This window comes from Streptomyces lydicamycinicus (assembly GCF_000829715.2).
Taxonomy (GTDB): Bacteria; Actinomycetota; Actinomycetes; order Streptomycetales; family Streptomycetaceae; genus Streptomyces; species Streptomyces lydicamycinicus.
The window spans coordinates 507,937-565,458 of sequence record NZ_BBNO01000004.1; the positions used below are offsets into that span (position 1 = coordinate 507,937).

49 protein-coding genes and 2 tRNA genes (2 of these 51 cut by a window edge) are annotated in these 57,522 nt (G+C 71.1%); 9 read left to right on the plus strand and 42 right to left on the minus strand.

The window, feature by feature from the left end:
• Positions 1-241 carry the 3' portion of a hypothetical protein gene (locus TU31_RS15565; protein ID WP_042154711.1) on the plus strand. It extends 638 nt beyond the left edge of the window, so 241 of the gene's 879 nt are visible here — the last part of the coding sequence; its start codon lies off the left edge, out of view; its stop codon occupies positions 239-241.
• 209 nt (positions 242-450) lie between these two features.
• On the opposite strand, the gene holA is transcribed toward TU31_RS15565, so the two are convergent.
• On the minus strand, positions 451-1,434 hold the full coding sequence (holA, locus tag TU31_RS15570; protein ID WP_042154713.1) for a DNA polymerase III subunit delta: 984 nt from the start codon (positions 1,432-1,434) through the stop codon (positions 451-453).
• 98 nt (positions 1,435-1,532) lie between these two features.
• Between holA and TU31_RS15575 the strand changes: the two genes are divergently transcribed.
• Positions 1,533-1,808 (plus strand): hypothetical protein, encoded by a 276-nt coding sequence (locus TU31_RS15575; RefSeq protein WP_245698555.1) that lies wholly within the window; start codon positions 1,533-1,535, stop codon positions 1,806-1,808.
• A 39-nt stretch (positions 1,809-1,847) separates the two neighbouring features.
• Here the strand turns inward: TU31_RS15575 and TU31_RS15580 are convergent, their stop codons facing one another.
• From TU31_RS15580 to TU31_RS15620, 9 genes are all read right to left on the minus strand, one after another.
• Positions 1,848-2,657 carry an arylamine N-acetyltransferase family protein gene (locus tag TU31_RS15580; RefSeq protein ID WP_042154718.1) on the minus strand — a complete coding sequence of 270 codons (810 nt, stop codon included), beginning with the start codon at positions 2,655-2,657 and terminating at the stop codon, positions 1,848-1,850.
• Complete coding sequence (locus TU31_RS15585) at positions 2,657-3,142, minus strand: RrF2 family transcriptional regulator (protein ID WP_042154720.1); 486 nt, start codon at positions 3,140-3,142, stop codon at positions 2,657-2,659. Before TU31_RS15585 ends, TU31_RS15580 begins: the two co-directional genes overlap by 1 nt.
• A gap of 132 nt (positions 3,143-3,274) precedes the next feature.
• Positions 3,275-6,091 carry a ComEC/Rec2 family competence protein gene (locus TU31_RS15590; protein WP_245698556.1) on the minus strand — a complete coding sequence of 939 codons (2,817 nt, stop codon included), beginning with the start codon at positions 6,089-6,091 and terminating at the stop codon, positions 3,275-3,277.
• Positions 6,088-6,747 carry a ComEA family DNA-binding protein gene (locus tag TU31_RS15595; RefSeq protein WP_306304259.1) on the minus strand — a complete coding sequence of 220 codons (660 nt, stop codon included), beginning with the start codon at positions 6,745-6,747 and terminating at the stop codon, positions 6,088-6,090. The genes TU31_RS15590 and TU31_RS15595 overlap by 4 nt, the downstream gene beginning before the upstream one ends.
• Positions 6,748-7,462: 715 nt before the next feature.
• Positions 7,463-8,308: a DegV family protein gene (locus TU31_RS15600; protein WP_042154722.1), complete on the minus strand. Its 846-nt coding sequence runs from the start codon at positions 8,306-8,308 to the stop codon at positions 7,463-7,465.
• A gap of 298 nt (positions 8,309-8,606) precedes the next feature.
• On the minus strand, positions 8,607-9,413 hold the full coding sequence (locus tag TU31_RS15605) for a hypothetical protein (protein WP_042154724.1): 807 nt from the start codon (positions 9,411-9,413) through the stop codon (positions 8,607-8,609).
• A gap of 251 nt (positions 9,414-9,664) precedes the next feature.
• A complete protein-coding gene (locus tag TU31_RS15610; protein WP_042154726.1) occupies positions 9,665-12,586 on the minus strand; it encodes a leucine--tRNA ligase in 2,922 nt (973 codons plus the stop codon).
• A gap of 312 nt (positions 12,587-12,898) precedes the next feature.
• Positions 12,899-14,857, minus strand: a complete 1,959-nt coding sequence (locus TU31_RS15615; protein ID WP_042154729.1) for a S53 family peptidase — start codon at positions 14,855-14,857, stop codon at positions 12,899-12,901.
• Between the two features lie 357 nt (positions 14,858-15,214).
• Positions 15,215-15,287 (minus strand) — tRNA-Ala (locus TU31_RS15620).
• A 153-nt stretch (positions 15,288-15,440) separates the two neighbouring features.
• On the opposite strand from TU31_RS15620, the gene TU31_RS15625 reads away from it, so the two are divergent.
• On the plus strand, positions 15,441-16,784 hold the full coding sequence (locus TU31_RS15625; RefSeq protein WP_042154730.1) for a glycosyltransferase 87 family protein: 1,344 nt from the start codon (positions 15,441-15,443) through the stop codon (positions 16,782-16,784).
• A 195-nt stretch (positions 16,785-16,979) separates the two neighbouring features.
• On the opposite strand, the gene TU31_RS15630 is transcribed toward TU31_RS15625, so the two are convergent.
• The 9 genes from TU31_RS15630 to TU31_RS39180 all read right to left on the minus strand — a co-directional run bounded on the left by TU31_RS15630 (position 16,980) and on the right by TU31_RS39180 (position 22,153).
• Positions 16,980-17,213: a hypothetical protein gene (locus tag TU31_RS15630; RefSeq protein ID WP_030413843.1), complete on the minus strand. Its 234-nt coding sequence runs from the start codon at positions 17,211-17,213 to the stop codon at positions 16,980-16,982.
• A 3-nt stretch (positions 17,214-17,216) separates the two neighbouring features.
• Entirely contained in the window at positions 17,217-17,462 is a 246-nt protein-coding gene (locus tag TU31_RS15635) for a hypothetical protein (RefSeq protein ID WP_042154731.1), read from the minus strand.
• Positions 17,463-17,665: 203 nt separating this feature from the next.
• Positions 17,666-17,738, minus strand: a tRNA-Ala gene (locus tag TU31_RS15640).
• Positions 17,739-17,850: 112 nt separating this feature from the next.
• Positions 17,851-18,504, minus strand: coding sequence for a histidine phosphatase family protein (locus TU31_RS15645; RefSeq protein ID WP_042154733.1), 654 nt, complete (start codon positions 18,502-18,504; stop codon positions 17,851-17,853).
• Positions 18,501-18,935 (minus strand): ribosome silencing factor, encoded by a 435-nt coding sequence (gene rsfS / locus TU31_RS15650; RefSeq protein WP_042154734.1) that lies wholly within the window; start codon positions 18,933-18,935, stop codon positions 18,501-18,503. Before rsfS ends, TU31_RS15645 begins: the two co-directional genes overlap by 4 nt.
• Positions 18,936-19,191: 256 nt before the next feature.
• Entirely contained in the window at positions 19,192-21,033 is a 1,842-nt protein-coding gene (locus TU31_RS15655; protein WP_042154736.1) for an LCP family protein, read from the minus strand.
• A 24-nt stretch (positions 21,034-21,057) separates the two neighbouring features.
• Positions 21,058-21,669: a nicotinate-nucleotide adenylyltransferase gene (gene nadD, locus TU31_RS15660; RefSeq protein WP_042154737.1), complete on the minus strand. Its 612-nt coding sequence runs from the start codon at positions 21,667-21,669 to the stop codon at positions 21,058-21,060.
• Between the two features lie 52 nt (positions 21,670-21,721).
• On the minus strand, positions 21,722-21,931 hold the full coding sequence (locus TU31_RS38650) for a hypothetical protein (RefSeq protein WP_158894506.1): 210 nt from the start codon (positions 21,929-21,931) through the stop codon (positions 21,722-21,724).
• A 72-nt stretch (positions 21,932-22,003) separates the two neighbouring features.
• Positions 22,004-22,153: a hypothetical protein gene (locus TU31_RS39180; RefSeq protein WP_167352495.1), complete on the minus strand. Its 150-nt coding sequence runs from the start codon at positions 22,151-22,153 to the stop codon at positions 22,004-22,006.
• A gap of 152 nt (positions 22,154-22,305) precedes the next feature.
• Between TU31_RS39180 and TU31_RS15670 the strand changes: the two genes are divergently transcribed.
• Complete coding sequence (locus TU31_RS15670) at positions 22,306-23,388, plus strand: M48 family metallopeptidase (RefSeq protein WP_042154739.1); 1,083 nt, start codon at positions 22,306-22,308, stop codon at positions 23,386-23,388.
• Positions 23,389-23,593: 205 nt separating this feature from the next.
• Here the strand turns inward: TU31_RS15670 and TU31_RS15675 are convergent, their stop codons facing one another.
• The 5 genes from TU31_RS15675 to proB form a co-directional block, all read right to left on the minus strand.
• Complete coding sequence (locus TU31_RS15675; RefSeq protein ID WP_042154741.1) at positions 23,594-24,718, minus strand: SCO2583 family membrane protein; 1,125 nt, start codon at positions 24,716-24,718, stop codon at positions 23,594-23,596.
• Between the two features lie 107 nt (positions 24,719-24,825).
• The gene (locus TU31_RS15680; protein ID WP_042154743.1) at positions 24,826-25,476 is read right to left on the minus strand and encodes an SCO2584 family spore wall biosynthesis protein; all 651 of its coding nucleotides are present in this window, start codon (positions 25,474-25,476) and stop codon (positions 24,826-24,828) included.
• Between the two features lie 61 nt (positions 25,477-25,537).
• Positions 25,538-26,806 carry a glutamate-5-semialdehyde dehydrogenase gene (locus TU31_RS15685; RefSeq protein WP_042154745.1) on the minus strand — a complete coding sequence of 423 codons (1,269 nt, stop codon included), beginning with the start codon at positions 26,804-26,806 and terminating at the stop codon, positions 25,538-25,540.
• A gap of 72 nt (positions 26,807-26,878) precedes the next feature.
• Positions 26,879-27,370: a DUF8830 family protein gene (locus tag TU31_RS15690; protein ID WP_042154746.1), complete on the minus strand. Its 492-nt coding sequence runs from the start codon at positions 27,368-27,370 to the stop codon at positions 26,879-26,881.
• 253 nt (positions 27,371-27,623) lie between these two features.
• Positions 27,624-28,742 (minus strand): glutamate 5-kinase, encoded by a 1,119-nt coding sequence (gene proB / locus TU31_RS15695; protein WP_107070703.1) that lies wholly within the window; start codon positions 28,740-28,742, stop codon positions 27,624-27,626.
• Between the two features lie 434 nt (positions 28,743-29,176).
• On the opposite strand from proB, the gene TU31_RS15700 reads away from it, so the two are divergent.
• Positions 29,177-31,264, plus strand: coding sequence for a membrane protein (locus TU31_RS15700; RefSeq protein ID WP_042154751.1), 2,088 nt, complete (start codon positions 29,177-29,179; stop codon positions 31,262-31,264).
• Between the two features lie 144 nt (positions 31,265-31,408).
• Here TU31_RS15700 and obgE read toward each other — a convergent pair whose 3' ends face one another.
• From obgE to TU31_RS15735, 7 genes are all read right to left on the minus strand, one after another.
• The gene (gene obgE / locus TU31_RS15705; protein ID WP_042154753.1) at positions 31,409-32,845 is read right to left on the minus strand and encodes a GTPase ObgE; all 1,437 of its coding nucleotides are present in this window, start codon (positions 32,843-32,845) and stop codon (positions 31,409-31,411) included.
• 172 nt (positions 32,846-33,017) lie between these two features.
• Entirely contained in the window at positions 33,018-33,275 is a 258-nt protein-coding gene (gene rpmA / locus TU31_RS15710) for a 50S ribosomal protein L27 (protein ID WP_018088248.1), read from the minus strand.
• A 14-nt stretch (positions 33,276-33,289) separates the two neighbouring features.
• Complete coding sequence (gene rplU, locus TU31_RS15715) at positions 33,290-33,610, minus strand: 50S ribosomal protein L21 (protein WP_006605648.1); 321 nt, start codon at positions 33,608-33,610, stop codon at positions 33,290-33,292.
• 225 nt (positions 33,611-33,835) lie between these two features.
• Positions 33,836-37,645, minus strand: coding sequence for an Rne/Rng family ribonuclease (locus TU31_RS15720; protein WP_042154755.1), 3,810 nt, complete (start codon positions 37,643-37,645; stop codon positions 33,836-33,838).
• 219 nt (positions 37,646-37,864) lie between these two features.
• A complete protein-coding gene (locus TU31_RS15725; protein WP_042154757.1) occupies positions 37,865-38,665 on the minus strand; it encodes a TIGR03936 family radical SAM-associated protein in 801 nt (266 codons plus the stop codon).
• 48 nt (positions 38,666-38,713) lie between these two features.
• Positions 38,714-39,733: a hypothetical protein gene (locus tag TU31_RS15730; protein ID WP_078885800.1), complete on the minus strand. Its 1,020-nt coding sequence runs from the start codon at positions 39,731-39,733 to the stop codon at positions 38,714-38,716.
• A 28-nt stretch (positions 39,734-39,761) separates the two neighbouring features.
• Complete coding sequence (locus TU31_RS15735) at positions 39,762-40,334, minus strand: GNAT family N-acetyltransferase (protein ID WP_042154759.1); 573 nt, start codon at positions 40,332-40,334, stop codon at positions 39,762-39,764.
• Positions 40,335-41,016: 682 nt separating this feature from the next.
• On the opposite strand from TU31_RS15735, the gene TU31_RS15740 reads away from it, so the two are divergent.
• The 3 genes from TU31_RS15740 (at position 41,017) to TU31_RS38660 (ending at position 43,046) form a co-directional block, all read left to right on the plus strand.
• Positions 41,017-41,418 carry a hypothetical protein gene (locus tag TU31_RS15740; protein WP_042154761.1) on the plus strand — a complete coding sequence of 134 codons (402 nt, stop codon included), beginning with the start codon at positions 41,017-41,019 and terminating at the stop codon, positions 41,416-41,418.
• Between the two features lie 156 nt (positions 41,419-41,574).
• On the plus strand, positions 41,575-42,744 hold the full coding sequence (locus tag TU31_RS38655) for a WXG100 family type VII secretion target (RefSeq protein WP_158894508.1): 1,170 nt from the start codon (positions 41,575-41,577) through the stop codon (positions 42,742-42,744).
• A gap of 20 nt (positions 42,745-42,764) precedes the next feature.
• Positions 42,765-43,046 carry a hypothetical protein gene (locus TU31_RS38660; RefSeq protein ID WP_158894510.1) on the plus strand — a complete coding sequence of 94 codons (282 nt, stop codon included), beginning with the start codon at positions 42,765-42,767 and terminating at the stop codon, positions 43,044-43,046.
• A 206-nt stretch (positions 43,047-43,252) separates the two neighbouring features.
• Here the strand turns inward: TU31_RS38660 and TU31_RS15745 are convergent, their stop codons facing one another.
• Together TU31_RS15745 and TU31_RS15750 are read right to left on the minus strand one after the other, a co-directional pair.
• Positions 43,253-45,178 (minus strand): TIGR03960 family B12-binding radical SAM protein, encoded by a 1,926-nt coding sequence (locus TU31_RS15745; protein WP_042154762.1) that lies wholly within the window; start codon positions 45,176-45,178, stop codon positions 43,253-43,255.
• 88 nt (positions 45,179-45,266) lie between these two features.
• Positions 45,267-46,928 carry a CYTH and CHAD domain-containing protein gene (locus tag TU31_RS15750; protein ID WP_042154764.1) on the minus strand — a complete coding sequence of 554 codons (1,662 nt, stop codon included), beginning with the start codon at positions 46,926-46,928 and terminating at the stop codon, positions 45,267-45,269.
• 181 nt (positions 46,929-47,109) lie between these two features.
• On the opposite strand from TU31_RS15750, the gene TU31_RS15755 reads away from it, so the two are divergent.
• Positions 47,110-47,556, plus strand: a complete 447-nt coding sequence (locus tag TU31_RS15755; RefSeq protein ID WP_042154765.1) for an ATP-binding protein — start codon at positions 47,110-47,112, stop codon at positions 47,554-47,556.
• Positions 47,557-47,563: 7 nt separating this feature from the next.
• Here the strand turns inward: TU31_RS15755 and rodA are convergent, their stop codons facing one another.
• The 9 genes from rodA to TU31_RS15800 all read right to left on the minus strand — a co-directional run.
• Positions 47,564-48,778 carry a rod shape-determining protein RodA gene (gene rodA, locus TU31_RS15760; protein WP_042154768.1) on the minus strand — a complete coding sequence of 405 codons (1,215 nt, stop codon included), beginning with the start codon at positions 48,776-48,778 and terminating at the stop codon, positions 47,564-47,566.
• Positions 48,775-50,925, minus strand: a complete 2,151-nt coding sequence (mrdA, locus tag TU31_RS15765) for a penicillin-binding protein 2 (RefSeq protein ID WP_042154769.1) — start codon at positions 50,923-50,925, stop codon at positions 48,775-48,777. The genes rodA and mrdA overlap by 4 nt, the downstream gene beginning before the upstream one ends.
• A 48-nt stretch (positions 50,926-50,973) precedes the next feature.
• On the minus strand, positions 50,974-51,681 hold the full coding sequence (gene mreD, locus TU31_RS15770; protein WP_042154771.1) for a rod shape-determining protein MreD: 708 nt from the start codon (positions 51,679-51,681) through the stop codon (positions 50,974-50,976).
• A 3-nt stretch (positions 51,682-51,684) separates the two neighbouring features.
• Complete coding sequence (gene mreC / locus TU31_RS15775; RefSeq protein WP_042154773.1) at positions 51,685-52,617, minus strand: rod shape-determining protein MreC; 933 nt, start codon at positions 52,615-52,617, stop codon at positions 51,685-51,687.
• 243 nt (positions 52,618-52,860) lie between these two features.
• Entirely contained in the window at positions 52,861-53,880 is a 1,020-nt protein-coding gene (locus TU31_RS15780; protein WP_003985182.1) for a rod shape-determining protein, read from the minus strand.
• Positions 53,881-54,174: 294 nt separating this feature from the next.
• Positions 54,175-54,588, minus strand: coding sequence for a nucleoside-diphosphate kinase (gene ndk / locus TU31_RS15785; protein WP_042154776.1), 414 nt, complete (start codon positions 54,586-54,588; stop codon positions 54,175-54,177).
• Positions 54,589-54,700: 112 nt separating this feature from the next.
• Positions 54,701-55,066: a DUF4233 domain-containing protein gene (locus tag TU31_RS15790; RefSeq protein WP_042154778.1), complete on the minus strand. Its 366-nt coding sequence runs from the start codon at positions 55,064-55,066 to the stop codon at positions 54,701-54,703.
• A gap of 2 nt (positions 55,067-55,068) precedes the next feature.
• Positions 55,069-56,583 (minus strand): bifunctional tetrahydrofolate synthase/dihydrofolate synthase, encoded by a 1,515-nt coding sequence (gene folC / locus TU31_RS15795; RefSeq protein ID WP_042154779.1) that lies wholly within the window; start codon positions 56,581-56,583, stop codon positions 55,069-55,071.
• A gap of 154 nt (positions 56,584-56,737) precedes the next feature.
• Positions 56,738-57,522: the 3' portion of a peptidoglycan D,D-transpeptidase FtsI family protein gene (locus tag TU31_RS15800; RefSeq protein ID WP_042154781.1), read on the minus strand. 673 nt of this gene lie beyond the right edge of the window; only the last 785 of its 1,458 coding nucleotides appear in the window; the start codon falls outside the window, past its right edge; it ends in the stop codon at positions 56,738-56,740.

A 57,522-nucleotide genomic window follows, 5' to 3' on the forward strand; every position in this document is an offset into this window, starting at 1 on the left:
CGTACCGGGCCTCGGCGAGGAGGCCTTTCTGGTGACCCGGAAGGACGACGGCAGCACAAGCTCCAGCTCGTATGTGATCCTCGGCGTCCGGGACGGCTGGATGACCTACCAGTCGACATGGTCGAACTACACGTCAAGCAGCAGCTCCACCAAGCAGCCGACCGCCGACGAGGTCGCAACGATGCTGAAGACCAGCGCCACGGAAACCCTCAAACGGCTCCAGAACTCGCGGTCCCGGTGAGGGGCTTGGGGCTCGGTGAGGGGGCGCGGTCCGGTGAGGAGGGCGCGGCTCGGTGGGGGGCTTGCGGTCTGGTGGGCAGCTCACCGTCCCGTAAGGGTTCGCTGTCCCGGTAGGGGGCGCAGGACTCGGTGAGGTGATCGCGGGCTCGGTGGGCAGCTCGCTGCACCCGGCCGCCGTCGCATCGCCCCCGGCACCCGGCCGCCATCACCTCACCGCGACCGGGCCGCCCGGGCGATCGTCACGACGGCCTTCTCCAGCGCGTACTCGGGATCGTCGCCGCCGCCCTTCACTCCGGCGTCGGCCGCCGCCACCGCACGGAGCGCCGTGGCCACACCGTCCGCCGACCAGCCGCGCATCTGCTGCCGGACCCGGTCGATCTTCCAGGGCGGCATACCCAGGTCGCGGGCGAGGTCGCCGGGGCGGGCGCCGCGAGGGGCGGAGGCGAGCTTGCCGATGGCGCGGACGCCCTGGGCCAGCGCGCTGGTGATCATGACGGGGGCGACGCCGGTGGCGATCGCCCAGCGCAGTGCCTCCAGCGCCTCGGCGGCCCGGCCCTCGACGGCGCGGTCCGCGACGGTGAAGCTCGAAGCCTCGGCGCGGCCGGTGTAGTAGCGCGCGACAACGGCGTCGTCGATCGTGCCCTCGACGTCGGCGGCCAGCTGCGAACAGGCCGATGCCAGCTCACGCAGATCGCTGCCGATCGCGTCCACCAGCGCCTGGCAGGCCTCCGGCGTCGCCGAACGCCCCGTCGCACGGAACTCGCTCCGCACGAAGGCCAGCCGGTCGGCCGGCTTGGTCATCTTGGGGCAGGCCACTTCCCGCGCCCCGGCCTTACGGGCGGCGTCCAGCAGGCCCTTCCCCTTGGCGCCGCCGGCATGCAGCAGCACCAGCGTGATCTCCTCGGCGGGCGAGCCGAGATACGCCTTGACGTCCTTGATGGTGTCCGCGGAAAGGTCCTGGGCAGCCCGCACCACCACGACCTTGCGCTCGGCGAAGAGCGAAGGGCTGGTCAGCTCGGCGAGGGTGCCGGGCTGTAGCTGATCGGGGGTGAGGTCGCGCACATCGGTGTCCGCATCGGCCGCCCGGGCGGCCGCCACCACCTGCTGCACCGCGCGGTCCAGCAGCAGGTCTTCCTGGCCCACCCCGATCGTGACGGGGGCAAGCGGGTCATCGTGAGCTGTCTTCCTGGCCATCGCTGTCCAGCATCCCACGTGCCACTGACAACCCGGCCCGGACGCACTCCGCCCCCCTGCCGGACCGGGCCGCCCTCCCCCTGTCGGACAATGGCCGGGTGAATGACGCAGCCCCCCGCCACCCCGATGTACGACCTGTGCGCCATGTATTGGTGCTGCCCGACCGCGACGCGGCCGAGGAGGTCGCCGAAGCCCTGACCGAACGTTTCGGTGTCGCCGAGGAGCCTCAGCTCGTACGGGACGCCCTGGCCGGTGAGGACGACGCCGAGGACGCCCAGTGGCTGGTGGTCGTCGAGGACCCGGAGGCCGCTCACGACCCAGCGCGGCTGCACGACCTCGCGGCGGAGTACGAGGGCTGGCGCGAGGCCGAGTAACGACAGGCCGCGCCCTCCCGACGGCCGGGCGACGGGCCGCTACGAGCGCCCCTGGGCTCCGGTCCCAGGCGGCGGCACCTCGCCCACCACGGGCTCCCGGTCCAGCACGATCCCGAAGTGCTCCCGGTAGGCGGCGAGGATCTCGTCAGCGGCAACCAGGCGCTCCTCGCGGGCGCCGTCCACCGCGGTGGTCACGAGCGTACGGCCGGAGAGCGTGATCCGACCGGTCTCCGTCAGCCGTGAGCACACCAGGGACCGGGTGAAGTGTGACGCGGGCGAGGTCCGGTTCCACCAGCAGCCGACCTCGAAGTCCGTGTACGCGCGCGGACGTTGCTCGATGCGGTACTGCGGCGAGCCGTCCCGCACCACATCGAGATCGCCGTCCGCCGTCTCCTCGATCCGGAACACACCGCCGGGATCGGTCTGCTCGGCACGGCTGTCCCAGCGCAGCGGAAAGTGGCTGTGCCGGCCGAAGCCGACGTCCGCGAGCCACGGCCCGTCGGGCGTCTGGACCCGCAGCGCAAGGTGGTCGTACGGGATCCCGACCTTCCCCTCGGCGCCGAACACACGCGCGGCCAACAGCTCGACCTCATACCCCAGCGCGGCCAGCAGCATGGCGAACGCACCGTTGAGCTCATAACAGAAGCCGCCCCGCCGGGCACCGACGATCTTGTCGAGCACCGGCTGCTCCGCGAGCACGATCTCCTCGCCGAGGTGGATGGAGAGGTTCTCGAAGGGGACGGTGCGCAGATGTCTGAGGTGCAGTGCCCGCAGCGCGTCGGCATCGGGGGAAGCGGGACGGTCGGCGCCGATCCGTTCCAGGTAGGCGTCGGTGGCAGCGGTGTCCATCAGGTGTGCGTCCTCTCCGCAGCGAACCAGCGGCGGGTCCGTTCCGCCGCCGAGGCGGGCGTACCGGCCATCACGTCGGCAAGGGTCTGTGCGGCCAGCTCACGCCGCCAGGCCAGCTCGGCCCTGCGCATCGCGGTGGCGATGCCACAGGGCCGGCCGAGCTCCCCGCCGGACGCCGCCGCGCCGGCCCCGCGCCGACGGATTTCGGTACACCGGAAGACATCGTCGGCGCCCTCGATCGCCGCAACGACGTCCATGAGGGTGATCCGCTCCGGCGACCGTGCCAACTGGAGCCCACCCCGCGCGCCGGGCGTGGAACTCAGAATCCCGGCCCGCACCAGCGCCTGAAGCCGCTTGTTCAGGTAGGCCGCGGGCAACTCGAAGGAAGCCGCCAGCCGAGCGGTGGACACGGGCCCGTCCCCTTCGAGCCAGGCCAGCGTCACACAACAGTGCAGGCCCCACTCGACGCCTTCACTCATCCTCATAATCTGGAGTCTACTGATCCTGGTTCTGAGTCCTCACTCCATTTCTCCGGCTGTCGCTGCGGTCGCTGCGGTCGCTGCGGTCGCTGTGACGATCGCCGGGCGGGCAGCGGCGGGGGCGGCGCGGGGCCGACCTCAGACGGCCTCTTGGGGGCGGCTCCGTGGGCGGCTGAGGTTGCGTATCAGGTGGCGTTGGGTCGTGGGACGGAGGCGGCGGCCCCTTGAACGACGCCTGCCTGCCCGATGGACGCCGGCCCGACCCACACCCGGGTGCGTACGGCCCCGGACTCTCGGGCCGCCGGCCAGGCGCATCGTGACCCGGTGGCCGGTGACCGTGGCGGACAGCCCGGCCGTGGTGCCGAGGATCGCGATGGCTCCGTCGGTGTCCGTACGCAGCACCCGGGCGCCCTGCGCGCGGAGTGCCGCAATGGTGCGGGGCGCCGGATGGCCGTACGGGTTGTCGGCACCACAGGAGATCAGCGCCAGGCGCGGCGCCAGCCGCTGCATCAACGGAGGGTCCTGATAGGCGGAGCCATGGTGTGCCACCTTCAGGACATCGACAGCGCCAAGCTGGGGGTGCGCCGCCAACATCCCTTGCTGCGCGGGTGGTTCGAGGTCGCCGAGCAGCAGAATGGTCAGCCCTCCCGTACGGACGAGCAGAGTGACGCTGGCGTCGTTGGGGCCGTCGAAGACGGTGGGGTTGGCGGGGGCGGCGGCGGGACCAGGAAGGGTGAGCGGGGCGGGTGGCCAGAGGACCTCCCAGGTCAGCGGGCCCAGGCGGCGGCGCTCACCCGGTGTGGCACGGACGATCGGCACCCGGGCCTCGGCGGCCGTACTGCGCACGAACTGCGCCTGTCCCGGAGGCTCTTGCAGGGTTGTGGTCTCGATCGCGCCGACCGAGCGCCCGCGGAGCGCGCCCGGGAGCCCGTCCACATGGTCGGCGTGGAAATGCGTCAGAACGAGCAGGGGGATGCGGCGGACGCCCAGGTCGGTCAGGCAGCGGTCGATGAGGTGGGGCTCGGGACCGGTGTCCACCACCAGCGCCGTACCGTCGCCGGCTGCCAGCACCAGGCCGTCGCCCTGCCCGACATCGCAGACCACGGCTCGCCAACCCGGTGGCGGCCAGCCGGTGAGGACCCGGGTGAACGGTGCGGGGCGCCACACCGCCAGGATCACCGCCAACGCGCAGAGCACGCAGAGCCATCGGCGGCGCAGCACCCGGCGGCCGAGCGGCACCAGGACCACCATGGCGGCCGCCAGCGCCAACCCACCGACCCAGCCGCCCGGCCAGGCGAACTCCGCCCCCGGCAGCGCCGCTCCCGTACGGGCGACACCGGCGATCCATTCGGCGGGCCAGCCCGCGCACCACGCCAGCGCCTGGGCGGCCGGCGGCACTATCGGAGCGACGGCCAGGGCCGCGAAGCCCAGAACCGTCGCGGGGCCCACGGCCAGTTCGGCCAGCAGATTGCAGGGCACAGCGACCAGACCCACCCGGGCCGCCAGCACGGCGACGACGGGCGCGCAGACCGCCTGGGCGGCGGCCGCGGCGGCGAGCACCTCGGCAAGACGGGGCGGCACCCGGCGCCGTTGCAGTGCGGCGCTCCAACGCGGCGCGAGCAGCAGCAGAGCGCCGGTCGCCAGGACAGAAAGCAGAAAGCCGTAACTGCGGGCGAGCCAGGGGTCGTAGAGCACCAGCAGCAGGACCGCGGCGGCGAGCGCGGGGAGCAGCGTACGACGACGGCCGGTCCCGATCGCCAGCAACGTGATCAGACCGCAGGCGGCGGCCCGCAGCACGCTCGGGTCCGGGCGGCACACCACAACGAAGACGAGGGCGAGCGCGCCGCCGATGACCGCCGTACCGCGCAGCGACAACCCCAGACGCGGCGCCAGCCCACGGCGCTCGGCGCGCGTCGCAAGATGCGGCGGGCCGATCAGCAGCGCGAGCACAATCGTCAGATTGCTGCCGGACACGGCGAGCAGATGCGTCAGGTCGGTGGCCCGGAACGCGTCATCCAGATCCGGCGGCACCCGCGAGGTGTCCCCCACCACCAGCCCCGGCAATAACGCCCGGGCATCGGCCCGCAACCCGTCGGTGGCCGCACGCAGCCCCGCACGGAGACTCCCCGCCAACCGCTGTAGCGCGTCCGGCGCACCCGCTTTGACCGGCGGCTCATCGGCCGTAACCCGCAGCACGGCGGCCACCTGATCGCCGGACAACAACGGCGGCGCAACACGCGCCATCACCCGGATCCGAGTCGACGGCAACAACTCCCGCCACTCCGACGCGATGCCCCGATGACCGCCGCTCCCTCCTCCCGGCTGCTGCACGACCACCAAGGCGGGCGTACGGACCGCGGTGACCTCGCCATTCGGCGCCGTGACGCGGACGGCATCGGCCGTGAAGACCAAGACCGGGGGCGTGCGTTGGGATCCGCGCACCTTGGGGCGGGTCAGCCGTGGATCGCCCGTCACCTCCAGCTCCACCGCGGCCCGCGCATACTGCTCCGCGAGGGCCGGGAGCGGCCCGCGCCGCAGGTCCGAGGCATGCAGCGCGGCGGACGCAGCCCCCGCCGCGGCGCACAGCAACACGGCAGCCAGGGCCACCAAGGCGCCGACCGACCGGACGCGGGGTGAGCGGCGCCGGGGCGACTCCGCTCCACGCCGGCCGGTGTCGGTCAGAGGAGCAACACCGGGCTGCTCCTCCACCCCTGATTCACGCTCGGCCCTGCACCGCACCACAGCCACCCGTAAGGCGAAGACCGCCAGCACCACGGCCACGCCACAGGCCACCGCCACTCCCCCGCCGGGGGCGCCCAGACCGATCGCCGCGGCCGCCCAGGCCGCCAGTGCAGGCGCGACAAGCCGCAGATCGGCTGGGCCCTCCTGACGTGGGTCCGAGGCACCGTGCGGCGAGGCTGCCGTGGCGTGCACGGTGGCGCGAGGACTGGTCATGGCACCACCAGGGGGCGCAGATCGGCGAAGCGGCGGTCTCCGATACCGGTCACCTGACGAAGCTGGTCCACCGAGGTGAACCCACCGTGCTGGGTGCGGAATTCGACGATGTGACGGGCCAGGACAGGGCCCACGCCCGGGAGGGAGTCGAGCTGCTGCTCGGTCGCCGTGCTGAGACTGACCGGACCGCCCGGGCCGGCCCCGGCACTCGGCGGCCCACTCCCCGACCCGCCGGCCCCCACTTCAGCGGAACCGGCACCGGCACCACCCCCGGGCCCAGCCCCGCCACCGGCTGCCCCGACCACGATCTGTTCCCCGTCGGTCAGCAGCCGCGCCCGGTTGAGCCCGCGGATGTTCGTCCCGCGCAGCACGCCACCCGCGGCCCGTAAGGCGTCCACCACCCGCGACCCCGGTGGCATCCGCTGAATTCCGGGATGCCGGACCTTGCCCGTGACATCGACGACCAGCTGACGCCCCGCATTGCCCGGCGGGCCGTTCGCCACCGCGGTGGCGGACGATGACGCTGACGGCAGCGACGGCGTTCGCGCGTCGGGGCCGGGCGCCCCTCCGGCCCGTTCCACCGCCGGGGCCCGTACCGGCTCGGGGTGCCCCACCCAGAAGTGCTGCACGGCGAACCCCACAGCCACCACGAGCACCAGGACCAGGGCAGTGAGCGCTTTCGGGTCGGTGCCACACCGCAACTGCACCCAAAGCGGGAGCCGTTCGCGTACGGCAGACCACGCCCGCTCCCCCCGGCGTGCGCGTGGAGGATCATGCCCAGGAGGCGGCGGGCCGGCCTCGGCAGCGCTCCCTGCGTCACCGAAGATCGCCGCAACCCGGGCCCGCACCCTCTCGCGCTCCCACTCCCGCCGCTCCGCCCCGCCGGATGGAGCCGCCATCCCATCCGGCGGGTCCGAGAAATCCTGCGCAGGTGAAGCCGGCGAGGAGGCGGAGGGAGCCGACGCCCCCGAAGAGCCGGCGGGAACGGATGGGACGGAAGAGGCCGAAGAGGCCGAAGGGGGCAAAGAAGCCGAAGAGCCAAGAGGAGCCGAGGGAACCGAAGGAGCCAAACGCCCCGCCGCCCCCGATAACGCCTCCGACACCCCCACCGACTCCGGCTCCGTCGTCGGCACCGACTCCGGCCCCTCCGACGGCACCGCCCCCGAGCCCGAAGCGGAAACCGAAGCCGAAGCCGCCCCCAGCCCCAAGCCCCCCGACGAGACCGGAAGCCCCCATGACACAGATCGAGACAAGTTCATACCGACCGACGCTAAGCACCCCGCGCAGATCTCGCTGAGCAGCCTCAATTCCGGTGGATGGCACCCCAGTTGTGGATAACTCCATCACCCACAGGGCACCCCGCCGCCCCTCTCACCGCGGCGAAACCACAACCCCCAACAGCCCGGGGCCCGTATGCGCGCCGATCACCGCGCCCACCTCGCTCACATGCAGCTCATTGAGCCCCGTAACCCGCTCCCGGAGCCGCTGGGCCAGGGCCTCCGCACGCTCCGCCGCGGCAAGATGGTGGACCGCGATATCGACCTGGCCCTCGCCCGCCCGCTCCGCGGCGATCTCCTCCAGCCGCGCGATGGCCTTGGACGCCGTACGGACCTTCTCCAGCAGCTCGATCCGTCCGTCGGCCAGTTGCAGGAGCGGTTTGACGGCGAGCGCGGAGCCGAGCAGCGCCTGGGCCGCGCCGATCCGGCCGCCGCGGCGCAGATAGTCGAGGGTGTCGACGTAGAAGTAGGCGGAGGTCCCCGCTGCGCGCTTCTCCGCGGCGGCGACCGCATCGTCCGCGTCCCCGCCGGCCTCCGCCGTCTCCGCGGCCGCGAGGGCGCAGAACCCGAGGGCCATCGCGACCATCCCGGTGTCCACGACACGTACGGGCACCGGAGCTTCCTTGGCCGCCTGCACCGCGGCGTCGTAGGTGCCGGAGAATTCCGAGGAGAGGTGGAGCGAGACGATGCCGCTCGCGCCGGTCGCCGCGACCTTGCGATAGGTCTCCGCGAACGTCGCGGGGCCGGGCCGGGAAGTCGTCACGGACCGGCGCTTCTGAAGCGCCTGGGCGAGGGATCTCGCGGAGATTTCGGTGCCCTCTTCCAGGGCCTGGTCCCCCAGGACGACGGTCAGTGGCACGGCCGTGATGCGGTGACGCTCGATAGCCGCCCGCGGCAAGTAGGCCGTGGAATCGGTGACGATCGCGACATGGCGGGACATGACAGGGAGGTTATCCGGGGATCCGGACGCCGCACAGTGCGGGCCCCTCCCCAAGATCCTCCAGGTTTACCCAAGGCTCTGCCAAGAGCCCACCGAAAGGCCCCGCCGAGGCCCTGGTTCCCGGGGAAGACCGCGTCAACACCCCCGGCATGCCCCGCATCCTCGACGGCCACCAGGAACAGAAGCCAGGTGAGGCTCGGTGAGGCCGGAGCCGCCGGCCCCTTCACCGTCGTCTTCCTCTCCCCCCGGGGCCCCGCCCCGCCCCCACCCCCTCGCCCCTCCTCCTGCCGCTACGTCCTCATGTGGTCGTGTCCTCCGTCCGCGGGGCCTTCTGCCACGGGTAGGACGGCTGGGTGCGGGGGTCCCGTGCGGTGATCGCCGGCGGGTCCTCGGGGGTCGGGCCCCAGGAGCGGGCGGCGGCGTCCGACGGGCCGGGGGTGGCACCGGTCCGTGCGGGCCCGTCCGTCGGCTGCCCTTGCCCGGGGCTCTTCGTCGCTCCCGGTCCCGCGCTCTCCGGACGGCCCGCTACGGGGTCCCGCAGCGGATCCATGGCGTCCTCGACCCGGGTCCAGTGCCGCAGCGCCCCGGACTCCACATCGATCTGGTCGCTGAGCGAGGCCAGATCGTCGTCCGCGAACTTGCGGGCGCGGTCGCGCGCGGCCCAGCGCAGCGACTCCGCGGAGTGCGTGATCCGCTCCAGGCGCTCCCGGAGGTCCGGGAGGCGGACGCCGATGGTGGCCCGGTCGGGCTCGCGTTCCAGCCGCTTGAGTTCGTCGTCCAGCTCATGGCCATGGGCGCTGAGACGCTCGAAGAGCCCGATCGCCTCGCTGAGGGAGGCGTCGTCCGGCGAGCCCCCGTACAGCACCTCCTGGGTGGCGCGCATGGAGGTGCGCAGCGAGAGCCGCAGCTGCGCCAGTTCGCCGACCACGCCGGGCTGGGCGAGCTGGCGGGCCCGGAGGGTGGTGTCCTCGACGGTTCTGCGGGCGTGGGCGACCGTGCGGTCCACTCCGCGCTTGGCTGCCTTGACCGCCTTGACCGTCACGAAGACCCCGGCCAGAACGAACAGCACGAAGAGCAGTCCGACGATGGCGACGGCGGCTTCCATGGGCTCTCCCCAGACGTGTCGGCGGCGCCGGATTCCGGCCCGCGCCCTGTACCTCCACGGTAAACGGATCGGGCAGGTCGCGGGTTCCGGAAGAACCCCCAACCTGCCCGTAGGGGAAACCACCCATGGCGCTCACGGAGCACCGGCAGGGCGGAGCGAAGCGGTCCCGCGACCGGCCCGGTGAGCCTCAGCGGCGGTCCCGAAGAGCCGCTGCCGGGCGCCCGGGGTTGGCCCCGGGCGCCCGCCGACGGCTACGCCGGAACGATGTTCACCAGCTTCGGCGCCCGGACGATGACCTTCCGGATGCCCGCGCCGTCCAGCGCCGCGACCACGGCCGGCTCGGCCAGGGCCGTCGCCTCCAGGTCGGCGTCGGAGATCGACGGGGCGACCTCCAGCCGCGCCTTGACCTTGCCCTTGATCTGCACGACGCAGGTCACGGTCTCGTCCACGACGTACGCCGGGTCGGCCACCGGGAAGTCCGCGTGCACCACGGAGTCGGTGTGGCCCAGCTTGCGCCACAGCTCCTCGGCGATGTGCGGCGCGAGCGGGGCGATCAGCAGCACCAGCTGCTCCGCGACCGTGCGCGGGACGGGGGTGCCCGCCTTGGTCAGGTGGTTGTTCAGCTCGGTCACCTTGGCGATGGCGGTGTTGAAGCGCAGGTTCGCCATGTCCTGGCTGACACCGTCGATCGCCTTGTGCAGGGCGCGCAGGGTGGCCTCGTCCGGCTCGCCGTCGACGACGGTGACCTCGCCGGTCGCCTCGTCGACGACATTGCGCCACAGGCGCTGGAGCAGGCGGTACTGGCCGACGACGGCCCGGGTGTCCCACGGGCGCGACACGTCCAGCGGGCCCATCGCCATCTCGTACAGGCGCAGGGTGTCCGCGCCGTACTCGGCGCAGATCTCGTCGGGAGTGACGGCGTTCTTCAGGGACTTGCCCATCTTGCCCAGGACGCGGCTGACCTTCTCGCCCTGGTAGTAGTAGCCGCCGTCCCGCTCCTCGACCTCGGCGGCCGGGACGGCGATGCCGCGGCTGTCCCGGTAGACGAAGGCCTGGATCATGCCCTGGTTGTACAGCTTGTGGAACGGCTCGGAGGACGAGACATGGCCCAGGTCGTGCAGCACCTGGGACCAGAAGCGGGCGTACAGCAGGTGCAGTACGGCGTGCTCCGCGCCGCCCACGTACAGGTCGACGCCGCCGGCCGGCTGCCCGTCGCGCGGACCCATCCAGTACTGCTCGATCTCCGGGTCGACCAGCGCGTCGCTGTTGTGGGGGTCCAGGTAGCGCATCTCGTACCAGCACGAACCCGCCCAGTTGGGCATGGTGTTGGTCTCGCGGCGGTAGCGCTTGATGCCGTCGCCCAGGTCCAGGTCGACGTTGACCCAGTCCTCGTTGCGGGACAGCGGGGTCTCCGGCTGGGTGTCGGCGTCGTCCGGGTCGAAGGTCCGCGGGGAGTAGTCCTCGACCTCGGGCAGCTCCAGCGGCAGCATCGACTCGGGCAGGGCGTGGGCCACGCCGTCCTCGTCGTAGACGATCGGGAACGGCTCGCCCCAGTAGCGCTGCCGGCTGAACAGCCAGTCGCGCAGCCGGAAGTTGACGGTGCCCTCGCCGATGCCCTGGTCGGCCAGCCACTCGGTGATCTTCGCCTTGGCTTCCGTGACGCCCAGGCCGTCCAGCGAGATGTCCGCGCCGGACGAGTTCACGATCTTGGCGTCGTACGAGGCGAAGGCGTCGTCCCAGGTCGAGGGGTCGGTGCCGCGGTCGTCCGACGGCTCGACGACACAGCGCATCGGCAGTTCGAAGGCGCGCGCGAAGGCGAAGTCGCGGGTGTCGTGGGCGGGGACGGCCATGATCGCGCCGGTGCCGTAGCCCATCAGGACGTAGTCGGCGATGAAGACCGGGACCTGCTCGCCGCTGACCGGGTTGGTCGCGAAGGCGCCGGTGAAGACGCCGGTCTTGTCCTTGGCCTCGGCCTGCCGCTCGACGTCCGACTTGGAGGCGGCCTGCTTGCGGTAGGCGGCGACGGCGTCGCCGGGGGTGGCGTGGCCGCCGGTCCACACGTCGTGGGTGCCCTCGGGCCAGGCGTCCGGGACGATCGAGCCCGTGCCGCTGCCGTTGTCGGCGCCGGCGACCAGCGGGTGCTCGGGCGCCAGCACCATGTACGTCGCGCCGAACAGGGTGTCCTGGCGGGTGGTGAAGACGGTGATCTTGTCGTCGCCCACCGGGAAGTCGACCCGGGCGCCCTCGGAGCGGCCGATCCAGTTGCGCTGCTGGAGCTTGATGGCCTCCGGCCAGTCCAGCGCGTCCAGGCCGTTCAGCAGCCGGTCGGCGTAGGCGGTGATGCGCATGTTCCACTGGCGCAGCTTGGCCTTGAAGACCGGGTAGTTACCGCGCTCGGAGCGGCCGTCGGCGGTGACCTCCTCGTTGGCCAGCACCGTGCCCAGGCCGGGACACCAGTTGACCGGTGCGTCCGAGGCGTACGCCAGGCGGTACTCGCCCAGGATGTTGGCCCGCTCCAGGGGGCTCAGCCCGCTCCAGGCCCGGCCGTCGGGGGTCGGGCGGTCACCGGCCTCGAACTGGGCGACCAGGGTGTCGATCGGGCGGGCGGCGTCCGCCTCCGGGTCGTACCAGGAGTTGAAGACCTGGAGGAAGATCCACTGGGTCCACTTGTAGTACGCCGGGTCGATCGTCTCGATCGAGCGGCGCCCGTCGTGGCCCAGGCCCAGGCGGCGCAGCTGGCGCCGCATGTTCACGATGTTGGCCTCGGTGGAGACCCGCGGGTGGGTGCCGGTCTGCACCGCGTACTGCTCGGCGGGCAGGCCGAAGGCGTCGAAGCCCAGGGTGTGCAGGACGTTGTGGCCCGTCATGCGCTGGTGGCGGGCGTAGACGTCGGTGGCGATGAAGCCCAGCGGGTGCCCGACGTGCAGGCCGGCGCCCGACGGGTAGGGGAACATGTCCATGATGAACTTCTTGGGGCGGGCCACCGACCCGGCGTCGCCGGCCAGGTCGCCCTTGGGGTTCGGGGCCTCGTACGTCCCCTCCGCCTCCCAGAATTCCTGCCAGCGTGCCTCGATGTCGGCGGCCAGCGCAGCCGTGTAGCGGTGCGGCGCCGTCGTCTCGGTGGGGGCACCTCCCGCGCTTTCGGCAGCGGGGGAGTTGGTCGTCTCGCTCATCGTCCTCAAAGCTCCATCGATCGTCTCTGCCAGCGGAAACGCGCCAGATCCCCGGCACGCCGGAAACAAAAAGACCCCTCGCACAGGAGGGGAAGCCGCGCCGATTCCGACGGGTTCTGTCATCCGTCGGTACTGATCAGCGCGGCCCGCTAAGCAGAAGGCGTACGGCACGCATGGCGTCAGGGTACCGCAGGGCGTACGGGGCCCGCGCTGGGATCGCCCCCATGCGGGCCCCGCCCCCGGTTATCCGTCCTCCTGCCGCCGCGTCACCGGGGCACGGCCGGTGCGGGGAGGCGAGGCCGCGCCCTGGTGTCAGGGGCGGTAGGAGCCCACATAGCCGGCGCCCGGCGTGCCGACGCCGGTGACGTCGTCGTAGCCGACGACCGCGCGCAGGGAGCTGTCCTTGCCCAGGCTGCGCAGCGAGGTCGTGGTGCCCTTGCTCGGGTCGGTGCCGTTGACGTAGTCGACCCGGACGACCGCCAGGTCACGGCCGGCACCCAGGGGGTGATCGGTGACGTCGTGGTAGGCGGCGGTGCCGTAGCGCTGGTAGATGCCGGGGTTGGCGAAGCCGATGGCGACGCCGTGCCGGGCCTGCTGGGCGAGCGCCTGGACGCCGGCGATCACCGGGGCGGCCAGTGAGGTGCCGCCGATGCGGTACTCGTCATAGCCGAGCTTGCCGTCCGGCAGGGTCTGGGTCTGGCCGACCAGGAAGCCGGTGTTGGGGTCGGCGACCGCGGCGATGTCCGGAACGGTGCGCATCGCGCCGCCGCCGTTCGCCTTCGCGAGCCCGTCCGGGACGACTCCGCGCTGGTAGAAGGGCTGCGCGACGGTCTTGCTGGTGCCGCCGCCGGCGCCGCCGTTGAAGGCGCCGGGGAAGCCGGTCCAGTCGTGGCCGTCCTGGGAGAGCACCGCCTTCCGGGTGCCCCAGCCGGTCTCCCACTGGTACGCGTCGTGCTTGCCGACGGCCAGAGAGGTGCCGCCGACGGCGGTCACCCAGGCGGAGTTCGCCGGGGTGTCGACCTGCTTGGTGCCGGTGTTGTCGACCTCGTCACCGTTGTCGCCGGAGGAGAAGTAGAAGCCGATGCCCTGCACCGCGCCCTGCTGGAAGAGCTGGTCGTAGGCGGCGGCCACGTCCGGGGTCTCGTTCGCCTCGATGTCGCCCCAGGAGTTGGAGACGATGTCGGCGAGGTGCCCGTCGACGATCTTGCCGAGCGAGTCGAGCAGATCGTCGTCCATACAGGAGGCGCCGCCGACGTAGACGATGTCGGAGTCGGGGGCGACGGCGTGCACGGCCTCGACGTCGAGGGTCTCCTCGCCGTACCAGCCGGCCGCGCCGCACTCCTCGATGTGCGTGTAGTTCTCGGGCAGCACCTGGGAGAGCTGGCCCCGGCGGTAGCGGGGGTCGCCGTTGCGGGCGGCGTAGGTGTCCGCGTCCTTGGCGATGGTCGGCGAGGCGTACGCGTCGGTGATCGCGACGGTGACGTTCTTGCCGGTCCACTTCTTCGCCCCGTAGGCGGCGCGGAGCTGCTTCCCGGTGTAGCCCTTGATCGCGTACGGGGCCTTGCTCCCGTAGGCGGACGGCAGCTTCTTGTCGGTCCTGGAGCCGTAGTACGAGGAGAACGGGCCGGAGTTACGGAAGACGCCTTCCGGTGGCGGCAGTTCGGCGGAGTGGTGCTTGACCAGCCGCGGCGCGTTGTCCAGGCCGGTGACCGTCAGCACCGCGTCGGCCAGCGCGGCGGGCGCGGAGGCGGTGGACGACGGGGCGTGGTAAGTGTGCCCGCTCTTGCGGTAATTGTGCAGGTCGACGGCGAAGGCGCGCTCGGCGGCGGCCGCGTCGCCCTTGACCGTCAGATAGCGGTTGGTGGTGCCGGTGACCGTCAGACCAGACTTCTTCAGCCAGCCGGTCACCTTGGCTATCTGGTCGTGCGTGGCGCCGTAGCGGGCGCGCACCTGGGCGGGGCTCAGATATTTCCCGTACGCGGCGGAGTGCGGGTCGGACACGGCCCTCGCGCGGTCCGCGAGCCCCTTGGCGTCGCGGCCGGCCAGGTAGACGCGGGCGGTGACGGCCGCGGTAGCGGAGGTGGCGCCCTGGTCGGCCTGCCGAGTGGCCCACAGCGGCTTGGTGCCCGGCAGCGCGTGCCGGCCGCCGTCGTGGCCCGCTGCGTCGGCGGCGGGCGCGCCCAGCGCGAGCGCACCGGCGACCAGCGGCAGCGTCGCTGCCCAGGCCAGACCGGCGCGGGCGCGCGGTGATCTGGTGCGGCTTGATCTCATGGAACCCCCTGTGTGGCGATGTGGTGCGCCGCGGGGTGCCGCGCTGCGCCGGTGTGCCGGTGTGCGGCACCGCACGAGCGGTGAAGGCGTGAGAGGTGAGGCTCACGCGATGCGCCACTCTTTCGGTGAACCGTTCATGTCAGGGGCATGCGATCACCAAGATGAGCCCAAGGAAAGACAAGGACTGGTCAGGAATGAACACGGCGTGAACGGTCAACTCGCCCTGGCGAACGCGTCACTGACCGGATCTCAGCACAACCCCGGGAGAACTCCCGCCGGTTGCGCCCCTGGGGCGCCCGGTACGCAGACACACGACGAAGCAGGCCATCCATATCGGATGACCTGCTTCGTTCACTGTGGAGCTAAGGAGAATTGAACTCCTGACCTCCTGCATGCCATGCAGGCGCTCTACCAACTGAGCTATAGCCCCGTATTCTGTTTCCGCCCGGTTCCCCGCTGCGGCATCGCCTACATTACACGGACCTCCCCGGCTTTCGCCAAATCGTTCTGCCCGGGGCTCTTCGGCGCCACGCGCGGTACTGTCGGCGATCTGTGTCCGATTCGTCCTGGGGAGCCGTACGCCGTGACCGCGCTGGAGCTGGAGCAGTCCACCGACGCCGGCGGCGCCCAGCCCGGCAAGGGCCTCATCCGCCGGCACCCGACCCTCGCGGCGGCCCTCGGCTGCCTGGTCTCCTTCGCCGTCTTCTGGACCGTGCAGCGCCTGCTGCACGTGACGATGATCGACCTGATGGTCTACCGCGCCGAGGGCTTCACCGTCCGCAACGGCGAGTCCCTCTACGACATGGTGGCGACCTCGGCGCATCTGCCCAACACCTACCCGCCCTTCGCGGCCCTGCTGTTCACCCCGCTCACCCTGCTCGGGGTCCCGGCGATGCGGACCGTCGCCACCGCCGGCAACCTGCTGCTGCTCGTCGGCGTCGTCCACCTCTCGCTGCGGCTGGCCGGCCGGCCCCGGCGGCTCCCCCGGCCCGCCGCGGCGTTCGCGCTCTCCGCGCTGCTGGTGTGGTGCGAGCCGGTCTGGACGACGCTGCGCTACGGCCAGATCAATCTGCTGATCGCGGTGCTGGTGCTGTGGGACCTGACCCGCGCGGACACCCGGCGGCTCGCGGGTATCGGCATCGGCGTCGCGGCCGGCCTCAAACTGACCCCGGCGCTGTTCGCGGTGTTTCTCGCGCTGGCCGGCCTGGTCCGTGCCGGGCAGCTGCTGCGGTCCGGCGCGCGGGTCCGCGCAGCCTGGAACCCCTGGCTGCGGCAGGCCGCCGTCGCCACCGCCACCTTCCTGGCCACCGCGCTCCTGTCCGCGCTCGCGCTGCCACGCGACTCGTACCGCTTCTGGACCGAGATCGTGTACGCCACCGACCGGGTCGGTGAAGTGGAGATCACCGCGAACCAGTCGCTGCGCGGCGCCCTCGCCCGGCTGCTGCACACCCACGACCCGGGCACCGCCTGGTTCGTGGTCGCCGGTCTGACCGGGGCCCTCGGCCTGGCACTGGCGGTCGCCTCGCTGCTGCGCGGGCGGCGCGCCTGGGCGGCCGTCGCCTGCGCGGCCACCGCGCTCCTGGTCAGCCCGATCTCCTGGTCCCACCACTGGGTGTGGTGCGTACCGATCCTGATCCTGGCCGGCTCCGAGGCATTGCGCCGGAGGGGCACCGCGGCCCGCCGCTGGTGGACGGTGACCGGTGCGCTGGGGCTGCTCTTCTGCTCGTTCGCGCTGTGGTGGGTACCGCACCGCTGGCACCGCCACGAGGAACTGCACCAGAACGGCGTGCAGATGCTGCTCTCCGGCAGCTATCCGCTCGCCGGTCTCGCGCTGCTGGCATTGACCGCGACCCGGCTGTGGCGACTCAGGGGGCGGGTGGGACAGGGCGACGCAGGCCCATCGGCCGGCGCCGGTGGCGGACGCTGAACCGTGCGCCCGCACTGCGGAATTGCGCGGTGACCGTCTCATGTCCGCCACAACGTCCCCGCCGCCGACGCCAGTTCCGTCCGACCGAAAGGGTCCGAAAGCGTCCGGAACTGCCCGGGGCTGTCCTGAGCTGCCTGAGACGGCGTCAAGGAGGGGGCGTGCTGCACCAGTGGCCCCTTGGGGGCGGCGGCCAGCTCAGGCCGTGGCGAACGAGTAGAAGCGCTTCAGCGTGCAGTGCTCGTCCAGCAGCCGCCCGTAGATCGGCTCCCCGTCGAGCTCCCGGTAGGTCTCGATCGGGTCGCCTTTTATGACCAGGGCGCGGGCGCATTCCTCGCACCAGTACTGGTAGTCCGTGTTGACGGGTTCCATGTCCCGGACGATCGGCGTACCGCTGCCGCACCAGTCACATTTCCTGCTGTGCGCGCCCATCCATCAGCTCCAACTGTGGCCGCAGGCCGTACAAACGAAGGAAACGCCCCCGTTGTCGCCCAGCACCTGTGCGACATGGGAGGAGCCGCACGAGGGGCACTGAAGAGCGGTGCCGTCGCCGTTGCGCACGGAGGCGGGACCGTCGACGGGGCAGGTGAAACGGAGCGCGTATTCCGGCAGCCAGTCATAGCCCTGCGCCTCGGCCACTTCGAGCAGGTCATTGACCTCCTCGAGGATGCTCGTGGGCATCGCGATCTCTCCTCCCCTGCCGGCGCCGTCCGATTCTGCCACGGACCGCGGGCCGGGTCAGGGCCGCCTTCGCGCCACCGTGGCCGACGGCATCGCCGGCCACCGGCCCGGCGACGGCCCGCGCACGGGGCGCCCCGGCCGCGCGGCGGCCCCGCACAACGCAGAGATCCCGCCTCCGAGAGGAGACGGGATCATCCGGGTTGTGGAGCTAAGGAGAATTGAACTCCTGACCTCCTGCATGCCATGCAGGCGCTCTACCAACTGAGCTATAGCCCCGGGTCTTGTTCCGCTCCCCCGGGTTTCCCCCGGCGGCGCCGCGAACAAGAAGAACTTTAGCCTGCGACCTGCCCAGATGTGAAATCCGGGCCGGCCGGGCCGCCCGGCGGGCTCAGTCGTCGTCGCCGAGCACCGGCTCCGGCAGGGTGCCGGCGTTGTGTTCCATCAGGCGCCAGCCGCGCGCGCCCCGGCCCAGCACCGACCAGCAGCAGTTCGACAGACCGCCCAGGCCCTCCCAGTGGTGGGCCTCCAGGCCGAGCAGCCGCCCGATGGTGGTGCGGATCGTGCCGCCGTGGCTGACCACGACCAGGGTGCCGTCCTCGGGAAGCTTGTCGGCGTGGTTGAGGACCACGGGCGCGGCCCGGTCGGCGACCTCGGTCTCCAGCTCGCCGCCGCCGCGGCGCACCGGCTCGCCGCGCTTCCAGGCGGAGTACTGCTCGCCGTGGCGCGCGAGGATCTCGTCGTGCGTCAGCCCCTGCCAGGAGCCCGCGTAGGTCTCCCGTAGGGCCGCGTCATGCGTCACGTCGAGCCGGGTCAGCGCGGCCAGCTCACGCGCCGTCGCCGCCGCCCGCTGGAGGTCGGAGGCGATGATGGCGTCCGGCCCGAGGGCGGCGAGCAGCCGGGCGGCGCGCCGCGCCTGGGCGACGCCCGCCTCGGTCAGCTCGATGTCCGTCGAACCCTGGAAGCGGCGCTCCAGGTTCCAGGCGGTCTGGCCGTGGCGCCACAGGACGATGCGGCGCCCCTGGCCGCTCTTGGTGCCGTTCAGAGCAGCTCACCGTCCTGTTCGCCCGCCGTGGCGTCGGCGTGCGCCGCGGCCTTGCCGCGGGTGGCCTTGGCCTCCTCCGGGAGGTCGATCTCGGGGCAGTCCTTCCACAGGCGCTCGAGCGCGTAGAAGACCCGCTCCTCGCTGTGCTGGATGTGCACCACGATGTCGACGTAGTCGAGCAGCACCCAGCGGGCCTCGCGGTCGCCCTCGCGGCGGACCGGCTTGGCACCGAGGTCCTTGTTGAGGCGTTCCTCGATCTCGTCGACGATCGACTTGACCTGGCGGTCGCTGGGCGCCGAGGCCAGCAGGAAGGCGTCGGTGATCGAGAGGACGTCACTGACGTCGTACGCGATGATGTCGTGCGCGAGCTTGTCGGCCGCGGCCTGGGCGGCGGCGTTGATGAGCTCGATGGAGCGGTCCGTGGCGGTCACAAGCGGCTTTCCGGTTCGAGGGCAGCCTCTCCGGCCGGGCAGGGGCGCTGGCTCGCTGCGGAGCCGCGGCGCGCGCCGCAGTCCCCATGGGCAACCGGATCGGCGGTCAGGTACCCCTCAAGGGTCTCACGGACCGCCGACAGTCCCGGCTGTGTTTTCGAACCCACCGGACGGCTCCGGCGCCCGGGCCGGCAGCGCCGGGCCGGCTGCCGGGCCCCCACGGCGGACACCGGAGGGGCCGGGCGCGTCCGGCCCGTCAGCCCTTGTAGTCCCGTCCCAGCACCACGGTGATATCGGCGTTCGAGGCACCCTTGCCCTGCCGGACCGCGCCCGCCGGCAGCCCCAGCGTCTTGGCGACCTCCGCGGCCTTGGCCTTCTGGGCGGCGTCCGCGTAGGTGATCCGGGACGCGGTGCCGGCCGCGGCGGCGGTGCCGTCGTCGACGAAGCTGTAGCCGCCGTTGAGCAGCGCCACCTGCGCCTTTCCGGTGGCGGCCTGGTTTCCGGTGGCGTTGCGGACCGCGACCCGGACGGTCGCGCCGGGGGCGGTCTTCTTGACCGTGCCGCCGAGCACGTCCTTGACCACGCCGGCCGAGGTGGTCTGGCTGAGCGTCCCGTTCGCCTGTACGGGCAGCAGGGTGGTGCGGTAGGCGCCGGTCTTCGCCAGCTCCGCCCGCTGCGCCAGCGAGCTGCCCAGCTGGGCCTCGGTGAGCGGCGGGTCGAGCACCTGGAGCAGCGTCTTCACCGTGGTGGTGGCGCCGTCGGCGTCGCTGGAGACCTTCTTCAGGGCGGCCTGCATGACCTGGCCGAACCGCTGGAGCTGCTTGGTCTGCGGCTCGCCCGGCTTGAGATAGGTGGCGTAGGCGACGGCGGCCTGGCCGCTGAGGTCCTGGGCGCTGCCCTGTTTGACGACCGGGGAGGCGCCCTTCTTGGCGCCGGGGACGGTGGCGTCGGTGTCCAGGGTGATCCCGCCGATCGTCTCGACGAGGTTCTCCAGGTACGGGGTGTCCAGCCGCCAGCTGGCCTTGAGGTCGGCGCCCAGGAGGCTGTTGAGGGAGTCCCGGGTCGGCTCGGTGCCCTCGTCCTTGACGGACTTGCCGAGCGTCGTGCTGGTGCCGTCGTCCTTGGGGACGAGCAGGCTGTTGGGCAGGAGGACGGTGGTGCCCTTGTGGGTGGTCTCGTTGTCCACCAGCAGCGCCGTCGAGCTGTTCCCGCTCTTGGTGTCCCGCAGATGGACGACGAGGACATCGCGCTTCTGCCCGGCAGCCGCCGCCGCGCCGGACTCCGGTCCGGCCACTCCCGGCAGCTTGCCCGCCCACCACAGATAGCCGACACCGCCGGCGACCAGCAGGGCCAGCACGACGGACAGCGCGACGATCCGGCTGCGGCCGCGCCGCTTGGCCTCCTCGCGCCGCTCGGTGCGGCTCTCGGTGAACTTCAGCCAGTCGATGACGTCTTCGGCGTCCTCGTCTGGCTCCTCGCTGAAGGAGAACTGCTCGGTGCCGTAATCGGGGCCGTCGGCGGACGGCGCGCCGGAGCCGCCCAGGGCGTCCGGTCCGTCGTTGTCCTCCGCCGGGGCGCGGCGCTGCGCGGGCGGCCGGGGCGGGCCGTCCTGGCGCTGCGGGGCGGCCTCCTCGTAGCGGGGCTGCTCCCCGTAGGAGACCTGCTCGTACGGGGACTGCTGGGCCTGCTGCGGGATCCACTCCTGCTGGTGCGACGGGTCCTGCTGGGGGCTGCCGTACGGGTCGTACTGCTGCGGATAGCCGGGCCGGTCCTGCACCTGGCCGCCGCCGTAGGCGTCGTAGCCGTACTCCGGCTGCGCCTGGTATGGCTGATGGCCGCCCTGGTACCCCTGGGCGGCCTGGCCGGCGCCCTGTTGGCCGCCGTACGGGTCATAGCCCTCATAGGCGGACGGGGCGGCCTGCTGCCCGTACGCGTCGTAGTGCTGTTGGTACGACGGCTGTGCGGCGTCGTGGTACACCGGCTGCCCGTAGGCGTCGTAGGTGTAGCCCTGCTGGCCCTGCTGCCCTTGCTGCTCCTGGGCATACGGGTCGTGGGCATACGGGTCCCGCGGCCCGTACGGATCCTGTCGGTCGCTCACCGGTGCCCCTTTCCGTCAGCCCCGTCAGCCGTCGTTGCGGTACAGCTGCTTTTTGTCGATGTAGCGCACCACACCGTCCGGCACCAGGTACCAGACCGGATCCCCCTGGGCGACGCGCGCCCGGCAGTCGGTCGAGGAGATGGCCAGCGCCGGCACCTCGACCAAGGACACCGCCCCCGCGGGCAGCCCGGGGTCCGCGAGGACATGGCCGGGCCTGGTCACCCCGATGAAGTGGGCGAGTGAGACCAGCTCCGCGGCATCGTGCCAGGTCAGGATCTGGCTGAGCGCGTCGGCGCCGGTGATGAAGAACAGATCCGCGTCACGGTGCTCCGTTCGCAGATCACGCAGCGTGTCTATCGTGTACGTCTTGCCGCCGCGGTCGATATCGATACGGCTGACGGAGAACTGCGGATTCGACGCGGTCGCGATGACCGTCATCAGATACCGGTCCTCGGCCGGGGACACCGTCTTGTGGCTCTTCTGCCACGGCTGTCCCGTCGGCACGAAGATGACCTCGTCGAGGTGGAACTGGCTGGCCACCTCGCTGGCGGCGACCAGGTGTCCGTGATGGATCGGGTCGAACGTCCCGCCCATCACTCCGAGTCGCCGCTTCACGGGCCCTGTGTGCTCTCCCATGCGTGCAGACCCTACTGGGCGACGTGCGATGCCGGGTGCCGGGTGGCGGGGCTCAGCGGTCCCGGTTGAAACGGGTGGTGATCCAGAGCAGGAGGAGCAGGATAAAAAGGGCGCCGCCGCCGGTCACGAAGGGGCTGAGGCTGGCGTGCCCGCCCTCGTGGCCGGGTTCGGCGGCGAGGGTGGCCAGGGACTGTGCGGTGGTGTGCAGGCTCATCGTCAGCAGGACCAATCCGGGCTGGGGTCGGGCGGAGACTTCCACCACATCGTAAGCGTCAGCTCGGCGGGGGCCCACGGCGACTCCGCCCGGAGGCGCCCCCGGGCGGGCGGCGGAGGGTCAGTCCTGCCCGTAACCGCGCAGCAGGAACCAGGCGAGCAGGGCGGCACCCACGACACCGACGATGATCACTGCGCGCAGGATCCATCCGGGTCCGCCGTCCCTGGCGGTCTCCTGGGCTGCGGCGAGCAGCACGCTCGGATACGGCATGACGATGCGCTCCCTCTGACGCGGTCCGTGCGGCCATGTGTACGGACCTGTGCGGGTATTGGTGCGATCGCCAGCGTACGCCCGAGCATCCATTCTCCTGTCGGTGGCGTCCTCTACTCTGAACACACGCAGTCGAACAGGGGGAGGCCCCAATGACGGAGAGCCCAGACGGCAGCGCGAACGTACCGAGCCGGGACCGGCGGCGATTCCCCGGAATCTCGTCGCGGTCGTACGAGCACCCGGCGGACCGCTCGGCGCTGGTGGCGTTGCGCAAGCTGAGCGGGTTCGACACCGTCTTCAAGACGCTCAGCGGCTTGTTGCCGGAGCGCAGCCTGCGGCTGCTGTTCCTGTCGGACTCGGTGCGGGTGAGCGACCAGCAGTTCGCGCACCTCAACGACATGCTGCGCGACGCCTGCTACATCCTGGACCTGGAGAAGGTCCCGCCGATGTATGTGAATCAGGACCCGCAGCCCAACGCCATGTGCATCGGTCTCGACGAGCCGATCATCGTGGTGACGACCGGCCTGGTCGAGCTGCTGGACGAGGAAGAGATGCGGGCGGTCATCGGCCACGAGGTCGGGCACGCGCTGTCCGGGCACGCGGTCTACCGCACGATCCTGCTGTTCCTGACGAATCTGGCGATGAAGGTCGCCTGGATCCCGCTGGGCAATGTCGCGATCATGGCGATCGTGACGGCGCTGCGCGAGTGGTTCCGCAAGTCGGAGCTGTCGGCGGACCGTGCCGGGCTGCTGGTCGGGCAGGATCTCCAGGCCTCGATGCGCGGTCTGATGAAGCTGGCCGGCGGCAATCATCTGCACGAGATGAATGTCGACGCCTTCCTGAAGCAGGCGGACGAGTACGAGTCCGGCGGCGATCTGCGCGACTCCGTGCTGAAGATCCTCAACCTGCTGCCGCGCAGCCACCCGTTCACGACCGTGCGGGCGGCCGAGCTCAAGAAGTGGGCGGCCAGCCGCGACTACCAGCGGATCATGGACGGGCACTACCCGCGCCGGGACGAGGACAAGGACACCTCGGTCTCCGACTCGTTCCGGGACTCCGCCGCCCACTACGCCGACTCGATGCGCAACAGCAAGGACCCGCTGATGGGCCTGGTGCGCGATATCGCCGGCGGCGCGGGCGACTTGGGCGGCAAGCTGCGCGACACGGTCTTCCGGGGCGGCGGGCGTCCCGAGGGCCCGGACGGCGCCAACGGAAGCGGTGGAGCGGGCGCCTAGGTCCCGCTCCGGGGCCTCCAGGTCCCTCCTAGGGGGTGTCCGCAAAGTCCCGCCTGGCTCGCGACGCCTGGCACGCACGCTCGCTGCGTTGTCGGGATCGTCCACGTAGACCCACTACGAGGACGACCCTCCGCCTTGCGAGCGCACGCACCAGACGCCGCGAGCCCCGCCCTACGGGCGAACGACGGGACCTTGCGGACACCCCCTAGCGCATCGGATGGCTCGGCTTCGGCTGGGCCGAGGGTGCCAGCTCACCGCAGAGGGAGGGGTTGATCCGCTCCCTGGCGTAGGGGTCGGTGCCCGTGGGCCGGTCGTTGCCGGCGTGCTGTCCCGCGAACAGCGGGCGCAGCACGTCGGCGGGCTTCGACGAGCAGGTCAGCGGCCCGGCCTGAAGGCTGCTCTGGAGCACCTCCAGGCGGTGGTCGCTGAGGTTGTCGCGAGTCAGCCGGAAGTGCACCTCACGGCGGACGGTGACCAGCGAGGCGGCGCCCGGCGTGGGCTTGCCGATGGCCTGGCCCGATGCCGCGGCCGGCGCACCCGGGGCGGGCCGGACCGCGTAGACGAAGGTGTAGTCGGCGGTCACATCGAGCGCGTCCGGACTCAACTCCGAGGCGGACAGCGTGCCGTCGACCCGTACGTTCCGGTCGGCGAGCCGGGTCTGCCGCGGGTCGAAGCGGACCAGCCAACCGGTCGCCGCGTCATGGCCGTTGTCGCCGGGGTGCGCCAGGCTGCGGTCGAACTGGTCGAGTTGGCGGGTGTCGAGCAGCAGCCGCACCGGCCGTACGGATCCGCCGGTGAGGGTGTCCGGGTCCAGCGAGGAGCGGACGATGTAGTCCTTCGCGATAGTCAGCGCGGAGACGATCTGGCCGTCGGAGAAGTGCTCGGTGCGGGCGACGGGGGGCAGATTGACGCCCGCGGCGCCGATCCGGTAATTCGCCGCGGGACTGTGCGCGAAGAGATCCGCCGGTGTCGCGCCGGGCACCCTCCCGGACGGCGCCAGCGGCACCACCGCGGAACGCAGCGGCTGCGCCCGGACCGTCTCGGGAGTCTTGTAGGGGTGGCGTACACCCATGTAGACGGCGGTGCCGAAGGCGAGCACGATCAGCAGCACCAGCAGGATGGCCTGCCGGGAGCCGCCCAGCCGCCGCCAGGCGTGCCGCGTCTTGACGGCCGGCGAATGATGCTCCCCGAGCCGCTCGTCCGCGGAGAACTCCTGAAGCCGCGCAGCCCGAACGAACGATTCGTCGAAGACGACGGATCGGTATTCGTCCTCACCGCCTCCCGGGGCGCCGTTGGGCGTCCCTTCCGGAGGGTCACCAGGCCCGGTCATACAACAAGAGTAGGTCTGCGGGGGCGAACGTAAACGCCGGGAGGCCGGGCAACTTCACCGGACGAAGCGGTTTCAGGCGTCCGATTTGCGGGAAGTGTGCCACGCCGTCAGTGCGGCCTGGGGACCGCCGAGAACGACGGCCTCAGGGGCTCCCCGGCCGGCGGCGACGGCAGGCCGGGGCGCGCCGTCCCGACGCTGTCCGTACGGCCCGTGACAGGCGCGTCCACCCCGCTGGAGGTGGGCGCCGGGGCCGGGCTCTGGGTCCGCCCGGCGGAGCCCCGGTAGACGGCGCTGAAGGCCAGCGCGACCAGCCCGACGCCCATCACCACGGCCAGCACCCAGGCGACCGGCCGGTGCCAGCGGGTGCTGCTGCGGTAGGGACGCAGCGCACCGCCGTAGGGGCCGTACGGGTCATGCGGCGGATGGTCGCCGTACTCCCCGTCCCCGTACTCTCCGTAATCGGCGTAGCCCTCGTAGTCATCGGCTTCCCGGCCCCGGCGGCGGCCGCGGCCGTCCGGGTCGTCGCCCTCGGGGCCGAAACCGGGACCGGAGCGGGCCGCCTCGGCCTCGGCGCGCGCCTCGGCGGCGGCCAGCATCCGCTCGACCGCGGAGGGCTCATGAATACGGGCGGACCGGACGAATTCCTCGTCGAAGACCACGGAGGCGAATTCTTCGTCCGCTTTTCCGTGGCTCCCGTGGTGGTGCTCGTCGGGCTCTTCACCGTCCGGGAACGGCTTGCCCCCCACGTCGTCCGGCACCCGTCCAGGTTAGCCCCGGCCGGTCATTTTGGGCAGGGAGAACGGGGAATCCGGGGGACCTTCAGCGGGTGTGGCCGTCGCCCGTGACGATGTACTTCGTGGAGGTCAGTTCCGGCAGTCCCATGGGGCCGCGGGCGTGCAGCTTCTGCGTCGAGATGCCGATCTCCGCACCGAAGCCGAACTCGCCGCCGTCGGTGAAGCGGGTGGAGGCGTTGACCGCGACGGTGGTCGAGTCGACCAACTGGGTGAAGCGGCGGGCGGCGGCCTGTGAGGTGGTGACGATCGCCTCGGTGTGACCGGAGGTCCAGCGCCGGATGTGCGCCACCGCCGCGTCCAGGTCGGGCACCACGGCGGCCGCGATGTCGTACGAGAGGTACTCCGTCGCCCAGTCCTCGTCGGTGGCGGGGGCCACCAGCCCGGGGCCGGCCTGCTGCCAGGCGGCGTCGCCGTGCACGATCACGCCGGCCTGGGTCAGCGCCTCCAGGGCGCGCGGCAGGAACTTCTCGGCGATCCCGGCGTGCACCAGCACCGTCTCCGCGGCGTTGCAGACGCTGGGCCGCTGGGCCTTGGAGTTGACGAGGATCTCGACGGCCATGTCGAGGTCGGCGGCCTCGTCGACGTAGACGTGGCAGTTGCCGGTGCCGGTCTCGATGACCGGGACGGTGGACTCCTCGACGACCGTGCGGATCAGGGACGCGCCGCCGCGCGGGATCAGCACATCGACCAGGCCGCGGGCGCGCATCAGCTCCCGTACGGAGTCACGGCTCTCGCCGGGCACCAGCTGCACCGCGTCGGCGGGCAGCCCGGCGCTCTGGACGGCGTCGCGCAGCACGTCCACCAGGGCGCTGTTGGAGGCGTACGCGGAGGACGAGCCGCGCAGCAGCACGGCATTGCCGGACTTCAGGCACAGGGCCGCGGCGTCCACCGTCACATTGGGCCGGGCCTCGTAGATGATGCCGATCACGCCCAGCGGGACCCGGACCTGCCGCAGGTCGAGGCCGTTGGGCAGGGTCGAGCCGCGCACCACCTCGCCCACCGGGTCGGGCAGCGCCACGACCTGACGGACATCGGCGGCGATGGCCGCGATCCGCTCGGGGGTGAGGGTGAGCCGGTCCACGATCGACTCGGCGGTGCCCGCCGCCCGCGCCTTGGCGATGTCCTGGGCGTTGGCGGCGACGATCGCCTCGGTCCGCTCCACCAGGGCGTCGGCGATGGCGAGCAGCGCTGCGTCCCGGGCCGTACGCGGCAGTGGCGCCAGGACGGCGGCTGCCTCCCGCGCGCGGCGGGCGGTCTCGAGGACGGGCGAGGAGTGCGATGCGCTGCTGGTCATGGCCGCAGCCTAGCCGGGTGGCAGGCCGCGGCCACGCCCTATCTCACAGCGCGGGACGCGGACGGCCGCTGGTCAGAACGGGTGGACGCCGACCGGGGAGGCCGGCGGCGGGCCGTACCCCTCCGCGAGGCGCTGGTGATACGTCTCACGGTCGATGACTTCCAGGCCGACGATCTCCCACGGCGGCAGCTTGGCGGTCGAACGGTGCTCGCCCCACAGCCGCAGCGCGACCGCGGCGGCGTCGTGCAGGTCCCGCGCCTCCTCCCAGTAGCGGATCTCGGCGTGGTCGGTGGCGTAGCGGCTGGTCAGCAGGAACGGATGGTCGTGGGCGAGCTGTTCCAGCGCCCGCCGGACCTCGTTCAGCGGGGCCTTGGCACCGGAGACGCTGAGCGTGATGTGCCACAGCCGGGACGCCTCCTGGCGGCCGCCCTCCGGTGCCTGCTGCGCGGCCCCGGGACGCTCCGCGCCCGGCTCGTCCCGGCCCGCGTCCTCGCCGGTTCCGACGCTGGTCAGTGTGCGCTCCGCCGTCCCTCGGGGCGGTGCCCCTGGGCGCCCTCGTCTCACCGGCGGCCTCCTGTGATGAGAATCGCTCCGCTCTTGGGGGTGCGGAGTCGTCGTACGTCGGCGGGTGCGCGTGCGCGCTGCGGGCGCCGCTCCCCTAGGGCGCCCCCGCAACAAAGTTGACCAGCCCGCGGCCCGTCGCGGGGGCGTTTTCCCCAAGGTCTCCAAGGAAACGCCGGTCTTCACACCAGGCCGGAGGGGCGGTTTTCGGCCGCCGGGGGACGCCGCGCCGGGACGGGCCCAAGGCGTACGCCCCTCAGGAGTGCAGCAGCACCAGATCGTCGCGGTGCACGACCTCCCGCTCATAGGCGGGGCCCAGCTCGCGGGCGAGATCGCGGGTCGAACGCCCCATCAAACGGGGGATTTCCCGGGCATCGAAATTGACCATGCCGCGGGCCACCGCGCGGCCCTCGCCATCCCGCAGCTCGACCGGGTCACCGGCGGAGAATTCGCCCTCCACGGAGGCGATACCGGCCGGCAGCAGCGAGGAACGGCGCTCGACGACGGCCCGTACCGCCCCGTCGTCCAGAATCAGCGCCCCGCGCGGGGTGGAGGCGTGCGCGAGCCACAGCAGCCGGTCGGCGGAGCGGCGGCCGGTGCGCAGGAAGTGGGTGCCGGTGGAGCCGCCGGCCAGGGCGTCCGCGGCGTGCACGGCGGAGGTCAGGATGACCGGGATACCGGCCGCGGCCGCGATCCGGGCCGCCTCGACCTTGGTGACCATGCCGCCGGTGCCGACGCCGGCCTTGCCCGCGCTGCCGATGGAGATGCCTTCCAGGTCCTTGGGCCCCTGGACCTCGGCTATCCGGGAGGTGCCGGGGGTGGCCGGATCGCCGTCGTAGAGGCCGTCCACGTCCGAGAGCAGGATCAGCAGGTCGGCGCGGACGAGATGGGCGACCAGGGCCGCCAGCCGGTCGTTGTCGCCGAACCGGATCTCGTCGGTGGCGACGGTGTCGTTCTCGTTGACGATCGGTACGGCGCCCATCGCCAGCAGCTGGTCGAGGGTCCGGTAGGCGTTGCGGTAGTGGGCCCGGCGGCTGGTGTCGTCGGAGGTCAGCAGGACCTGGCCGACGCGGCGGCCGTAGCGGGCGAAGGAGGCGGTGTAGCGGGCGACCAGCAGGCCCTGGCCGACGCTGGCGGCAGCCTGCTGCCGGGCCAGGTCACGGGGCCGCTTCGCGAGCCCGAGGGGCGCCAGACCGGCCGCGATGGCGCCGGAGGAGACCAGCACGATCTCCTTGTCCTGGTGCTTGGCCAGCACATCCACCAGGGCGTCGACGCGGTCCGCGTCCAGTCCACCCGCGGCCGTGGTCAGCGAGGACGAGCCGACCTTCACCACGATCCGGCGGGCGTCCTTCACGTCCTGCCTTGCGCCTGCCACCTGCATACCCCTGTACTCGCCGATCCCACCGCCGTACGGGGGACTCTGCCCGGCCCGCACCACGGCCCTACGGGCGCAATCTACGGCAGAGCGGGCCGCGGGCGCTTCGTGATATTGCCTGGCGGACGGCCTGTGAGACGGGGCCGGCCGGTCCGGGCGGGTGGAAAAGTGGCGCAGAATAGGGGCCGCGGTTCCCGTTCGCCCGATACACGGCGAGGTTTTCCTTAAGAGAGAATCCGCGGCCGGCGGGTTGCGTTCGATTGATCCGCTTTCGCGGTGATGAGAGCCACAGCAGATTGTCACCAGGGCCAACAAGGTCATACGGTCGGGTGTCCATCGGTCCCGTTTCGCCGCTCCGGCGGCGTCGCAGCGCGGGACCCGGCCGCCCCCCTCGGCCTCTCCCTGACCTTTCGTGCTGCCAGGAGCCCTCCCCCGTGCCTTCCGCCGGAATCGTCCCCCGCCGAGCCGTACAGCTCGCGGCCCTCTTCGCGATGATGGTCGCGTTCACCGCGCAGCTCCTCGGTGCGCTGCTGCCCGTCATCCCGATGTTCATCGCCGCCTCCGTGGTCAACCTGGGTCTCGACCTGGTCCTCCAGCACAAGCAGCCCGGCCTGCTCGCGGTGCTGGGCCGGATCCGGTTCGACGTCACGGTGCGCCAGTTGCTGCGCGACATGCTGATACTGGTCGGCCTGCTGCACATCGACGGCATCAATCCGCTCGAGGAGCAGGCGCCGCTCACCATCACGCTGCTCCTCTTCTACGGCACCCACTTCGTGTGCCAGGCGGTCGCGGTGCTGGTCCGCCGGACCCGCAGCCTGCCGTTCGTCACCCGCAACATCGACGCGAGCGCGCTGCGGCTGACGGACGCCCCGCCGCGCATCCTCTCCCGCCAGACGGGCCGGCGCCTGCTGCGCTTCTCGGTGCCCACCACGACCGGCATGATGCTCACCGCGATCACCACCGACGCGTACTGGGGCGGCATCGGCCTGGCCGTCTCCCTGGCCCTGTCCGCCGGCGGCACGCTCTACCTGGGCACCTGGCTGCTGCCGAAGAAGCGGGTGGCCAACGAGAAGCAGGCCCTGGAGTGGCTGGACAACTGGCTGGCGGAGTACCAGCCGACGGTCGGTATGTACTTCTCCGGCGGCTCCTCGTCCGCCTACCAGGCCAACATGTGGCTGAGCACCCTCGCCGACCTGGACGGCAACCCGATCATCGTGCTGCGTGAACGTTTCATGGTGCAGAAGATCGAGGCCACGGACGTGCCGATCGTCTGCATCCCCAAGGTCGCCAACCTGATGCGGCTGGAGCACTCCACGCTCAAGGTGCTGCTGCACCCGGCGAACTCCGGCAAGACCTCGCAGATCCTGCGCATCCCGTCCATCAAGCACGCCTTCACCAACCACGGCGAGAGCGACAAGCTGTCCTCCTGCAACCCGTACGCGAAGGCGTACGACGAGGTGTGGGTGGCGGGCCCGGCGGCCCGTGACCGCTACCAGCTCGCCGACATCGGCGTCGAGGACAAGGACGTCATCGAGGTCGGCCGCCCCCAGCTGGCCCCGATCCGGCCGTACACGGGCGCCCCGGCCGGCCGGCTGACGACCGTGCTGTACGCCCCGACCTGGGAGGGCTGGGACGGCAACCCGGGCAACACCTCGGTGATCCTGGCGGGCGAGAACATCGTCCGCGAGCTGCTCGCCGACGAGAACGTGCGGCTGCTGTACAAGCCGCACCCGATGACCGGTTCCGTGGACCCGCGGGCGGGTGCCGCCAACACCCGCATCCAGGCGATGATCACGGAGGCGAACGCCCGGCTCAGCGGGGCCCGGCCCGGCCCGGAGGCCGCCGCCGAACTGGCCCGTCGTACCGAGGAGCTGAACGCGCTGACCACCTCCGCGTTCCGCAAGAGCGCGGACGAGCTGGAGCGGATGCGGCTCCAGGGCACCCCGGAGGAGGGCCGCGCGGCCGCCGTCGCGGCAGCCGTCACCGCCTGGGAAGAGGCGTACTGGAACTCCTTCCCCGAGTGGGAGCACCGCATCATCACCACCGCCCGCCCCGGCATCTTCAGCTGCTTCAACGCGGCCGACGTGCTGATCAGCGATGTCTCCAGCGTCGTCTCCGACTACCTGACCAGCGAGAAGCCGTACGCGGTCGCCAACACCTCGGGCATGAGCGAGGACGACTTCCGGGTGAACTTCCCGACCGTACGGGCGGCGACGATCCTCACGCCGGAGGCGGCGGAGGTGGCCGGTCTCCTCGACGCGGTCCGCAACCCGGAGAAGGACACCCTGGCCGCGGAGCGCGCCGAGCTCAAGGAGCATCTGCTGGGCCCGTCGGACCCGCCGTCGTCGGTCCGCTTCAACCAGGCGGCGCTGGCGCTGTGCACCAAGGCCGACGAGCGGCGCATCCGGATGGAGAACCGGCTGTCCGGTATCCCCGGTCAGCGCTCGCAGGAGGACGTGGACGCCTCCGAGACGGCCGAGAACCAGGCCAACGGCGCCCCGGACACCCCCGCCGCCGTCTGAGCCCGCAGCGGGCCGTCCACGGCCCCGGCTGCGACGACGCACATGGGGAAGGCCCCCGGGAGGATTTCCTCCCGGGGGCCTTCCCCGTTTCCGTATTGCGGTGCATCCGGGCGGACCCGGGGGCACGGGCCCTCCGAAGGCCCGTCAGAAGGGCCGGAAGCGCTCGTACTCCTCGGCGGCCTCGTCCCGCTCCGCGTCGCGGTCCCGGCGGCGCTGCGCGGCCGGCCGGGGCGCCTCCAGACGGTGGTCCTCACCACGCCGGCCCAGCATCTCCGCACCGGCCGCCATGGTCGGCTCCCAGTCGAAGACGACCGCGTTGTCCTCGGGGCCGATCGCCACGCCGTCCATGGCGCGCGCGCCCGCCTTCAGCAGCGCGTCCTCGACACCGAGGCGGCTGAGCCGGTCGGCGAGGTAGCCGACGGCCTCGTCGTTGTTGAAGTCGGTCTGGCGCACCCAGCGTTCGGGCTTCTCGCCGCGGACGCGGTAGAAGTGCTCGCCCTCCTCCGTGACCGTGAAGCCGGCGTCGTCCACGGCCTGCGGCCGGATCACGATCCGGGTGGCCTCCTGGACGGGCTTCGCGGCCCGGGCCTTCGCGACGATGTCGGCGAGGGCGAAGGACAGCTCCTTCAGGCCCTGGTGGGCGACGGCCGAGACCTCGAAGACGCGGTAGCCGCGCTCCTCCAGGTCGGGACGGATCATGTCGGCGAGGTCCTGGCCGTCGGGGATGTCGACCTTGTTGAGGACGACGACCCGCGGCCGGTTCTCCAGGCCGCCGTACTGGGCCAGCTCCTCCTCGATGATGTCGAGGTCGGAGACCGGGTCCCGGTCCGACTCCAGGGTCGCGGTGTCCAGGACGTGCACCAGGACCTCGCAGCGCTCGACATGGCGCAGGAACTCCAGGCCCAGGCCCTTGCCCTGGCTGGCGCCGGGGATCAGGCCCGGCACGTCGGCGATGGTGTAGACCGTCGAACCGGCCGTCACCACACCGAGGTTGGGCACCAGCGTGGTGAACGGGTAGTCCGCGATCTTCGGCTTGGCGGCGGAGAGCACCGAGATCAGCGACGACTTGCCGGCGCTCGGGTAGCCGACCAGCGCCACATCGGCGACGGTCTTCAGCTCCAGCACGATGTCGCGGGCCTCGCCGGGCTCGCCGAGCAGCGCGAAGCCGGGGGCCTTGCGGCGGGCGGAGGCGAGGGCGGCGTTGCCGAGGCCGCCGCGGCCGCCCTGGCCCGCGATGAAGGTGGTGCCCTGGCCGACCATGTCGGCGAGGACCTCGCCGTTGCCGTCGAGCACGACCGTGCCGTCCGGCACCGGCAGGACCAGGTCCTTGCCGTTCTTGCCCTCGCGGTTGTCGCCGGCGCCGGGCTGGCCGTTGGTGGCCTTGCGGTGAGGGTGGTGGTGATAGTCGAGGAGGGTGGTGACGTCCTGGTCGACGACCAGGATCACATCGCCGCCACGGCCGCCGTTGCCGCCGTCCGGGCCGCCGAGCGGCTTGAACTTCTCACGGTGAACGGAGGCACAGCCGTGGCCTCCGTTACCCGCGGCGACGTGCAGCTCGACGCGGTCCACGAAGGTGGTCATGGTGGGGGTGCCTCCAGATAACTGCGGGATGTCGCGGTACTGCGCGGATGTCTCTGTGTTGCTGATGTCTTCGTCTTAACGCGCCAAGGGCGGACCGGCCTTCCCGCTCTCACGGGAAAAGGCGGTCCGCCCTCGGAATGCTGCGATGCGTGGAGCTACGTCCGGGCCGTGATTACTCGGCGACCGGAACGATGTTCACGACCTTGCGGCCACGGTGGGTGCCGAACTGCACCGCACCGGCAGCAAGGGCGAACAGGGTGTCGTCGCCGCCGCGGCCGACGCCCGTGCCCGGGTGGAAGTGGGTGCCACGCTGGCGGACCAGGATCTCACCGGCGAGGACGGCCTGACCGCCGAAGCGCTTCACGCCGAGCCGCTGAGCATTGGAATCGCGACCGTTCCGAGTGGACGATGCGCCCTTCTTGTGTGCCATGTCTCCTCAGTCCCTTACTTCGCCGGAGCGTCGATGCCGGTGATCTTCAGCGCCGTGTGGAGCTGGCGGTGGCCGATCCGCTTCTTGTAACCGGTCTTGTTCTTGTACTTCTGGATCCGGATCTTGTCGCCCTTGTGGTGGTCGACGACCTCGCCCTGGACCTTCACGCCGGCCAGGACCCACGGGTCGCTGGTGACCGAGTCGCCGTCGACAACCAGCAGCGTGGAGAGCTCGACGGTGTCGCCGACCTTGCTGGTGGAAATGCGGTCAACCTCGATGACGTCGCCAACAGCAACCTTCTGCTGGCGTCCGCCGGTGCGCACGATCGCGTACACGCGGAACTCTCTTTCGCTAGAACGGATCCTCTGATGCCAGCCGCTCACACGGGCTCGGGATAGGGCCCATGGAATCCGAGTGGACGAGCGGCCTCCCTCGGCGGACCGAGAGGTGATTGCTCAGGGGTTTGGTGTCACAGACACCGACGGTCAAGGTTACGGGGCCTTGACCAGGGGGTCAAACCGGCCCCGGACCGCTGACGGCCCGGGGCACGGCCTTCCTGCTCAGTCCTCCGCGGAAGCGGACACCGACGTCACCGAGGGCTGCTCGGCAGCAGCGGTCTTCTTGGCCGCCGCCTTCTTCGTCGTCGCCTTCTTCGCGGTGGTCTTCTTCGCCGTGGCCTTCTTGGCGGTGGTGGTCTTCTTCGCCGCCGTCTTCTTGGCCGTGGTCTTCTTCGCCGTGGTCTTCTTGGCCGCGGCCTTCTTCGTCGTCGCCTTCTTCGCGGTCTTCTTGGCCGCGGGCTCCGCCTCCGCCTCGGCGCCCTCGGCGGGCTCGGCCGGCGCCGGCTCGGTGACCGGCTCCGCCGCGGGGGCGGCGATCACGACGGTCGCCGTGGAGTCGTCGGACACCTGCGGGGCGGCCACCTTACGGGTCACCCGACGGCGCGGACGGGCCGGCGCGGGCTCCGCGACCGGTGCCTCCGCGGGCGCCTCGGCGACCGGCTCCGGAGCGGGCTCCGGCTCGGGTGCCGCCACCGGCTCGGCCGGCACGACGATCTCGGCGGCCTCGGTGGCCTTCGGGGCGCCCGCCGGAGCGGACACCTTCCGGCTCGCCCGGCGGCGGCCACGGCCACGCCCGGCGGCCGCCTCGGCCTCGGCCGGGCTGCTGAACCACTCGTCGGCCTCGGCCACCGCGGGCTGAAGCTCGGCCTCCGTCACGGCGACCGGCTCCAGCTCCGGCGTGGCACCGTCCGGGGTGGGCGCGGCGACCTCGGCCTCGTGGACGTGCGGCTCGGCCTTCTCGGCCTTGCCCTTCTTCTTGCGCTTGCCACCGCCGCCGGCCGTCGTCGGCTGGTCCATGTGGACGATGACGCCACGGCCGTTGCAGTGCACACACGACTCGGAGAAGGACTCCAGCAGGCCCTGGCCGACCCGCTTACGGGTCATCTGGACCAGGCCGAGCGAGGTGACCTCGGCGACCTGGTGCTTGGTGCGGTCCCGGCCCAGGCACTCCAGCAGGCGCCGCAGCACCAGGTCCCGGTTGGACTCCAGCACCATGTCGATGAAGTCGATCACGATGATGCCGCCGAGGTCGCGCAGCCGCAGCTGGCGCACGATCTCCTCGGCCGCCTCCAGGTTGTTCCTGGTGACCGTCTCCTCCAGGTTGCCGCCCTGGCCGGTGAACTTGCCGGTGTTGACGTCGACCACGACCATCGCCTCGGTCCGGTCGATCACCAGCGAACCGCCGCTGGGCAGCCAGACCTTGCGGTCCAGCGCCTTCATCAGCTGCTCGTCGATGCGGTACGTCGCGAAGACATCGACGTCCGAGGTCCACTTCTGGAGCCGGTCGACGAGGTCGGGGGCGACATGCGCGACATAGCCGTGGATGGTCTCCCAGGCGTCGTCACCGCTGACGATCACCTTCGAGAAGTCCTCGTTGAAGATGTCGCGGACGACCCGGACGGTCATGTCCGGCTCGCCGTAGAGCAGGGTCGGCGCGCTGGAGCTGCTGCTCTTGGCCTTCTTCTGGATCTCTTCCCACTGGGCCTGGAGCCGCTGGACGTCGCGCGCCAGCTCCTCCTCGCTCGCGCCCTCAGCGGCGGTACGCACGATGACGCCCGCGTCCTCGGGGACGATCTTCTTGAGGATCTGCTTCAGCCGCGCCCGCTCGGTGTCGGGCAGCTTGCGGCTGATGCCGGTCATCGAGCCCTCGGGCACGTAGACCAGGTAGCGGCCGGGGAGCGAGACCTGGCTGGTGAGCCGGGCGCCCTTGTGGCCGATCGGGTCCTTGGTGACCTGCACCAGCACGGACTGGCCGGACTTCAGCGCGGTCTCGATCCGGCGCGGGCCGTTGGCCATGCCCAGCGCCTCGAAGTTGACCTCACCGGCGTACAGCACGGCGTTCCGGCCCTTGCCGATGTCGACGAACGCGGCCTCCATCGACGGCAGGACGTTCTGCACCTTGCCGAGGTAGACATTGCCGACGTACGAGGTCGCCTGCTCCTTGTTGACGAAGTGCTCGACGAGCACGTTGTCCTCAAGGACGCCGATCTGGGTGCGCTCGCCGCTCTGGCGGACGACCATCACCCGCTCGACGGCCTCGCGGCGGGCCAGGAACTCCGCCTCGGTGATGATCGGCACCCGGCGGCGGCCCTGCTCGCGGCCTTCCCGGCGGCGCTGCTTCTTGGCCTCCAGACGCGTCGACCCCTTGATCGACTGCACCTCGTCGGCGCTGGTGCTCTCGTCCTTCTTGCGGGGCTCACGGACCTTGACGACCGTGCGCTCCGGGTCATCGGCACCGCCGGCCTCGACCTCGGCGGCCTCACCGGTCCGGCGACGGCGGCGACGGCGACGGCGGCTGCTGCTGGAACCGCCGGCCGGCTCCTCGGCCTCCTCCTGCGGCTCGGCGGCCTGCTCCTCGGCCTCCTCGAACTCCGCCTCCGGGGCCTCCCGCTCATCGGCGGCCTGCTCGTCGGCGCCCTCGGCGGCCTCACCGCGACGACGGCGGCGGCCACCACGGCGGCGGCGGCGCGAGGGGCGGTCGGCGGACTCGTCCTCGCCGCGGCCGCCCTCGGCCTGCTCGGCCTCCGGCTCGGTCTCGGCTGCGGCTTCGTCGGCCGCCGGCTCCTCGGCCGGGGCGGCGGTGACCTGCTCGGGCTCGGCCGGGGCGCCCCGACGGCGACGGCGGCGCGCACCCGCGGCGGGCTGCTCCTCCACGGCCGGCTCGGCCGGGGTCTCCTCCTGACGGGCCGCGGCAGCGGCGGCGGCCGCGGTCTCCGGCGTCTGGAACATCGGCTCGGTGAAGACCGGCGCCTGGAAGACGGCGGTCGGGGGGCGCTGTGCACGGCGGCGGCCGCGCTGCGGTGCCTCCGTCGCGGGCTCCTCCTCGGCACGGGGGGCCTCGGCGGCCGGCTCCGCGGCACGCTCGCCGCGGCGGCGCGACCGGCGGCGGGGCGCCTCGGCGGTCGCGTCCTCGGCGGCCGACGCCTGCGCGGGCTCCTCGGCCGCGGGCTCCGCTGCCGCGGGCTCCTCGGCGGTCTCGGCGGCCTGGGGCGCGTCCGAGACGGCGGTGGTCTTACGGGTGGCGCGGCGACGCGTCCGGGCGGGCTTGGCCTCCTCGGCGGGGGCGGGCACCGCTTCCTCGTCCTCGGCGGCCGGGGCGGCGGGGGTCGCGTCCGTGGCGGCGGCCTCCTCGGCGGCGCTCGCCTGGGGGGCACCGGCCGGAGCGGTGACCTTACGGGTGGCCCGGCGGCGGGTGCGGCGCGGTGCCGCCTCCTCGGTCTCCTCAGCGGCCGGAGCGGTCTCGACGACGGCCTCGGCGGGGGCGGGCGTCTCGCTGGGCGCGGGCGCCTCGGCGACCACCGGCTCCGGGGCGGCCTCGCTCTGCGGGGTACCGGCGGGGGCGGTCACCTTACGGGTGGCCCGGCGACGGGTGCGGCGCGGCGCCGCCTCCTCCTGCGCTGCCTCGGCGGGCGCCTCGACAGCGGTGGCCGGGGCCTCGGCCGTCTCGGCCTCGTCGGCCTCTTCCTCGGCGGTCTCGGTCTCGGCGGCCGGCTGCGGGGCGCCGGCCGGGGAGGTGACCTTACGGGTCGCCCGGCGGCGGGTACGGGCCGGCTTGGCCTCGTCGCCGGTGGTCACCGCGGCCGCGGTGGTCTCCTCGGCGAGGGCCGGATCGGCCGCGGGCGCGGCGGTGGCCTCGGTGCTCACCACCGCGGCCTCGCCGGCGGCACCGGCCGCCGGCGGACCGGCCGGCCGGGATGCCGCACGGCGCCGGCGGCGCGGCGGCAGCGTGTCACTGGGTGAGTGGTTGTTGTTGTCGTCAGCACCGCGATCCTGGGAATGCGTGGATCCGGTGGGCTCAATGGGCTCGAGCATGCGGGCGGTTCTCCCGTCACGCTCCCGGGCGCCGCGCCTGATTCCGGTCGCGGTCCGCGTGATGAGCGCGGTCCCGCTGTCCGGGGCGTGGGCGCCGCACGGGAGCTGTCGTCTCGCTCGTCGGCCCCGGTAGTGCGGGACCGGCGAAAGTCTCCTGGTCAGTGCGTCTGCCGGACCGGGGTGGCTCCCTGGTTGATCGGCGACGCGACGACGGCGGTCCTACGCAGTACCTTCCCCGGCTGCCGGGGAGGCCCCACTTGTCGCCTTCGCGGCACTCAGCCCGGCGGCCGTGGGTGGGGCGGCCGTGGCAGCGTCGCGGTCGGGCGCTAGCGGGTCAGTCACCGCGCCGGTCTCCTCATCGAGCAGCCCCTGCGCCAGCCTGGTCACCGCAGCGGGGACCGGCGGCGCCAGGTCGGCCGTAGCTCGGAGGCCGGACAGGACGTCGTCGGGTCGAACGGCAGGTGTCAGATGCCGAACAACCAGCCGCAGTATCGCACAGGCATTGCCGTCGGGCCTATCGACCTCGCGACCGGCGGCTTCCAGACGCGCCACCGCGGCCCGTGCGTCAAAGGTCCGCATACCGCTTTTCGTCCGGCGCTCGACCTGCACCTCTTCCGCGGCGAGGAACGCCTCGACGGCGTGCCCGGCGGTCTCCGGCGCGACGCCGTCGAGCCGGATCTCCCACACCGAGGCCTCCAGGCGGTCGGCCAAGCCACTGGTGCGGGACTCCACGGCGTCGATCACATCGAGCCCGTCCGGCAGCGACTCGTTGAGGAGTTCGCGCAGCTTGTCCGGATCGCGGCGCTCGGCGAGCTGGATCTCCAGATACTCGGCCTCGCTGCCCGTACCGGTCGGGGCGGCGTTGGCGTACGACACCTTGGGGTGCGGGGTGAAGCCCGCCGAATAGGCCATGGGGACCTCGGCGCGGCGCAGCGCCCGCTCGAAAGCGCGCTGGAAGTCGCGGTGGCTGGTGAACCGGAGGCGGCCGCGCTTGGTGTAGCGCAGTCGGATGCGCTGCACCGCCGGTGCGGGCGGCGGGCCTTCGGGCTGTCGCTTGCCCAGTGTCGTTCAGTCCTTCGTGAGTGCGGTCGTACTGCTACCAAGAGTACGTGTCCCGGGGGCTCCCGGTTCCCGGCGGGGCGGAACGGCGGCCGCGGGCTGCGGCTCCCTGGGGGCGCCGAACAGGGCCCGCCGGAGCTCCCGGCGGGTCTGCCGGACGGTCTCGCGGGCGGTGCGCAGCGCCTGCCGGGCAGGGCGCCAGATGCCGTTCCGGATGCCGTGGCCGAGCGGGGTGAGCACGGTGCGGTAGACCCAGCGCACCGGCTCGACGAAGAGCCACCGCAGCACCGTGCCGAGGAACCGGCCGATGGCCCGGGAGATGATCCCGGCGACCCGCCAGCAGTGCCCGAACGCCGCCCCGACCTCGCGGACGACCACCGTCACCACGGCGGCCAGCGCCCGCCCGGCCGGCCGCAGCACATACCGCCACAGGGCGACCAGCGGCACGACCAGGATCCACCGGACGAGGGTGGCGAGTACGGTGCCGAGGCCGCGCACCAGCCAGGTGATCCCGCGGCCGAGGGGCGTCAGCACCGACGCGTACAGCCACCGCGCGGGCACCACCACCAGGTACCGCACCAACCACGCCACCACCACAGCGACGCCCCGCCCCACCGGCGCCAGCACATACCGCCACAACGCCACCCACGGCCACACGAACAACGCCTTGCCCAACCACAGCAACCCCACGCCCAGCCCACGCACCAGCCAGGCGATACCGCGCCCGACCGGCGTCAGCACGGACCGCCGGAACCACCCCAGCGGGGCCACCACCAGCGTGCGCCAGGTCCAGGCCACGGGGATCACGACAAGGGTGTGCCACAGCCAGGCGAGCCCGCGGCCGAGGGGGCGCAGCGCGGTCCGGTGGACGGCCCGGCCGAGGGCGGCGAACGCGTCCCACACCAGGCGCACCGGCACCACGAGCACCAGCACCACGATCCGTATCGGAAGCCGGACCGCGGTGGTCAGACAGCCCTCGCCCGGCTCGTCACGCTCGGGCACCCGCCGGTCCTTGTCCATGGGCTCCATAGGGCCCTCCCCCTTGTACTTCGGTACGTCAGATGCGCCGTGACGGCTGTGGCCCGGCGGTGGCCGCGGCCGGGTGGAACCAGTAGCGCAGCTTGTCGTCCCGCCGGTCCTCGAAGATCCCGCCGCAGGCCTCGATGACCTTACGTGAGCCGGTGTTGGTGTCGTCGCAGGTGACCAGCACCGGGTCGATACCCAGCTCGTGGTGGGCGACCGGCAGTGCGGCGCGCAGCATCGCGGTGGCATGGCCACACCGCCGGGCGCCGGGACGCACCCCATAGCCGATGTGGCCGCCCCAGGTGAGGAGCGAGGGGGTGAGCCGGTGACGGAAGGTGACCCGGCCCAGGTAGGTGTCGCCGTCCACCCACCAGCGGGTGGTCTTGGGGACCACGCCGTCGACGCGCTCCTCGCTCACCACCCCGCCGGTCTGCCCGACGTACTCGGCGAACCCCTCAGCGGTCGGCCAGCGAGTGGCCCAACTCCTCAGCTCCTGGGCCATGTTGGAGTGCGCGACCGTCTCGGCACCGTCGGCCCGGAACTCGTCCATCGCCGCGAGGAAGGAGGCATGGACGGCGACGGTGGGTGCGATGAGCTGTGGTGACATCGCCACATTGTGCGGGAACGGACGGCGGCCCCACGAGGTGCGGGGCCGGGCCGAGGGCACGTACGGGAAGCGCTACTTGACTGCGGTCAGCAGCAGGCAGCCAACACCGGCACCCGCGTGGCAAGGCTGTCCCCTATATAAGGGGAAGCGCATCGTGTACGGCACCGGCTCCGGCGCCCGGCCGCGCGGAAGATCAGGCTCAGCCAACCGCCCGGTCAATACCTTCATCCGCGCCGCTCTGTGCGGCCCTGGAGCACCCCGGCACGCGCTTGACTGGCTCAAGGGCACCGCCCGTTCCACCGATAGCTCTCTGTCCGAGAGAGCAAAACCCATGAACCCATGCCCCAGGCTCGACCGTGCGCCCCGAGGGAGTGTCCGACCGGGTTCGCTCAGGCAACGGGGATTACCTCATTCCGCGACCGCAGCGCTACGTGCTTCGTCCCGCTCACCCGGCAGCCGCGCGAAGCTGGCCACCGTTCAGCTCGATCGAGCATTTCCGGACAGACGAGCGATCCATATCCGCCGACCGGCCGTCATGCACGAACGATGCTGTCCCAACTCACCGGAAGCCCAGCGTGATTGAGTAGGCTACTGCGCCACTGTCGACCGATCGACGAATCTGAACATAGGTACCTATGCGGCACATTCTCCGTGTGCCAGATTATTCACTACAGGGGGGGTCGTGGCTGACGAGCAGCAGAAGCAAGTAGACGATTCAGAGTTCCTAGAAATCACCAGGGACCCTGCGCGCGCCCGCGTGATGCGTACGGCGCTGGAGCAGATCGCCGCCGGAGGCAGAGCAGGGCCTTTGAAGGAGATGGCGGAGGAGGTCCTGTCCGGGCGCCTCGGCCTTCGGCAGGCAACCACCATTTCCGCCTACGCCGACCCTCTGATCGAGGAATTTCAGACCTTCAAACAGGAGTGGGATTCGCTGTCCGAAAAAGAACGCGAGGAGCGTGCAGCTGAGGGCGCAAGGTACATCGAGGACCAACGACAGGAGCTCGACGCTCCGCACGGGGCAGCGCACACCGGCTCGGGACGCAGCACGAAGGCTCGCCACCACGGGAGCGGCTGGTCACTGTAGCAAGCACCCCGAATGGAACCAGCACAGGCGCTCGTTTTCGCATGACACATTCCGAGCGCAGCGCCATCACCGTCGTTTGATCCCGTGAAGGCCGACTGGGGAGTCAGGGCAACTTCAAGTCGGCGCTCAGCAAGAAAGCCAGGGGGCGAAGTAGTAGTGAGCTTCAAGGTAGAACCCGCAGACATAGACGGGTTCGCCAAACTGATCGACCGAGCCGCCGAAGATATTCAGGCAGGTGTGACATACATTGACAACGGGGCGAATTCTGATGCTTTCCAGCTGACCGACGGCGCGGCCGGCCACCTTCTGTGGGATTTGGCCTTCGGGAACCACAAGGAACGCGTCGAAGAAGTCAAAGACACGCTTCGAAAATTCTCGGACGTCCTGGACACCTCAGGTAAGGAGCTCACTAAATCCGCCAAGTATTATCGAACCACGGACCGCGAGCAAGCAGCTAGCTTCGATGCCAAATACCCGGCATCGAAACGCGGGGAACCCGAGGGCGTCCCTGCGGGAAATGGCGGAGACTTCCGGGACGCCGCCGACGCCCGGAGAGCACTCAAACCCTTGGAGGCGGATCCAAGCTTCTTCGATGCAGCCGGGAAGGCGCAGAACTACTGGGAAGGACATGTCGAAGAATTCCAGTTCAACGCGGCATTCAAGACATTCGGGACGGCGCTCGACTTGGTCAGCCCGTCGGCATTGGTCACCGAAGGACTGAAGCTTTTCTTCGATTTCGACCCCTTCGGCGAGCTCGCCGCCCAGATTTCGGGCGACTGGGAAGGGTACTTGAAATGTTCGGGACTCTGGGGCAATTTGGCAGATTTCTGCCGCAACGTGGCTGCGAATGTAGAGCACGGCACTTCATCCGTGTCGGCCACCTGGACAGGTAATGCCGCAGATGCTGCCTGCGTATATTTCGAGGAATTCGGCGAGATCCTGCACTCGGCCGCAGAATCATTCGATTCCCTGAAGAAGAACTATGAAATGGTGGCCCACACCGTCTTTGGAGTGGCAGAAACGGTGAAGGGTGGCCTGATGCTCCTCTCAGACCTGGCACTCGAAGCATTCATTGCATGGGCAGCAGGCACAGAAGCAGCAGCGACCGGAGTTGGGCTCATCGGAACCGCAGCGGCATACGCCTTGGTAGCGGACCGGGCCCTTAAGGCAGTCGCGACCTATGAGAAAATTATCAAAGCAATCGATCTCGCCATCGTGATAACCAGGCCACTCTACGCCGAGTGCGCCAGAGAAGGCGCAACAATGCAGGCGAAAATCAAGAAGTTTCCAGTTCCCGGGAAGAGCTATGACAATGCCGTGGTCTAACCTGGAAGGAATTCGAGTAAATGAGCACTGAACAGGTAGCGCGCGGGCACTGGCGAGTGGGCGCTCTAGCCATCGGCTTCTGCAGTTGGTCCGTGATCGCCATCCTGTGGTGTTTCAATCTTGGCTCCGGGTGGCGGAACCCGTACCTGCTTTCATTTGCTGTGCACTGCGTGCTCGCTGCGATTCTGGCCGGCCTGGGGTGGATCAAGGGAAAGAATTGGCTGGCGGTCGTCGCCTTGGCGGCATTTTGCTCCTTCCCTCTTCTCGGAATGCTTTTGCGTCCGTGGTGGCCGCCGGCATAGCTCAGCGGGGCCAGGGGCCAGCATCGCGGCGTTGTTGGTAGGGACGTTCCAGCGGTCACTGCGGACGCGCCCGGCCCGCCCTCTCAGATGTCACACCGCTCAGCCCGAAGTCGCCATGCGGGTTCCCCGTGAGGAGCTACGAGAGGGTCCCGGAAGCCGTCACACACTTCGGCTTCCGGGACCCTGAATGCTGCTTGCGGGAGCAGCTACTTGACGACCGTCAACGGCAGCAGCTTCTTCCCCGTCGGGCCGATCTGGATCTCGGTGTCCATCTGGGGGCAGACGCCGCAGTCGAAGCACGGGGTCCAGCGGCAGTCCTCGACCTCGGTCTCGTCGAGGGCGTCCTGCCAGTCCTCCCAGAGCCAGTCCTTGTCGAGACCGGAGTCCAGGTGGTCCCAGGGCAGGACCTCCTCGTACTCCCGCTCACGGGTGGTGTACCAGGCGACGTCCACGCCGAACGCGGGCAGCGTCTCCTCGGCGGCCTTCATCCAGCGGTCGTAGGAGAAGTGCTCACGCCAGCCGTCGAAGCGGCCGCCGCCCTCGTAGACGGCGCGGATGACCGAGCCGACGCGGCGGTCGCCGCGCGAGAGCAGGCCCTCGACGATGCCGGGCTTGCCGTCGTGGTAGCGGAAGCCGATGGAGCGGCCGTACTTCTTGTCGCCGCGGATCTTGTCCCGGAGCTTTTCGAGCCGGGCGTCGGTCTCCTCCGCCGACAGCTGCGGCGCCCACTGGAAGGGGGTGTGCGGCTTGGGGACGAAGCCGCCGATGGAGACCGTGCAGCGGATGTCGTTCTGCCCGGAGACCTTGCGGCCCTCGGCGATGACCTTGACGGCCATGTCGCCGATCTGGAGCACGTCCTCGTCGGTCTCGGTCGGCAGACCGCACATGAAGTAGAGCTTCACCTGCCGCCAGCCGTTGCCGTAGGCCGTGGAGACGGTCCTGATCAGGTCTTCTTCGGAGACCATCTTGTTGATGACCTTGCGCATCCGCTCCGAGCCGCCCTCGGGCGCGAAGGTCAGACCCGAGCGACGGCCGTTGCGCGTCAGCTCGTTGGCAAGATCGACGTTGAAGGCGTCGACCCGGGTCGACGGGAGCGACAGGCCGATCTTGTCTTCCTCGTACCGGTCGGCGAGCCCCTTCGCGATATCGCCGATCTCGGTGTGGTCCGCGGAGGACAGCGACAACAGGCCGACCTCCTCGAATCCCGTGGCCTTCAGCCCCTTGTCCACCATGTCGCCGATGCCGGTGATGCTTCGCTCCCGTACGGGGCGCGTGATCATGCCGGCCTGGCAGAAACGGCAGCCGCGGGTGCAGCCACGGAAGATCTCGACCGACATCCGCTCATGGACGGTCTCGGCCAGGGGGACGAGCGGCTGCTTGGGGTAGGGCCACTCGTCGAGGTCCATGACGGTGTGCTTGGACACCCGCCACGGGACGCCGGAGCGGTTCGGTACGACGCGGGAGATCCGTCCGTCGGCGAGGTACTCGACGTCGTAGAACTTGGGGACGTAGACGCTGCCGGTCTTCGCGAGGCGGAACAGCAGCTCATCGCGGCCGCCGGGCCGGTCCTCGGCCTTCCAGGCGCGGATGATCTCGGTGATCTCCAGCACCGCCTGCTCACCGTCACCGACGACCGCGCAGTCCAGGAAATCCGCGATCGGCTCGGGGTTGAAGGCCGCGTGGCCGCCGGCGAGGACGATCGGGTGGTCTTCCGTACGGTCCTTGGCCTCCATGGGGATACCGGCCAGGTCCAGGGCGGTCAGGAGGTTGGTGTACCCCAGCTCGGTCGAGAAGGAGACACCGAGGACGTCGAAGGCGCCGACGGGGCGGTGCGCGTCGACCGTGAACTGCGGGACGTCGTGCTCACGCATCAGCGCTTCGAGGTCCGGCCACACGCTGTACGTGCGCTCGGCCAGCACGCCCTCGCGCTCGTTGAGGACCTCGTAGAGGATCATGACGCCCTGGTTGGGCAGACCGACCTCGTACGCGTCCGGGTACATGAGCGACCAGCGGACATCGCACTCGTCCCACGGCTTGACTGTGGAGTTGAGCTCGCCACCGACGTACTGAATGGGCTTCTGCACGTGCGGGAGGAGGGCCTCCAGACGTGGGAAGACCGACTCGACAGGCATCGTGGTGATCTTTCATCAGCGGGCAGGGGTGACCCTCAAGCCTAACGTGCTCCGCGCGAAGCCCTTGACGCCTCGGCTCCGGCGCAGGTCACGGCCGCAGCGCGGCCCGGTGCTTACGTCGCGAGGCCTTCCGCCACACGTCCGGCAGGGCCCGCTCCCGGTCCGCGGCCAGGGCCTCCTCGCGCCCGTACAGCAGCCCGAAGGTGAAGCCCCCCTCACCGGCCCGCTGGGCCTGGGTCGCCAGCTCGCGCAGTGTGCCACGCGCCACCACGCTGTCCTGGTGGTCGCCCAGCAGCTGCTGCACCCGCTTCGTCCGCTTGGCGAACTTCTTCGCCGGCCGGCCGAGCGCCGGGCGGGCCGCTTCCGCCGCGTAACGGGTGCGCTTGGCCGCCTTGCGGGCGCCGTGCAGCGCCTCGTCCCGTTCCCGCCCGGCCGGTGCGGCCAGCGCGGCCTCCGTACGGCGGGCCAGCCGCCGGTAGTCCTTGAGCACGGCGCCGGCCGCGACCTCGGGCGCCGGGCGGCCCGCGGCCCCGCGCAGCGGCGGCTCCTCCAGAAAGGCGTGCAGGGTCTTCAGCAGCGCCAGGTAGCGCGGCCCGTCCAGGACGTCGAGCAGCCGGTCCCGCGCGCCGGCCCGGCGCCGTTCGGACCAGATCCGCAGCCGGGCGTCCACGGGGCCGAGCCGTAGCGTCCCGGGCACCTCGGCCAGCCCCTCCCGCAGCCGCTCGGTCAGCACCTCGCGGTCCCGCTCCACCCCCAACTCGGCTGCCAGCCACTTGAGTTCGACGCCGATCGGGCGGGTGGCGGCACGGTCGAGCACCTTGGTGTACGAGCGGAAGGCGCTGCGCAGCCGACGGGTGGCGACCCGCATCCGGTGCACCGCGTCCGGCAGGTCCCGCCGTACCGCGGGGTCCAACTCGATGATCAGCCGCACCTGCTCGCGGGCATAGCGCAGCACGACGTCACCGGCGGTCGGCCCCTTCTTCCCGCCCTTCCCGGCGCCCTTCTTGCTCTTGCCCTTGCCCTTGGCCTTGCCCTTGACTTTCGCCTTGGCCGCGGCCTTGCCGGAGCCATGGGCGGGCCGCTCGGCCGGCCCGACGGTGTGCGGCGCGGCCCCGTCACGGCCCTGGCCCGTCTCGGCCAGCGCCCGTTCCAGCTTCGACGCCGCGGAGGCGGGACGCACCCCCGCCGCGGTCAGTACCCGGCCGACCTCGTCCAGCAGCCCGGCGCCACCGTCCCCGACCAGCTCCACCTCGATCTCGCGCCAGCGGGCCCCGGGGCGCCCCGCTCCGGCCGTCCCGGCGTCGACGGCCCCGGCCGCCGGCCAGGCGCGCACCGCGTCCTCCGCCACCTCGGCGAGCGGGGAGCCCGCGGCGTCCTTGAGCACCCGGACCGTGCGCCGCGTCCGCAGCCGTACGACGGCGACCAGCTCCCCGTCCAGCACCCGGGAGCGTACGAGCGCGGTCAGCTCCGGGGGCGGCGTCTCGGACAGCGGCGCCCGCAGCTCGTCCCGCACCCCGGGCGCGACCGGCAGCTTCAGATGCCAGCCCGCGTCCCGGCCGCCGGTGCGCCGGCGCAGCGTGACGCCGGCGGCGGCGAGGCGCTGGTCGGCGGTGTCGTAGTAAACGGCGTCGAGATCCTCGGTGCCCGCCTCCACCACGGCGGCGACCCGGTCGACCCCGGCCAGGTCGGGCAGCTGGGTGTTGTCGTCGGCTTCGTACTTCCGCTCGATTTCCCGCACGGTGTCCGCCATGCATCGAATCTAGTCACCCACTCGGGCCGGGACCACCCGCCAGGACCGGGAAGCCGTCACGGGGCCGGAAACCGCCGGAGCGGGTAGCACTCGCCGTATCGCGTGGCTTACCGTGTGTGACGACCCCGCCACGCAGAGTGGTAGTGGGCGCACACTCGACCCCTTCGGGGAGGAGACACCCGTGCACCCCCAGACCGCACCCGTCACCCGGCCGGCCATCCGCGTCGCGGCAGGCGCCCGCCCGCATCTTCTGAGCACGCCGAGCACCCCCCGCGCCCCGAAGGCCGCTCGCGACTTCGTCCGCGCGGTGCTGCGCCGCACTCCGCTCGCCCCGCTCGCCGACACCGCCGTACTGCTCACCTCGGAGGCGGTGACCAGCGCCCATGTGCGCACGCCACGGTCCGCGGACATCCTGCTGCGGCTGCTGACCGCCGGGCACGGCCTGCGGATCAGCGTGCACGACGAGGCGCCGGCCCGGATTCCCCGGCCGGCCGCGGTGACCGGTGAGCGGGATGCCGATCTCGGGCTGCTGCTGGTCGGTGAGCTCTCCGACGACTGGGGCACCACACCGTTCGGCGGACTGCCGCGGTCCCCCTCGCTCTGGTTCGAACTGCACCTCAAGCACTGACGCGACGTCAGCGGGAGGCGGACAGCGGGCGCTGCACCCGGATCGACTGGAGCAGCCCGATCGCGATCCAGACCGCGAACATCGAGGTGCCGCCGTAGGAGACGAACGGCAGCGGCAGGCCGGTGACGGGCATGATCCCGAGGGTCATGCCGATGTTCTCGAAGGACTGGAAGGCGAACCACGCGATGATGCCGGCGGCCACCACCGTCCCGTAGAGCTCGGTGGACTCCCGGGCGATCCGGCAGGCGCGCCACAGGACCACCCCGAGCAGCACGATGATCAGGCCCGCGCCCAGGAAGCCGAGTTCCTCACCGGCGACGGTGAAGATGAAGTCCGTCTGCTGTTCGGGGACGAACTGACCGGTGGTCTGGCTGCCGTGGAAGAGACCGGATCCGGTCAGCCCGCCGCCGCCGATCGCGATCCGGGCCTGGTTGGTGTTGTAGCCGACGCCGGCCGGGTCCAGGCTCGGGTTGGCGAAGGCGGCGAAGCGGGCGATCTGGTAGTCGTCGAGCAGTCCGAGCTGCCAGACCGCGACACAGCCGACGACACCGGTGCCGACCAGTCCGAGGATCCAGCGGTTGGAGGCGCCGGAGGCGAGCAGCACACCGAGGATGACGGCGCCGAGCACCATCACCGAGCCGAGGTCGGGCATCAGCATGATGACGACGACGGGGACGGCGGCCAGCGCGAGGGCCTGGACGACGGTGCGGTGGTCGGGGTGCGGCCGGTCCCCCGCGTCGACCCGGGACGCCAGCAGCATCGCCATGCCCAGCGTGATGGTGATCTTCGCGAACTCGGCGGGCTGGAGGGAGAAGCCGCCGGGGATCGCCAGCCAGGACCGCGAGCCGTTGATGGTGGCGCCCAGCGGGGTCAGCACCAGCAGCGCCAGCACGACCGAGAGGGCGTAGAGGACCGGGACGGCGCCGCGCAGCGTGCGGTGGCCGAGCCAGATCGTGCCGCCGGCGAGCGCCAGGCCGATACCGACGTTCAGCAGATGGTGCAGGAAGTAGTAGTACTCGTCGCCGTGGTTGAGCTCGGTGCGGTTACGGGTGGCGGAGAAGACCAGCAGCGAGCCCACCAGCGACAGCACCAGGCAGGACAGCAGCAGTATCCAGTCGAGCTTGCGCAGCACCGAATCGCGGGCCGTGAGCTTGCCCCAGGTGCCGAGCTCAGGGGTGTAGCGCCGGATCGAGAACGCCCGGGAGGTGTGGCTGGTCGTCATCGTGGGCTCTCCGATGCGGACGGCGACGGCGACGGCGGGGCATACGGCTTGATGGGCTGGGACTGGATGGCGCCATCACTTTCGATCTTGGGCAGCTTCGCCTCCGGCCTCGGGAGCAGCGCCGCCTTGGGGTCGATGCCGCCCTTCTCGTCGACGCCGTACAGCGCGTTGTAGATGTTGCGCACGGCGGGGCCGGAGGCGCCGGAGCCGGTACCACCCTGGGAGATGGTCATGACGATCGTGTAGTCCTTGGTGTACGTCGCGAACCACGAGGTCGTCTGCTTGCCGTAGACCTCGGCCGTACCGGTCTTGGCGTGCATCGGGATCTTGTCCTGCGGCCAGCCGCCGAACCGCCAGGCGGCGGTACCGCGGGTGGCGACACCGGCGAGGGCACCGTCCATCTGGTGGAGGGTCTTCTGCGTCACCGGCAGCCGGCCGTGCGACTGGGGCTTGACCCGCTGGATGTGCTTGCCGTCGGGGCTGATGACGGCCTTGCCGACGGTCGGGTTGTAGAGCGTGCCGCCGTTGCTGATCGCACCGTAGATGGTCGCCATCTGGATCGGGGTGACGAGGGTGTCGCCCTGCCCGATGGCGTAGTTGATCGAGTCGTAGGCGTGCAGCTTCATGCCCTCCAGGCAGCCTTCCCGGGCGAGCTTGGTGCCGAAGTCCTTCTTCTTCGGCCAGGCCTTGGCCTGTTCGCACCAGCCCGCCTTGTTGGCCTTCCAGAAGGCGTTCTTCCACTTGCGGTCGGGGACCCGGCCGGTGACCTCGTTCGGGAGGTCGATGCCGGTCTCCTTGCCGAGGCCGAACTGGTGGGCGGTCTTGTAGAACCAGTTCTTGGCGTCCTTCTTCGGCTTGTCCCCGCCGTCCTTCCGCCACTCGTCGTGCGAGAGCCGGTAGAAGACGGTGTCGCAGGAGACCTCCAGCGCCCGGCCGAGGCTGATCGCGCCATGGCTCTGCGACTCGAAGTTCTTGAAGGTCTGGCCGCCGATGCTGTACGAGCTGGTGCAGGGGTAGTGGCCGTTGAAGTCATAGCCCGCGTTGACCGCGGCCGCGGTCGAGATGACCTTGAAGATCGAGCCGGGGGCGGCCTGCCCCTGGATGGCGCGGTTCAGCAGCGGGTAGTTGGAGTCCTTGCCGGTGAGGTGGGCGTAGTCCTTGCCCGAGATCCCGCCGACCCAGGCGTTCGGGTCGTAGGTGGGGTTGGAGGCCATCGCCACCACCCGGCCGGTCTTCGCCTCCATGACGACGACGGCGCCCGAGTCGGCCTTGTAGTTGGTGCCCGTGTTCCTGTCGTGCTCCTTACGGGCGTCCTTCATGGCCTGGTCCAGCTGCTTCTCGGCCAGGCCCTGCACCCGCGCGTCGATGCTGGTGACGACGCTGGCGCCGGCCTTGCCCTTCTCGCTCTTCGCCTGGCCGATGACCCGGCCGAGGTTGTCGACCTCGTAGCGGGTGACGGCGGCCTTGCCGCGCAGCGCGTCGTCGTACGTCCGCTCCAGACCGGACCGGCCGATCTGGTCCGAGCGCAGCAGCGGTGAACGGCTGTGCTCGGCCTTCTTGATCTCCTCGTCGGTCACCGGCGAGAGATAGCCGAGGACCTGGGCGGTGTTGGCGTCGCCCGGGGCGGCGTAGCGGCGGACGGCCGTCGGCTCGGCGCTGATGCCGGGGAAGTCCTCGGAGCGCTCGCGGATCTGGAGGGCCTGCTGGGTGGTGGCCTCGTCGGTGATGGGAATCGGCTGGTACGGCGAGCCGTTCCAGCACGGCTGCGGCGTCTTGGAGTCGCAGAGCCGGACCTTGTTGCGGATCTCCTTCTCGGACATGCCGAGCACCTTGGCCAGCCGGCCGAGCACGGCCTTGCCGTCGTCCTTCATCTTCAGCAGCTCGGTACGGCTGGCCGACACCACCAGACGGGTCTGGTTGTCGGCCAGCGGCACCCCGCGCGCGTCGAGGATGGAGCCGCGGGTGGCGGGCTCGATGACCTGCTGGACGTGGTTGTTCCTGGCCTCGGTGGCGTACTCCGTGCCATTGCGGATCTGCAGATACCAGAGCCGGCCGCCGAGGGTGAGCAACAGCGAGAAGACCAGGATCTGGATCGCGATGAGCCGGACGCTGACCCGGGAGGTCCGGGATTCCGGGAGATTACTCATGGCGCGCCGCGCCTCCATGAGGGGTCGTGGTCGAAGGACGAGGGAGCGTCACAGCCGCTTGACCCCCTTGATGCGGCCCACCTTGTCGCGGGCCGACTTGCCGAGCAGACCGCCGCGCTGGCTGCCGATCCGGGCCCCCGAGCGCACGGACTTCATGGCGCCGCGGCTGGCCTTGAGGCCGGTGCCGGTGGTGAGCCAGCCGTATCCGGAGCCGGAGCCGCTCGGGCTGGTGGAGCCGTCGCCGGTCAGCGGCTCACCCTCGGTTCTGCGCGCCAGCGCCATCACCAGGGGAACCACGAAGGGGGCCAGCAGCAGGTCGTAGAGGGTGGCGCTGAGCAGCAGTCCGACGATGCCGACGTGCCGGGCCGCGGTGTCGCCGACCAGTGCGCCGACGCCCGCGTACATCAGCGTCGAGACGATCGCGGCGCCGATGACGACGATCAGCGGCAGCGTCGCCGAGCGGTGCCGGCCGGACTCCGGCTTGGTCAGGCCGGCCGCGTAGCCGATGACGCAGAGCACCAGCGCATAGCGGCCGATGGCGTGGTCGGACGGCGGGGCGAGGTCGGCCAGCAGCCCGGCGAAGAAGCCGACGAGCGCGCCGCCGACGTGGCCGTAGACCAGCGCCAGGCCGACCACCACGAGCAGCAGCAGGTCGGGTACGGCGCCGGGCAGTTGGAGTCTGGCGAGGATGGTGACCTGGATGACGAGGGCGACGACCACCAGCGGGGCCGAGAGCAGAATCCGGTTGATGCGCATCGGTCAGCTCCTGGGAGGGACGCTCGCGGAGGGGGTGGCCGTGACGGTGACCGTCGGCGTGGGCTTGGGCTTGGCGGGCCGCGGCGGCAGGACGGTGTCGCGCGGGTCCTCGCGGGGCGGCTGGACGACGACGCCGACGATGTCGAGCTGGGAGAAGGCGACGAACGGCCGGACCTGGAGGTTGCGGGTCAGATCCCCGTTGAACGGCTCGACCCGGACGACCCTGCCGACGGGCACACCGGGCACGAACGGCTTGTCCTTGCTGGAGCCGAAGGTGACCAGGCGGTCGCCCTTCTTGATGTTGGCCCGGCCATTGAGGAGCTGAACGCGCAGCGAGCGGACGCCCTGCCCGTTGGCGAAGCCGATCTCGTTGGTCTTCTCCATGCGGGTGCCGACGGTGAAGTCGGGGTCGGCGGCCAGCAGGACGGTGGAGGTGTCGGCGCCGACGGTGGTGATCCGGCCGACCAGACCGTCGCCGTTGAGCACGGTCATGTCGCGGCGGATGCCGTCCCGGCTGCCGGCGTCGATGGTGACGGTCCAGGAGAAGCCCTGGGCCGAGCCGATGGCGATGACCTGGGCGCCCTTGATGGCGTACTGGCCGGTGCCGGCGGTCTTGAGGATCTTGTCGAGCTCGGCGGCGCGGCTGCGGTTCCGGTCGGAGGAGCCGAGCTTGGCCTTCAGCGCCTCGTTCTCGTGCTCCAGCTTGCTGATCCGGTTGTGCCGCCGGCCGGAGTCCCGTACGGCACCGACCGCGTTGCCGACCGGGTCGACGACGCGGGCGACACCGCTCTCGACCGGGCCGAAGGCGGAGGCGGCGGCTTGCCGGGCACCATCGAGCGGGGACTGTTCGCCGCCGCGGATATCGACCGTGATCAGCGCGAACGCGATCGCGACCAGCAGCACCAGCAGCAGCCGGCTCTCTCGTGTGTCCCTCACGTGCGGCGGCCGTGTCCTTCCTCGTAGGACCGGCCGGCTGCGGGCCCCGCCGGTCTCGTTCGGGAGTTGAGCGTTGTGCCTGTGTGACGGTGCCGGCCGGTGAAGCGTCAGGGCACCGTGTCTGTCGGGGTGTTGCGCCCGTGTGCCGGCCGGTCCGGCGGACGGACCGGCCGCTGGTGCCGGGGGCCCGGCCCCCGCGGCCGCCGAGCGGCGGCCGCGGCGCGGGTCGGTTCCCCGGCCTTGCTACCTGCGCGGCTGGGAGTCGAGGACCTGCTGGAGCGCCTCGAACTCCTCGACGCACTTGCCGGAGCCCAGCGCGACGGAGTCGAGCGGGTCCTCGGCGATGTGGATGGGCATACCGGTCTCGCGGCGCAGCCGCTCGTCGAGGCCGCGGAGCAGGGCACCGCCACCCGTGAGCACGATGCCGCGGTCCATGACGTCACCGGACAGCTCCGGCGGGCACTTGTCGAGGGTCGTCTTGACCGCGTCGACGATGGAGTTGACCGGCTCCTCGATGGCCTTGCGGACCTCGGCGGCCGAGATCACCACGGTCTTCGGCAGACCGGAGACCAGGTCCCGGCCGCGGATCTCGGTGTGCTCGTCCTGTTCCAGGTCGTAGGCCGAACCGATGGTGATCTTGATGCTCTCGGCGGTGCGCTCGCCCAGCAGAAGGCTGTACTCCTTCTTGATGTGCTGGATGATGGCGTTGTCGAGCTCGTCGCCGGCCACCCGGATGGACTGCGCGGTGACGATGCCGCCGAGCGAGATGACCGCGACCTCGGTGGTACCGCCGCCGATGTCCACGACCATGTTGCCGGTGGCCTCGTGGACCGGCAGACCGGACCCGATCGCGGCGGCCATCGGCTCCTCGATGATGTGGACCTGGCGCGCACCGGCCTGGGTCGAGGCCTCGATCACCGCACGGCGCTCCACTCCGGTGATGCCGGAGGGGACGCACACGACGACCCGCGGACGGGCCAGATAGCGCCGCTTGTGAATCTTCAGGATGAAGTAGCGGAGCATCCGCTCGGTGATCTCGAAATCGGCGATCACGCCGTCTTTCAGGGGCCGTACGGCGACGATGTTGCCGGGCGTGCGCCCGATCATCTTCTTCGCCTCAGCACCCACCGCGAGGATCCCGCCGGTGTTGGTGTTGATGGCCACGACCGACGGCTCGTTGAGGACGATTCCGCGGCCCCTGACGTACACCAGCGTGTTGGCGGTCCCGAGGTCGACAGCCATGTCACGGCCGATGAACGACATGTTGTTCCCCATGAGGATACGTCTGGCCTTCCCAACTGGAGCGAATGCTTACTGGAGGTCGGCAGGAGGTGATGCGCTGTGAGGCGCGGAAGCCTCCATCGTAGTTCGTAGTGCGCCCACTCGAACACGTCGGGAGGCTGTTCCGCCATTGTCAGCCGTACACGCACCCGCCCCCCTCAATGGTGACGTCGTGTCGCGGTGATGCGTTCCCCCGATCGTGTCGTATACACCAAGGGGCGACCGATGATTTCTTCGGTCGCCCCAGGTCACGGGGGGTGTACAGCTGATGAAGTGTCAGGAAATGCCGGGGAAGAAAATCTTGATCTCACGCTCGGCGGACTCTTCGGAATCCGACGCATGGATCAGATTCTCCCGGGTGATCGTTCCGAAGTCCCCACGAATGGACCCACTCGGCGCGGCAATCGGGTCAGTCGGCCCGGCCAGCGCCCGTACGCCCTCGATCACCCGCTCGCCCTCGACGATCATCGAGACGACCGGACCGGAGGCCATGAAGGCGACCAGGGGCTCGTAGAACGGCTTGCCGACGTGCTCGGCGTAGTGCTGCTCCAGGATCTCGCGGTCCAGGCTGCGCAGCTCCAGCGCGCTGATCGTCCAGCCGGCCTTCTTCTCGATCCGGCCGATGATCTCGCCGATCAGGCCGCGCTGGACGGCGTCAGGCTTGAGAAGGACGAGGGTGCGCTGGCTCACGAAGGGACTCCCTGGATATGAACAATGGTCAGCGGGTGCACTGAGGCTACATGGGGTACACGGCGCCACGCGGCGCAGCCCCCGGCCTCCGGGACGCCCCGTGGAACAGGCTCTAGGCGGGCTTGCCGGCCGGTTCGTCGGCAGCCTCGGACTGCGCCGCCCAACGGGCCTTCGCCTCATCGATCTTGCGGCCGAAGTGCACCGACGCCCACCACAGGGCGGCGAAGACCGCGCCCAGGAAGAACATCGTCGGCACCACGAAGCCACTGGCGATCAGGGCTGCCTGGAGCGCCCAGCCGAGCTGGACGCCACCCGGACGGGTCAGCATCCCGCACAGCACCAGGCTCAGCAGCATCGCGATCCCGCTGACCAGCCAGATCGTGGCCGGGGACAGCTCGGTCATCTGCATCGCGACCAGACCGGCGAAGCCGATCACGAAGAATTCGCCTATCAGAGTGCTGGCACACAGCGTGCGCATGATCAGGCCCTCCCCATCAGCAGCCGGGCCTCGCCGACCGTGATCACCGAGCCGGTCACCAGCACACCGGCGCCGGAGAACTCGCCCTCTTCCTCGGCGAGGGTGATCGCCGCCTCCAGGGCGTCGTCCAGCCGCGGCTCCACCTGGACCCGCTCGGCGCCGAAGACTTCGACGGCGACGGCCGCCAGCTCGTCCGGATCCATCGCACGATGGCTGGAATTACGGGTCACCACGATCTCGGCGAAGATCGGCTCGAAGGCCTCCAGGAAGCCCCGTACGTCCTTGTCCCCGCTGGCGCCGACCACGCCGACCAGGCGGCTGAACCCGAACGCCTCGGTGACCGCCTCGGCCGCGGCCCGCGCCCCCGCCGGGTTGTGCGCCGCGTCCAGCACCACCGTCGGGCTGCGGCGCACGACCTCCATGCGACCGGGCGAGGTGACGGCGGCGAACGCGGAGCGGAGGGTGTCGATGTCGAGCGTGCGGGCGTGCTCCGAGCCGACGCCGAAGAACGCCTCGACCGCGGCGAGCGCCACCGCGGCGTTGTGCGCCTGATGGGCGCCGTACAGCGGAAGGAAGATCTCCGGGTACTCACCGCCCAAGCCGCGCAGCGTCAGCATCTGCCCGCCGACGGCCACCTCGCGGGAGAGCACCCCGAACTCCATGCCCTCACGGGCGACCGTGGCATCCACCTCGACCGCGCGCTTGAGCATCACCGACGCCGCGTCCACCGGCTGCTGGGCCAGCACGACCGTGGCGTCCTTCTTGATGATCCCGGACTTCTCCCCGGCGATCTGCTCGGGGGTCTCGCCCAGCCGGTCGGTGTGGTCCAGCGAGATCGGGGTGACCACGGCGACATCGCCGTCGATGACGTTCGTCGCGTCCCAGGTGCCGCCCATGCCGACCTCGACGACCGCGACGTCCACCGGGCTGTCCGCGAAGGCCGCGTACGCCATCGCCGTCAGCACCTCGAAGAACGACAGGCGGTACTCCTCCCGGCTGTCGACCATCTCCACATACGGGGCGATGTCCCGGTAGGTCTCGATGAAGCGCTCGGCGGAGATCGGACCGCCGTCCAGGCTGATCCGCTCGGTGATCGACTGGACATGCGGGCTGGTGTAGCGGCCGGTGCGCAGGTCGAAGGCGGACAGCAGGGCCTCGATCATGCGGGCGGTGCTGGTCTTGCCGTTGGTGCCGGTGATGTGGATGGACGGGTAGGCCCGCTGCGGAGAGCCGAGGATGTCCATCAGCGCGGCGATGCGCTGCACCGACGGGTCCAGCTTGGTCTCGCCCCAGCGGCCCGCCAGCTCCTCCTCGACGGCGCGCAGCGCGCGGTCGACCTCGGGGTCGGCCGGCCGGGCGGGGATCCCGTCCCCCTGCGGCGGACCGGCCTGCGCGCGCAGGGTCCGGCTGCCGGCCTCGATCACCGCGAGATCGGGGTCACGGTCGGTCTCCGCCTCGACCAGTTCGTCGAAGGCGTCGTTCGGGTCGGGGTCGTCGTTCTGGGGGCGCTCGCTCACGCCGACCAGTCTACGAGGCACGTGTGACAGCGGTGCGCTGCGTTGCCCTCCCCCGGTACCGCACTGCGGCCGGAGGCGGCCGGCCCGCTCCGCGCCCCGGCGTGCGCCCCTGCGCCGGGGGCCGGGGACGGGGCGGGGACGGGGGCCGGGCCGGCTACGACGGCAGCGCCGCCTTCATCATGGCCCGCGCGATCGGACCCGCCAGCCCATTGCCGGAGACCTCGTTGCGGGCGGCGTGCCCGTCCTCGACCATCACGGCCACCGCCACCCGGTGTCCCTTGCCGTCCTCGGCGTACGAGACGAACCAGGCGTAGGGCGTCCCGCTGTTGTCGACGCCGTGCTGAGCGGTGCCGGTCTTGCCGCCCACGGTCAGTCCGTCGATCTTCGCGCCGGAGCCGGTGCCCTTGTCCACGACCGTCTGCATCGCCGACCGCAGCTGCTGGGCCGTGCGCGCCGACATGGCCTTGTCGTCGCGGTAGGTCTTCGGCTCGTTGCTCTGGACGGTGTTGCCGCCGCCGTCGGTCAGCTTGTCGACCAGCTGCGGGGTCTTCAGCTCGCTGCCGTTCGCGATGGCCGAGCTGACCATCGCCATCTGGAGCGGGGTCGCCTGGTCGTCGAACTGGCCGATCCCGGACAGCGCGGTCTGCGCCTCGTCCATGTTCCCGGGGTAGACGCTCTTGCCGGCCCGCACCGGGGTGTCCACCTTGCCGTCGTTGAAGCCGAACTTCTCGGCCTGCGCCTTCACCTTGTCCTTGCCCAGGTCGACGGCCATCTTCGCGAAGACGGTGTTGCAGGAGTACTGGAGCGCGGTGCGGATGTCCGCGTTCTTGCAGGGCGCGGCCCGGTTCTCGTTGGTGAGCTCGGTGCGGGTGTGCGGGAGCGTGTACGGGTCGGGGCTGTCGGTGGGCTCGTCCACCGAGGAGTACAGGCCGTCCTCCA

Bases quoted from the DNA above. Each gene is read 5' to 3' on its own strand.
- holA (WP_042154713.1), bottom strand. From the start codon at position 1,434: ATGGCCAGGAAGACAGCTCACGATGACCCGCTTGCCCCCGTCACGATC.
- TU31_RS15580 (WP_042154718.1), bottom strand. From the start codon at position 2,657: ATGGACACCGCTGCCACCGACGCCTACCTGGAACGGATCGGCGCCGAC.
- TU31_RS15585 (WP_042154720.1), bottom strand. From the start codon at position 3,142: ATGAGGATGAGTGAAGGCGTCGAGTGGGGCCTGCACTGTTGTGTGACG.
- TU31_RS15590 (WP_245698556.1), bottom strand. From the start codon at position 6,091: ATGACCAGTCCTCGCGCCACCGTGCACGCCACGGCAGCCTCGCCGCAC.
- TU31_RS15600 (WP_042154722.1), bottom strand. From the start codon at position 8,308: ATGTCCCGCCATGTCGCGATCGTCACCGATTCCACGGCCTACTTGCCG.
- TU31_RS15605 (WP_042154724.1), bottom strand. From the start codon at position 9,413: ATGGAAGCCGCCGTCGCCATCGTCGGACTGCTCTTCGTGCTGTTCGTT.
- TU31_RS15610 (WP_042154726.1), bottom strand. From the start codon at position 12,586: ATGAGCGAGACGACCAACTCCCCCGCTGCCGAAAGCGCGGGAGGTGCC.
- TU31_RS15615 (WP_042154729.1), bottom strand. From the start codon at position 14,857: ATGAGATCAAGCCGCACCAGATCACCGCGCGCCCGCGCCGGTCTGGCC.
- TU31_RS15630 (WP_030413843.1), bottom strand. From the start codon at position 17,213: ATGGGCGCGCACAGCAGGAAATGTGACTGGTGCGGCAGCGGTACGCCG.
- TU31_RS15635 (WP_042154731.1), bottom strand. From the start codon at position 17,462: ATGCCCACGAGCATCCTCGAGGAGGTCAATGACCTGCTCGAAGTGGCC.
- nadD (WP_042154737.1), bottom strand. From the start codon at position 21,669: ATGGGAGAGCACACAGGGCCCGTGAAGCGGCGACTCGGAGTGATGGGC.
- TU31_RS39180 (WP_167352495.1), bottom strand. From the start codon at position 22,153: ATGCCGTATCCGAGCGTGCTGCTCGCCGCAGCCCAGGAGACCGCCAGG.
- TU31_RS15670 (WP_042154739.1), top strand. From the start codon at position 22,306: ATGACGGAGAGCCCAGACGGCAGCGCGAACGTACCGAGCCGGGACCGG.
- TU31_RS15675 (WP_042154741.1), bottom strand. From the start codon at position 24,718: ATGACCGGGCCTGGTGACCCTCCGGAAGGGACGCCCAACGGCGCCCCG.
- TU31_RS15685 (WP_042154745.1), bottom strand. From the start codon at position 26,806: ATGACCAGCAGCGCATCGCACTCCTCGCCCGTCCTCGAGACCGCCCGC.
- obgE (WP_042154753.1), bottom strand. From the start codon at position 32,845: ATGACCACCTTCGTGGACCGCGTCGAGCTGCACGTCGCCGCGGGTAAC.
- rpmA (WP_018088248.1), bottom strand. From the start codon at position 33,275: ATGGCACACAAGAAGGGCGCATCGTCCACTCGGAACGGTCGCGATTCC.
- TU31_RS15720 (WP_042154755.1), bottom strand. From the start codon at position 37,645: ATGCTCGAGCCCATTGAGCCCACCGGATCCACGCATTCCCAGGATCGC.
- TU31_RS15730 (WP_078885800.1), bottom strand. From the start codon at position 39,733: ATGGAGCCCATGGACAAGGACCGGCGGGTGCCCGAGCGTGACGAGCCG.
- TU31_RS15735 (WP_042154759.1), bottom strand. From the start codon at position 40,334: ATGTCACCACAGCTCATCGCACCCACCGTCGCCGTCCATGCCTCCTTC.
- TU31_RS38660 (WP_158894510.1), top strand. From the start codon at position 42,765: ATGAGCACTGAACAGGTAGCGCGCGGGCACTGGCGAGTGGGCGCTCTA.
- TU31_RS15745 (WP_042154762.1), bottom strand. From the start codon at position 45,178: ATGCCTGTCGAGTCGGTCTTCCCACGTCTGGAGGCCCTCCTCCCGCAC.
- TU31_RS15750 (WP_042154764.1), bottom strand. From the start codon at position 46,928: ATGGCGGACACCGTGCGGGAAATCGAGCGGAAGTACGAAGCCGACGAC.
- rodA (WP_042154768.1), bottom strand. From the start codon at position 48,778: ATGACGACCAGCCACACCTCCCGGGCGTTCTCGATCCGGCGCTACACC.
- mrdA (WP_042154769.1), bottom strand. From the start codon at position 50,925: ATGAGTAATCTCCCGGAATCCCGGACCTCCCGGGTCAGCGTCCGGCTC.
- mreD (WP_042154771.1), bottom strand. From the start codon at position 51,681: ATGCGCATCAACCGGATTCTGCTCTCGGCCCCGCTGGTGGTCGTCGCC.
- TU31_RS15780 (WP_003985182.1), bottom strand. From the start codon at position 53,880: ATGTCGTTCATCGGCCGTGACATGGCTGTCGACCTCGGGACCGCCAAC.
- TU31_RS15790 (WP_042154778.1), bottom strand. From the start codon at position 55,066: ATGCGCACGCTGTGTGCCAGCACTCTGATAGGCGAATTCTTCGTGATC.